Origin of the sequence: Streptomyces sp. NPDC003077 (assembly GCF_040611095.1) — a bacterium.
Taxonomy (GTDB): Bacteria; Actinomycetota; Actinomycetes; order Streptomycetales; family Streptomycetaceae; genus Streptomyces.
In genome coordinates, this window is the sequence record NZ_JBEXNM010000076.1 from 1 (window position 1) to 42,452 (window position 42,452).

Annotated in this window: 28 protein-coding genes; 13 read left to right on the plus strand and 15 right to left on the minus strand. The window is 71.3% G+C overall.

What is annotated here, in order from left to right:
- Window positions 1-355: 355 nt before the first annotated feature.
- The 3 genes from ABZX96_RS32575 to ABZX96_RS32585 all read right to left on the minus strand — a co-directional run bounded on the left by ABZX96_RS32575 (window position 356) and on the right by ABZX96_RS32585 (window position 4,008).
- Window positions 356-1,729 carry an amidohydrolase family protein gene (locus tag ABZX96_RS32575; RefSeq protein WP_355551362.1) on the minus strand — a complete coding sequence of 458 codons (1,374 nt, stop codon included), beginning with the start codon at window positions 1,727-1,729 and terminating at the stop codon, window positions 356-358.
- A gap of 207 nt (window positions 1,730-1,936) precedes the next feature.
- A complete protein-coding gene (locus ABZX96_RS32580) occupies window positions 1,937-3,007 on the minus strand; it encodes a DMT family transporter (RefSeq protein ID WP_355551364.1) in 1,071 nt (356 codons plus the stop codon).
- Window positions 3,008-3,117: 110 nt separating this feature from the next.
- Window positions 3,118-4,008 carry an NAD-dependent epimerase/dehydratase family protein gene (locus tag ABZX96_RS32585; RefSeq protein WP_355551366.1) on the minus strand — a complete coding sequence of 297 codons (891 nt, stop codon included), beginning with the start codon at window positions 4,006-4,008 and terminating at the stop codon, window positions 3,118-3,120.
- 169 nt (window positions 4,009-4,177) lie between these two features.
- Between ABZX96_RS32585 and ABZX96_RS32590 the strand changes: the two genes are divergently transcribed.
- From ABZX96_RS32590 to ABZX96_RS32600, 3 genes are all read left to right on the plus strand, one after another.
- Entirely contained in the window at window positions 4,178-5,077 is a 900-nt protein-coding gene (locus ABZX96_RS32590; protein WP_355551368.1) for a LysR family transcriptional regulator, read from the plus strand.
- 393 nt (window positions 5,078-5,470) lie between these two features.
- A complete protein-coding gene (locus ABZX96_RS32595; RefSeq protein ID WP_355551370.1) occupies window positions 5,471-5,728 on the plus strand; it encodes a hypothetical protein in 258 nt (85 codons plus the stop codon).
- 354 nt (window positions 5,729-6,082) lie between these two features.
- Entirely contained in the window at window positions 6,083-7,180 is a 1,098-nt protein-coding gene (locus ABZX96_RS32600; RefSeq protein WP_355551372.1) for a hypothetical protein, read from the plus strand.
- Between the two features lie 312 nt (window positions 7,181-7,492).
- On the opposite strand, the gene ABZX96_RS32605 is transcribed toward ABZX96_RS32600, so the two are convergent.
- From ABZX96_RS32605 to ABZX96_RS32620, 4 genes are all read right to left on the minus strand, one after another.
- Complete coding sequence (locus ABZX96_RS32605; protein WP_355551373.1) at window positions 7,493-8,170, minus strand: hypothetical protein; 678 nt, start codon at window positions 8,168-8,170, stop codon at window positions 7,493-7,495.
- On the minus strand, window positions 8,170-8,589 hold the full coding sequence (locus tag ABZX96_RS32610; RefSeq protein ID WP_355551375.1) for a hypothetical protein: 420 nt from the start codon (window positions 8,587-8,589) through the stop codon (window positions 8,170-8,172). Before ABZX96_RS32610 ends, ABZX96_RS32605 begins: the two co-directional genes overlap by 1 nt.
- A 35-nt stretch (window positions 8,590-8,624) precedes the next feature.
- Window positions 8,625-11,087 carry a glycoside hydrolase domain-containing protein gene (locus ABZX96_RS32615; protein WP_355551377.1) on the minus strand — a complete coding sequence of 821 codons (2,463 nt, stop codon included), beginning with the start codon at window positions 11,085-11,087 and terminating at the stop codon, window positions 8,625-8,627.
- Between the two features lie 833 nt (window positions 11,088-11,920).
- Window positions 11,921-16,222 carry a trypsin-like peptidase domain-containing protein gene (locus ABZX96_RS32620; protein ID WP_355551379.1) on the minus strand — a complete coding sequence of 1,434 codons (4,302 nt, stop codon included), beginning with the start codon at window positions 16,220-16,222 and terminating at the stop codon, window positions 11,921-11,923.
- A gap of 753 nt (window positions 16,223-16,975) precedes the next feature.
- Between ABZX96_RS32620 and ABZX96_RS32625 the strand changes: the two genes are divergently transcribed.
- The 4 genes from ABZX96_RS32625 (at window position 16,976) to ABZX96_RS32640 (ending at window position 21,429) form a co-directional block, all read left to right on the plus strand.
- Window positions 16,976-17,788, plus strand: a complete 813-nt coding sequence (locus tag ABZX96_RS32625; protein ID WP_355551381.1) for a hypothetical protein — start codon at window positions 16,976-16,978, stop codon at window positions 17,786-17,788.
- The gene (locus tag ABZX96_RS32630; RefSeq protein ID WP_355551383.1) at window positions 17,788-18,450 is read left to right on the plus strand and encodes an RES family NAD+ phosphorylase; all 663 of its coding nucleotides are present in this window, start codon (window positions 17,788-17,790) and stop codon (window positions 18,448-18,450) included. Before ABZX96_RS32625 ends, ABZX96_RS32630 begins: the two co-directional genes overlap by 1 nt.
- A gap of 570 nt (window positions 18,451-19,020) precedes the next feature.
- Window positions 19,021-19,656: a macro domain-containing protein gene (locus tag ABZX96_RS32635; protein ID WP_355551385.1), complete on the plus strand. Its 636-nt coding sequence runs from the start codon at window positions 19,021-19,023 to the stop codon at window positions 19,654-19,656.
- Window positions 19,657-20,295: 639 nt separating this feature from the next.
- Window positions 20,296-21,429, plus strand: coding sequence for a serine hydrolase domain-containing protein (locus tag ABZX96_RS32640; RefSeq protein WP_355551387.1), 1,134 nt, complete (start codon window positions 20,296-20,298; stop codon window positions 21,427-21,429).
- 509 nt (window positions 21,430-21,938) lie between these two features.
- On the opposite strand, the gene ABZX96_RS32645 is transcribed toward ABZX96_RS32640, so the two are convergent.
- Window positions 21,939-22,592 (minus strand): TetR/AcrR family transcriptional regulator C-terminal domain-containing protein, encoded by a 654-nt coding sequence (locus tag ABZX96_RS32645; protein WP_355551389.1) that lies wholly within the window; start codon window positions 22,590-22,592, stop codon window positions 21,939-21,941.
- Window positions 22,593-22,695: 103 nt separating this feature from the next.
- On the opposite strand from ABZX96_RS32645, the gene ABZX96_RS32650 reads away from it, so the two are divergent.
- The 3 genes from ABZX96_RS32650 to ABZX96_RS32660 all read left to right on the plus strand — a co-directional run bounded on the left by ABZX96_RS32650 (window position 22,696) and on the right by ABZX96_RS32660 (window position 28,715).
- Window positions 22,696-23,700 (plus strand): PDR/VanB family oxidoreductase, encoded by a 1,005-nt coding sequence (locus ABZX96_RS32650; RefSeq protein ID WP_355551391.1) that lies wholly within the window; start codon window positions 22,696-22,698, stop codon window positions 23,698-23,700.
- 10 nt (window positions 23,701-23,710) lie between these two features.
- Window positions 23,711-24,778, plus strand: coding sequence for an MSMEG_1061 family FMN-dependent PPOX-type flavoprotein (locus ABZX96_RS32655; protein ID WP_355551393.1), 1,068 nt, complete (start codon window positions 23,711-23,713; stop codon window positions 24,776-24,778).
- 1,381 nt (window positions 24,779-26,159) lie between these two features.
- Window positions 26,160-28,715: a beta-N-acetylglucosaminidase domain-containing protein gene (locus tag ABZX96_RS32660; RefSeq protein WP_355551395.1), complete on the plus strand. Its 2,556-nt coding sequence runs from the start codon at window positions 26,160-26,162 to the stop codon at window positions 28,713-28,715.
- Window positions 28,716-29,354: 639 nt separating this feature from the next.
- On the opposite strand, the gene ABZX96_RS32665 is transcribed toward ABZX96_RS32660, so the two are convergent.
- From ABZX96_RS32665 to ABZX96_RS32680, 4 genes are all read right to left on the minus strand, one after another.
- Window positions 29,355-30,719: a serine hydrolase domain-containing protein gene (locus ABZX96_RS32665; RefSeq protein WP_355551397.1), complete on the minus strand. Its 1,365-nt coding sequence runs from the start codon at window positions 30,717-30,719 to the stop codon at window positions 29,355-29,357.
- A 216-nt stretch (window positions 30,720-30,935) separates the two neighbouring features.
- Window positions 30,936-31,601 carry a response regulator transcription factor gene (locus ABZX96_RS32670; protein WP_355551399.1) on the minus strand — a complete coding sequence of 222 codons (666 nt, stop codon included), beginning with the start codon at window positions 31,599-31,601 and terminating at the stop codon, window positions 30,936-30,938.
- Entirely contained in the window at window positions 31,594-32,778 is a 1,185-nt protein-coding gene (locus ABZX96_RS32675) for a histidine kinase (protein WP_355551412.1), read from the minus strand. The genes ABZX96_RS32670 and ABZX96_RS32675 overlap by 8 nt, the downstream gene beginning before the upstream one ends.
- 474 nt (window positions 32,779-33,252) lie before the next feature.
- Complete coding sequence (locus ABZX96_RS32680; RefSeq protein ID WP_355551401.1) at window positions 33,253-33,741, minus strand: hypothetical protein; 489 nt, start codon at window positions 33,739-33,741, stop codon at window positions 33,253-33,255.
- Window positions 33,742-33,957: 216 nt separating this feature from the next.
- Here ABZX96_RS32680 and ABZX96_RS32685 point away from each other — a divergent pair, with 216 nt between their 5' ends.
- Window positions 33,958-34,311: a hypothetical protein gene (locus ABZX96_RS32685; RefSeq protein WP_355551403.1), complete on the plus strand. Its 354-nt coding sequence runs from the start codon at window positions 33,958-33,960 to the stop codon at window positions 34,309-34,311.
- Window positions 34,312-35,615: 1,304 nt separating this feature from the next.
- Here ABZX96_RS32685 and ABZX96_RS32690 read toward each other — a convergent pair.
- Complete coding sequence (locus ABZX96_RS32690; RefSeq protein WP_355551405.1) at window positions 35,616-35,819, minus strand: hypothetical protein; 204 nt, start codon at window positions 35,817-35,819, stop codon at window positions 35,616-35,618.
- A 407-nt stretch (window positions 35,820-36,226) separates the two neighbouring features.
- On the opposite strand from ABZX96_RS32690, the gene ABZX96_RS32695 reads away from it, so the two are divergent.
- Window positions 36,227-36,778 (plus strand): snapalysin family zinc-dependent metalloprotease, encoded by a 552-nt coding sequence (locus tag ABZX96_RS32695; RefSeq protein ID WP_355551414.1) that lies wholly within the window; start codon window positions 36,227-36,229, stop codon window positions 36,776-36,778.
- Between the two features lie 1,906 nt (window positions 36,779-38,684).
- On the opposite strand, the gene ABZX96_RS32700 is transcribed toward ABZX96_RS32695, so the two are convergent.
- A complete protein-coding gene (locus ABZX96_RS32700) occupies window positions 38,685-38,927 on the minus strand; it encodes a hypothetical protein (protein ID WP_355551407.1) in 243 nt (80 codons plus the stop codon).
- Window positions 38,928-39,133: 206 nt separating this feature from the next.
- Here ABZX96_RS32700 and ABZX96_RS32705 point away from each other — a divergent pair, with 206 nt between their 5' ends.
- The gene (locus ABZX96_RS32705; protein ID WP_355551408.1) at window positions 39,134-39,391 is read left to right on the plus strand and encodes a hypothetical protein; all 258 of its coding nucleotides are present in this window, start codon (window positions 39,134-39,136) and stop codon (window positions 39,389-39,391) included.
- Between the two features lie 86 nt (window positions 39,392-39,477).
- On the opposite strand, the gene ABZX96_RS32710 is transcribed toward ABZX96_RS32705, so the two are convergent.
- Window positions 39,478-42,009: a Helicase associated domain protein gene (locus tag ABZX96_RS32710; protein ID WP_355551410.1), complete on the minus strand. Its 2,532-nt coding sequence runs from the start codon at window positions 42,007-42,009 to the stop codon at window positions 39,478-39,480.
- Window positions 42,010-42,452: the final 443 nt, after the last annotated feature.

Below are 42,452 nucleotides of genomic sequence, written 5' to 3' on the forward strand. Positions count from 1 at the left end.
GCGTCTCCGCCCCCCCCCCCACCCCCGACCCCAACTCCGGGCCCCCCGCCCGCCCCCGCGCGGCCCCCCCCCCCCCCTCCGGTATGCGCGCCGTGCCGAGCGCCGGGGAGAACGAGGACACGGGCGCGGGCCCCGGCCCGTGAGCCGGCATGGTCACCGTTCGCTTGAGCGCCGTCCGGCTCCCGGTACCGCGTCCCGAAGGCCTCCGATAGGAGACAACGGCGTCTCCGAAGGCAGCCCTCCGAGGGAGACAATGGCGTCTCCGAAGGCAGCCCCCCGAAGGCAGCCCTCGGAAAACAGCCCTCCAAAGGCAGCCCTCCGAAAGCAGCCTCCGATAAGAGACGACAGGCGCGCCTCAGGCGGGCAGAGGCAAGCCGGCCGCGTGGAAGAGCCGGTCGCGGGAGGCCGCCGCCTCCTCAAGGACGGCGTGGCCGCCCGTCAGGGCCCCGTCCGCCTTGACGATCTCACCGGCCACCATCACCAGGTCCACGTTCCCGGCGTGGCCTCCCGCGACGATCGCGGCGGCCACGTCGGTGGCGGGCAGGAGGTTGGTGTCCTGGAGCCGGATCATGATGAGGTCGGCCTCCTTGCCGGGCGTCAGGCTGCCGGTGCGGTCGTCGATGCCGCAGGCCCGCGCGCCTTCGATGGTCGCGAAGGCGAGCAGGTCGGCCGCGTCGAAGACCGGCAGGTCCGGAACGCGGTCCATGGGCCCGGCCGCTCCGGCGATGACGAGCTGCTGATAGGCCAGGGCGGCCCGCATGACCCCGAACATGTCACCGCTGACGATCGTCTCGGTGTCGACGCTCAGGCTCGGGCGGATGCCGGCGGCCAGCAGCCGGTTGGTCGCGGGCTGGCCGAGGCCGGGCATGAAGACCTCCAGCGCACTGGCCACGGACGCGGTGGCGCCGTGCGCGGCGAGCATCCTGAGCTCCTCGTCCGTCGAGGTGCAGCAGTGGATGAACGTCATGTCCGAGCCGAGCAGCCCGGACTCGGCGAGCTGCCGGATGGCCTGCTGTTCGGCCCCCCACTCGCCGAGTCCGACATGCATGCTGATCCGCAGGCCGAGGTCACGGGCGAGGCGGATGTCCTGGGCGGCGACCTCGGGGGTGGACAGTTCCGGGCCGCGCAGCATGGCGTTGAGCGTGACGCGCGCCGAGTCGTCGGACAGCACCTCTTCGCGGATCCGCCGGATGTCGTCCGGATGCGTGCGCGCGCTGCCGAACTGCCACTGCTCGGCTTCCGTCGACGGCCAGCCGTGATCGAAGACGGCGCGGATTCCCGACTCCCAGTGAGCGGCGATCGCCGCGTCCGAGTGCTCGGGGCTGTTACTGATGTGGGACTCGTCCCGTACGGTCGTGACGCCGGCGTCGAGGGACAGCAGGTCCGCCGCCAGGTTCCCGATGTGCACGTCCCGGGGCTCGAAGTGCTGCCCCAGGCCGATCTGTACCTGGCTGCGGTATTCCTGGTAGGTCCAGGCGGGACCGAGGCTGCGCAGTGCGCCCTGCCAGTTGTGCCGGTGGGTGTCGATGAACCCGGGAAGGACGGCGTTCCCCGTCCCGTCGACGACGCGAGCGTGGTCGTCGTGCAGCGCCCGGCCGATCTCCGCGATCCTGCCGTCGGTGATCAGGATGTCACCGACGAAGTTGCCGAGTTGTTCGTCCTGGGTCATCAGGTACGCGCCCTTGATCAGGACGCGGTCGTTGGGGAGCGGGTGGCTGTTGGGGGTCACCTGTGGTTTTCCTTTCGTGGCGTACGCGTCGCCGTACGCATGCCGTGCGCATGACGTACGCGTTCCGTACGTGCGCCATGCGCGGCACTGCCTTGCTGCTCTTGCTTGTCTTGCTGCTCTTGCTTCTTCTACTTCTCTTGCTGATCTGGCTGCTCTTGCCGCTCTGGCTCGTCCCGTGGACGGGAGAGAACGAACGCGGTAAGCCGCTCAGGACCGCGCCCGGTGCGCGCGGGGGCTGCCGCTGTCGCGATCGCCGCCACGGGAGCGCCGGGAAGCGATCCCGACAGCGGCGAAGGTCATCAACGCCCCGAGGAGCGTCAGAGGGGACGGGGAGAGGGCGCCGGAGGGGACGAGGAGATCCAAGGCGATCGAGCCGGCCAACTGCCCCGCGATCGAGGCCATGCTCAGCAGCAGGACCCCGATCCGCCGCACCAGGAACGCGGACGCGCCGATGAACACCCCACCGCACAGCCCGCCGAGATACACCCACCAGTCGGCGGGAAGCGCGTGCCCCGACGGCCCGTCGACAAGCGCCTTGACGCACCAGACGATCACGAGGAACACCGCGCCGACGAAGAAGTTGAGCCAGGTCGCGGCGAGCGGTGAGCCCGAGGCCGCGGCGGAGGCCCCGTTCAGCGCCTGCTGGAGGCCCAGCAGGAAACCGGCGGCGAGGGCGGCCAGTGCGGGCAGGACCACGGTGGCGGGCGCGGGGGCGTCGGCGAGGCGGGGGAGGGCGGATATGACGGCGGCCACGAGAATGACGGCGGCTCCCAGAAGCCGGGGCCCGCCGGGACGCTGTTTCACGCCGCCCCCGATGCCGCGGGCGTCCACGATGAGCCCGCCGAGCGTCTGGCCCGCGATGGCCGACACGGTGAACACCGCGATGCCGGTGACCAGCGCGGCGGTCGACTGGGCCAGCGCGAACGTGCCCCCGAGCACACCCGCCGGCAGATACCGGCGGGGGAGCCGCCCCTCCCGGACGGCGGCACCCAACGCCCGCAGCGCGCCCCGCATCCGCGGGGAGAAGGCCGCGAGCACCGTCAGGAGGACGAACCCGCCCGAGAAGCTGATGGCCGCCGCGGCGATCCCGTCGTCGAGACGATGACTCAGCTCACCGTTCAGCCGCGCCTGGACGGGAACCACCATGCCGGTGACGACGGCCGCCAGGACGAACAGGGAACCGCGGCGCGCCGCGCCCGGACGGCCGGGGCCCGGGCGTCGCGTATCCGTCCCGGCGTGTCGTGGACCTGATGCCGGAGAAGCGGTGGAAGTGCTCATTTCATTTCATTTCCTCGGGAAAGGGGACACGGTGCCCCGGGTCGCCGGGCGAGGCGGCCCGGAGCACACGTGCGAGAGCCGCCCCACGTGGGAGTGCGGCCTCGAAGGAATCAGAGGGCGGTTGAGAAACGCGTCCCCGCGATCTCGTCGAGGATCGACGGGTGCTCGGGCGACCAGCCGAGCACCCGTCGCGCCGTGTCACCCGTGGCCTGCTGGTCGAGCAGGAGCGCCTCGCCGAGCAGGTCGAGGCGGGTGAGGGTCTGGACGACGGGCTCGGGCTCGACGTGCCCGGACAGCCCCAGCGAACGGCTCACCGCCTCCGTGATCTCGCGGACGGTCGGGTTCACCCCACTGGCGCCGAGGAAGTACGAGCCGGCCGGGGCCTTCTCCAGCGCGAGCGTGTACAGCGCGGCCAGGTCGTCCACGTGAATGGTGCTCCAGTGCTGGTCGCCGGGCCCGATCATGGTCAGGGCCGGGTCGCTCCCCTCGGTCCGGGCACCGGCGGCGACGAGGTTGACCAGTCCGCCGCCGCGTCCGTACACGACGGCGGGCGCGATGACCGAGGTGCGGACGCCTTCGGCCTCCCGTACGCGTTCGGCGAGCGGTATGCGCCAGGCGGCCAGCCGCGGCGGGTTCATGGGACTCGTCTCGTTGATCGCCGTTCCGCTGCCGTGCACCCAGACGCCCGTGGTGTGGACGAACGGCCGGTCCGTGTGCCGCAGCGCACGCAGGATGGCGGTGACCGCGATCTCGTCGACGGCCGCGCTCGTCCCGTCACCGGGGGAGGCCAGGTGGATCACCCCGTCGCTCGCCGCCGCGAGGTCGTGAACGGCCTCGCTGTCGGACAGGTCGGCGACGGCCGGCTCGGCACCCCGGGCCCGGACCTGCTCGGCCTTGCCGGGATCGCGGACGAGAGCGGTCACCCGGTGGCCCGTGGAGACGAGGCGGTCGAGAACGGCGGCTCCGATGTAGCCGGTGCCGCCGGTCAGCAGGACATGCATGAGGTTCCTCTTTCCTGGAGGTGGACGGGGGCGGGGCCCGGGGCCGGAGCGGAGTTCCGGCGGTGGGGTGGCCCGCACGACAACCGTCACACCGACTGGTTATCGTGTCCAACGAAGATTTTCGAAAGCTCAATCGGCAACATCGATGAATGAGAGGCGGTGGACCAGAGTGGATCAAAGACGGCTGGAGTACTTCATCGCGGTCGCCGAGGAGCTGAACTTCACGCGGGCCGCTCAACGGCTGCACGTCACCCAGTCGACGCTCTCGGCCGGGATCAAGGCGCTGGAGAGCGACCTGAAGATCGAGCTGCTCACCCGCTCGACGCGCTCGGTCCGGCTGACGGAAGCCGGTGCGGTCTTCCTGCCCGAGGCACGCACCGCCCTGGAGGCACTGGAACGGGCCCGGGCAGCGGTGGAACCGGTGGCCACGGGGCTGCGCGGCAGCCTGACCGTGGGCGTGCTCAGCGGCCTCACCGTGATCGACGTCCCCGCTCTCGCGGGCGACTTCCACCGCCGGTACCCAGGAGTGCGGCTGCGCACCGAGACGTCCCCGCGGGGAACGGCGGGACTCCTCGAACGGATCAAGGAAAGCCATGTGGACGTGGCGTTCGTGGGCGCCGCCGTCACGGACGAGCACCTCAAGGCCAGGCCCGTCAAGAAATACGACGTCCAGCTCCTGGTCCCGGCCGGCCACCCCCTGGCGGACCGGACGAGCGTGCGGCTGCGGGACATCGCCGCGGAGACCTTCGTCGACATGCCCACGGGCTTCGGGCAACGCGACCTCGTCGACGACGCCTTCGCCAAGGCGGACCTGCCCCGCCGGGTCCTGATCGAGGTATCGGACATCACCACCATCGCGGACTACGTGGCCCACGGCCTCGGCATCGCACTCCTGCCCCCGGACCTCGCCCAACACACCGGCGGCACGGTCCGGACGATCCCCCTCACCGGCACCCACCTCTCCTGGACCCTCAGCGTCGTCGCCTCGGCAACCCGCCCACCGACCCGCGCCCTGCACGCATTCCTGGACCTCATCCCGCACCACGTCCGGCGCGATCGCAGCTTCTGACGGCTTGGCCGCCAAGCGGGCGGACGGGAGCCGCGCCGTGGCCGACGGCGCCGCCCGGGGCGACCGAGGCACCCGCGGCCGGCGCGGGCCCGTGAGCTGTGCCCTCGGTACGGCGGAGATACCGGTCCCGGACGAATGGGAAACAGGGCGCCTCCCCTGGTGCGGCCTTGTCGGCGGGGTGCTGGTCGGCCCCTTGGGACCAGGACGCGGCTCGGACAGCACATGGAGTCCGCGATCGGTTCCCTCGGCCGAGCCCCCTCGCCCGTGGGAGTGCGACCGCCGACCCACCGGGCAAGGCCCTCCTGGCAAGGCCCTCCTGGCAAGGCCCTCCTGGCAAGGCCCTCCTGGCCAGGCGTAGTGTCCGGTGCAGGACAATCCGGGCGGGGGAGTGCCATGTCATACGGTTCGCTGGTCTTGTTCAGCTGGGGCGTGGCCGCCGCCGCGTTGGTGTGCGTGGGCCCGCTGGGCATCTACGCCTTCACCCGCAACCGTGTGCCCGGCCGACCGTTACGCCGTATCGTGCGCAACCCCCGGCTGTGGGGGCTGGGCCTCTTGCTCCAGGTCGCGAGCCTGCTCACCTCCTCATGGGTCGTCCTGGCCCTGGGCCTGGTCTGTACCGTCTGCGGCCATGTCCTGAAGCCGACGGGATGAGACAGCGCCCGTCGGCGCGCTCTTGAGCCGCACCCGTCTTCGGCGGGCACGAGGCGGGCGGGGCCGTCCGGTTCACCGTCGGCGACATGCCGACCGCGGATTCCGCGGCATGCGGGTCGCCTCCAGCATCGGCTCGAACGGCGGGGAGTCGCCCTACCGACTGGTCGGCCGTGACAGTGACGCTCAGGGGGACGCGGGCGTCCACGGAGCGCGGAACTCGCCTCGGCCACAAGGGCTCCCGGCCCCGCCCCCACCCCGCGCCTCACCGCCCGCACCCCACGCCTCACCGCGTGCACATGCCACGTAAGCTGCGCCCGTTGGGGGATGTCCTGGGAAGAGGGGAGCTTGCGGGTCATGGCAACGGGGACAGGGGGGCGGCGGTGGCTGCCCGGCAAGAAGACGCTCGGGATCGTGGCGGTGGTGCTCGCCGTTCTCGCGGGCGTCGGCTGGTGGGCCAAGCCGGTGTGGCAGCCGTGGTGGTACGCCGCGACGCTGTGCGGGGGCAACCTGTCGGGCGGCGAACTCGCCGATCTGCTGCCGAACGAACGGCTGCGGGCCGGCAAGGACACCTTCGGCTCCGGAAGCAGCCTGCTCAGATGCGGAGTGAACGAGAACGACGGGCGGCATTTCGTCCTCAAGATCGAGGCACAGACCGGCGTGGGTGCGGTGGCGGACCCGATGGCCCTGGAGTTCACCATTCCGAGCAAGCCCCACTACGCTTTTCCCCGGTCCGTCCCCGGTTTCTACGGCCAGTTCGGTCCCGTGATCATTCAGGAGTGCCCCAAGCTCGGCCGCGACTCCCGGGGCCGCACGCAACGCCTGGTGACCACCGTGTACGTCCACGCGGTCGAGGACGACCCCTCGCCCCAGTCCCTGCGCACGGCCGTGCGCATCGCCAACGGCGCCAGCGCCGAGATCGGCTGCGGGGCCGCCCCGCTGCCGCTGCCGGACGATGTCGAACCCGCCCGGAAGCTGACCTTGAGCCAGACGAAGGACACGATGTGCGGCTGGCTGGCCGGAGCCAGGCTGCCCGACAGCCCGTCCGGCAAGGAGTGGCGGGTGGTCGCGCCCACGGACGCGCGGGCCCCGATCACCAGTTGCTCGCTGATCGACTCCGGGACGGGCCAGTCCGCCGTGGACCTCACCGGCTGGTACGGCGACTGGACGGACGAGCCCTTCGAGATGCTGTTCGCGGCCAATGTGCGCATCCCTGAGGGGCGCAGCCCCCGCGACGCGATGCTCGGCCCGCACTTCGGCCGGGCCAAGGCCCGATGCGGCCGGGAGGCCGCCAACTTCCTTGCCGACAGCCACGCCCGGGGCAGCTCCCGGTCGGCGCTGCCAATGAGCGAGGTGCGGGACCTCCTCAACCGGTTCGCGGCGGACCAGGCCGAGCGCCGCGGCTGCACCGGCCTGGAACTCCCCGACACCACCGTCCACCCGAGCGGGCACTGACGGCCCGCACAAGCGAGGTGGCGGTGGGCGGTGGGCGGTGTGCCGCGCGGGGCGATCTGCCGCGGGCGCCGGGCTGTTCGGTGATCTGGCAGGTGTTTGCGGGGGTGGGTGTCGAGCCCACAGAGCCCGCCGCCCGCCGAGCCCGCCGAGCCCGCCGCCCGCCGCTCAGGCCGTGCCTGTCGGGATACCGCACACCCCGGTCACACACCTGCCCCGGTCACACACTCACCCCGGACACACACTCACCCCGGACACACACCCACCACAGGCACACACCCCCCACCGAAACACCATCACCCCGAACCGAAACCCTCAGTGGCCGCTGCGGCGTACGAACGCCTCGGCGTCCTCGCGGCGTCCCGGCTCGAAGGCGTCGACCGTTCCGGCGCCCAGGCCCGGGGTGTCCCGCCAGGTGCGGAGCTTGCGGGCCACGCCCCGCACCTTGGGGTGGGTCGGGCCCAGGGCGACCTCGAAGTGCGACTCCTGCGGCACGTCGAAGTCGCCGCCCCAGGCGACGGCGCCGTCCAGCTCGGCCAGGATGTCCCGCACCACGACCAGCTCGTGCGGGTACAGCCCGCCCCGCACACCCAGCGGGTAGGCGTGCGGCCGGATCGCGATCGCCGTGCCCGAAAGGTAGTTGGACTCGTGGGGCCGACGGACGGTGCGGGAGGTGCGGTGGCCCGTCACGTCGTCCGCGCGGAGCTCGTCGATCTCGTAGTGGAACCGGCGGGCGACGTGCAGCAGGAGGGTCGCGGCTTCGCCGCCCGCCAGGCGGACGGAGTGGCCGCTGCCCTCGATGGGGTGCGTTTCGGCCTGGCCGAGGATCTTCCAGCCGTTGGCCGAGCGAGAGCCGCGCCAGGTGGTCGCCGCCTGGTCCGGGCGGAGCGGGGCGGCGGTCGCGGTCGGGGTGAGGGCCGGGAGGCCAAGGGCGGCGGCTCCGGCCACGGCGCCGGCGGTGGCGAGCACGCGGCGTCTGCTCAGATCGTTCATCAGGTGCCCTTCTTCTTGGTGCGGCGTCGGACGACGGCCAGGCCCACGGCGTAGGCCAGGCAGATGAGCGCCAGTACGGGGAGCGTGGCGAAGACAGGGTTGACCCAGGCCGGTACCAGGTCGTAGCCCGCGTGGCACTTGTCGTGCAGTGGGAACCAGCGGGTGTACTCCTCGAAGTTCGCCGTGCGGTACGCCCGGTCGTAGGTCTCGCCCGCTCGGTGGCAGGCCTCCTCCGGGTCCAGCGACGCCCCGGCGAGGGAGCCGAGGAGGTAGGTGATGCCGGCGCCCAGCAGCAGGAGCACGGCGCTCCAGGTGAACCAGGCGGGGCTGCGGCGCCAGGTGCCGGCGAACAGCGGACGGCTCCAGAACCACAGTCCGGCCAGGAGGGGCAGGAGTATCGGAATGAGAATGACGGCCATGGGACAACCCTGCAGGATCTCGCCGGTCTATCGGTCTACCGGGCCGCCGCCCGCTGCGCGGCCTGCTTGCGGTAGGTGGCCAGATTCTTCTTGTACTGGGCGGCCAGGCTGTTCTCCAGGCCGATGAGGGAGAGCTGGCGGTCGGTGAACCCCTGGCAGAACAGGGCGAGCTTCTCCGTGTTGCCCGGCAGGAGGACGAAGTCCGCCGGCAGGGCGGCGCCCGCGCCGGTGATGAGCGCGAGCCGGGCCGCGTTGACGGTGAAGTCGGAGGGCCCGGCGAGCACGTCCCAGCAACACGCGCGCGCGTCGGTGGCGTTCCCCCAGCGCTTGTCGAAGTGGCTGCGGAAGCGGGTCAGGCCACCTCCGTTGTTGTAGTGCGCCTTCATCCAGTCGACGATGTTCCCGCCGCCCGCGACGTGCTTGGCCAGCAGGTAACCGTCGACATCCTCAAGCATGTCCGTGTAGCCGAAACTGGAGACGGTGCCGGGGATGGCCAGCTTGGCCTGGCAGAACGTGAGCGGCGAGGCGTACTCGTCCACCGAGTTCCGCCAGTCCGCCCAGAAGGTCATGATGTCCCCGCCCCAGCCGGCGATGTCGCCGCCGGTGGACTCCTTCTTGTCGGACGGGTCGGCGTTCTCCAGGAAGCCGTTGGCCGTGGCCATCAGGTGGGTCGCGTCGAGCTGGTAGCCCGTGATGGGGTCGGTGAAGGAGTCCTGGACCGACATGCCGCGGGAGTCGCAGTACTCGACGAAACCGTCGTCGTAGCTGTCCGCCAGCCACCACCACTTCACACCGCGGTACTTCAGGTGGCGGATGTACTCCATCACCAGCCGGCTGGCGTTGGTGCCGACGTTGTTCGACGACTTGTACGCGACGGCGTGGTCGTACAGCCGCTGGACGTAGGCGATGTAACCGTCGGCGGGCCCGCCCGTGTTGTTCACCGAACCGACGCCCGGCTCGGCGTTGCGACGCCAGACGTCCCGGTCCAGGTCGAAGGTGTCCGCGCCGTTGGTGACCTTGAATTCCTTGATCTGGTTGATCGCCCAGTTGGCGGGCAGGGGGTAGCCGAGGTTCCCGGAAAAGCCCCAGGACATGCCGGAGACGAAGGAGAAACGCGCACCGGTCTTGGCGGTGACGTTGATGCACACGTTGCGGGAGCCGTAGACCCCGTGGAAATACTTTCTTCCCTTGCTGGCGAGGCCGGCGACGATGCCGTTGAAATAGGTGACGATGCCCTGCGGGTAGCCGTCTATCTCCCCCTGCTGAGCGTCGTAGTCGACCGCGAAGTAGATCGTGGTGCCCCGGTTGAAGCCGTATTTGGTGGCCAGTTCGTGCGCGTTGAGGGCGTGCTGGAAGCCCTGGGAGTAGGTGAAGTCGGAGAGCTGGCGCGCGTTGTCCTGGTAGATGGGGAAGACCCGCAGACCGGAGTCGAAGATGGTCTGCAGCTCGCCGGGCTTGATCTCCTTGTCGAGCGTCGAGCCCGGCGGGTCGTAGAGGTAGCGGCCGACCAGGCGGTAACCGTTGTCGTACAGCCAGCGCCCGCGTGCGGCGGTGATCTCGAACCGCGTGTCCGAACCGGTCGCCGCCCGGTCCGCGTTGCCCATGGACACCAGCAACTGCGACCAGGTGTCGTACTCGCCCACGCCGTAGAAGGAATCACCCTTCTTGTAGAGCTGGGAGAACTCCTGGAAGATCTCGACGAACTGCCGGGTCTTCGCGTCGAAGGTGCTCTTGAAGGTCGTGCGGACCTCCTGGTCGTCGAGGCCGCGTATGATCACCGGCTCGTTGAAGACGCAGGCGGCCGTGAAGAGCTCGACGAAGATGCCGGAGTCGCCCTCCCGCACGGTACGGTTCCGCAGGCCGGCCTGGGTGCCGGGGCCGAAGTTGCCGTTGGGGGTGAGCCCCAGCTCGTACTGGATGGCGATCACCAGGGACTTCTGCACGTCCCGGGAGTAGATGCCGTCGCACGGGCCGATCGAGTAGGCGTCCCGCTGCCAGTAGCGGCTGTTGAGCCACTGCTGGATGTTCCGGATCTTCTCCGTTCCGCCGGCCACGACGACGTACGCGTCCATGTTGAGGATGCACCGGAGAATCTGCGGGGTGACGGTGCCGCCCGCGGTGCCGATACCGCCGTCCGGGAGCCCCATGTTGACGCGGAGCGCCTTGACCGCCTCCGTGGTGACCGCGCCGAATTCACCGAATCCGTTCGCGCCCCAGTAACCCTTGCAGAAGAGACCGTGCTGAATTATCCGCACGATGTTGGAGTTCTTGTTCCAGCCGAACCCGATGTCGCCGAGGGCCTTGACCTTGTTCATCGTGGTGGGGCCGAAACTGGCCACCACCGGAGAAATGCCCAACTCGTGCTGCAAACCCATGATCAGGGAGTTCATGGTAGGCCAGCCGGTTTTGCCGTTTTCCGGACATCGTACGTAGCCCGCCACGTTTCCGTATGTCGCATTGACCCATTTCTGGGCGTCAAGAACCTTGTCGTCCGCCACGGCAAATCACCCCACGGTATCTGCTCACGCATGATCGCCATGCGTCATTGACCGGCCGGCTCTCCGAAAAGAGACCTGCACACTCAAGCCGATCAAGGCAACGCTGAAAAGGGGATCGGACGAACCCGGCGCCCGGCGCGAAAGCGCGTATCACTCAACGTGATCCCGCGGTCCGAGGTCTCGCGCTATATGCGGATTCCCGGCCCTCCCCCCGCATTCGGGAGAGTTCGGCCGCCGGGAACCGAACACACTCGGCCACTCGGCCTGGCGCTCGGCTCGCGTGACCTTCGGTGCGGTCGGTGGGCCGCCGACCGCACCGAGGCGGACGAGGGACGGGCGCCGCGCGTCGGCGCCCCGTCGTGCGCGGGGGGCGGTTTTCGGCCAGGCGGCCGTGGGGCGTGCGGGGTGGCGCGGCGTACGGAGAGTGGCGGGGGTAGGGGTGTGATCCTTGTCACTGTCACTGTCACTGTCACTGTCACTGTCACTGTCGCTAGGGCTGTCGCTGTCACTGGCACTGGCGCATCGGGCGGCGTCGGCCGCGTGGGGCCGGTCAGGCTCCGTGGTCATGGCCGACCGTCGCCGTGGACGCGGGCGAGCAGCGCGCGGGCCTCCGCGACGCGGAAGTGGTGCGGGTCGGCGTCGGCCAGGGCCTCTTGGTGGGCGGCCGTGGCGCGGGCACGGGCCTCGCTGTCCCGGCCCAGCCCCAGCAGGGCGGTGGCCTCGGTCAGTCCGGCCGTGCCGCTGCCGGGGTTTCCCGTCCCCCGGCTTCGCCGACGCCGACGGCGGCCCGGGACAGGAAGCGGTCACCGGCCGGCGCGCGATCGTGGGCACGTTTACGGACACAGCGGGGCGGTGGGAAGACGGGTGGGCAGACTTTCTCGTTCTTCCTTGGTGAATTCACGTTTCGCGATGACGTCGCAGAGCTTTTTGCGCCACACTTCCGGGCGGAACGATATGAGCTGAGCGTCGCGTTTGTCGGGTGTGGTCAAGATGATGGTTTTTCCGTCATCGGAAATCCCAAGGACCCCCCAATAACGGAAGGGGCTTTCGGCGTCGTCCGCGCCCGCTCCTTGTCCGAGGTCCCAGGACGTTTCGTAAGCGCGTGAGCCCGCGCGGTAGATCTGTATCTTGTTTCTGTAGCTGTACGAGAAGCGACCTTCGCCGTTGAGAAAGCCCAAGCGGTCGGGGGTGTCTGTGCTGACAGGTAGCGGGCCGAGTTCCTTGCGGAGTGGGCTGCGCTTCCATAGTTCGACGGTGGACCCGATTCTTATGACAGCGAGGTAGCGGGCGTCGCGATCGAAAGCGACGTCGATGACGTCGGGGCCGGTGGCATAGCGTGCGGTGATGCGGCCCTTTCGCATGTCCACCACGTTGATGTCAGGGTTACCCGGCCAGACAATCGCGACCTGGTTCGCCCCTGGATGCGGAGAGAGGGAAAAGTTTGCCGGCTTGTCGGGCGCTCCGTAGGCGGTTTCTTTTGAATGTCCGAGAGCAGCCACGTCGTAACGTGCGAGCTCCCGGCCGGTGAGGGAGTCCCATTGCCGGATCAGTGTGCCGGAAGAGGTGATCAGGTTTCCGTCCCGGCCGAAAATGAACTTATCAATATCTCCGTCGGCGCCTTGCGGAGAATGCGGCATCCTTATGAGCGTTTTCTGTCGTAATGACGTGGCGTCACGTATGGCGATGGAGTCCTTGCCGACACGGTCGGCCAGTAGGTTTTTCCTCTCATGAAGGGCGAAGGTCGCCGCGGAGGAAGGATTGACCCTACTGTACTCGTGTACCCAGAAAGGTTTGGGCCGATGGGCTTCCGCTATGACCTTCCGCGGGTCCGTGGCGTCCCTGATCTGGATCAGAGAGCCTCCATTCACTAGCACTATTTCGCGCTTTCCGTCGCGAGTGAGTGCGGCTTCGTTGATCTTGCCGGCGTCGAATGTGGGTATGTCGGTGATGTTCACGGAGGCGCTGTGACCGCTGACCAGCAGGAGTTTGTCGCCGGTCGTGACAAGGCTCTGAAAGTCCGACTTCCCGGCGGGTTGCCAGTGGACTCTGGATATGAACCGGCCGCGTTTCAGGTCGATCAGTGGTAGTTGCGGCGGGTGATCACCGGAGATCGCCAGGAGGCCTTTCTCGTCGGTAGCCAGATTTGAGCAACTGATTCCGCGTTTTTCCATGTCGGAGATTCCTGCGAAGCGACCCAGCTCGGCCCCGTCGGAAACCCTCTGACTGCGAAGGGTGACCTGCGGGCCTTCTTCTCTGCAGGTGACCACTGCTGTGGCATCTCCTGATACGGCGTAGTCGGTGACTCCGTTCACCAGGGCCCTGACGGAGTTGGTTTTCCTGTCCACCAGGAACAGCTTGTTCGTGTCTCCCAGTAAGAGGCTGCGATTGTCCGAGCTGAACCGCACGTGACTTATATGGACTCCGGAGAGATGGTTTCTTCCTTCCGTCTTTCCTGTTTCGGTGTTCCACCAGATGACGGCGGAAAGGTCTTTGGCGGAGCTGACGGCCACCCGGTGTCCATCATCGGACATGGCGGACGTGAGGTCTATGTGTGTTATGGGATTTCTGAATCCCCTGATTTCCTGGACTGCCGGAAGGCGGTGCGGGGCGCCAAGAATCCGGTTCCCTGGTTTACCGACCTCGTACCAGACGATCGAGCCGTCGTCGAGGACGGCGCCAACTCGTTTGCCGTCACCCGACACCAAGGGGCTCGTGGCCAGGACCGGCGTGTCCACCTGTTCGCTGCGCACCGTGCCCGTGACGGCGTTCACGAAGACTGTTGCCTTTCCCCTATGGGAAACGGTCATTACGACGTTGCCGTCCCGGCTGGTCTGGAACTTGCTTACTCCGCCCACGGTTCCGGACAACATCCGATGCAGCTGTGCGGTGCCGAGGTAATTGCGCAGCAGCGCGTTGCGTGCCTCCTGCGTCGGCGAGGCGTCGTAGGACGCTATGGCCAGCTTCGCGGCCAGTTCCGGATTGTCCCGTTGCTGGTCGGCCGAGCTCTGGGCCAGGGCGCGGGAAGCGGCGACGGCGTCGCGTTCCCGGGCCACCTGCCGTTGATAGACGTAGAGGGAACCGAGGACCAGGGCGAGGCCGAGGATGCCGGCGAGGACGGAGATGATGCCCCGTCTGCGGCGGATCGCGGCTCGCTGTCGTCGCCGGCTGGCGGTCAGAAAGGCGGTGATCTCTGCCGGCAGGGGGCGCTGGCGGGCCCATTCGGTGCCTTCGGCCAGGGCGGTTCCGTCCAGCAGGTCCGCGGGAAGTCCGCTGCCGGTGTGACGTGTGTGCTGTTCGGCGGCGCGGTGCAGCCAGACCTGGAAGCGGTGGTCTTCGGCCACCCAGTCGCGCAGGTCGCCCCAGTCGCGGATGAGCGCGTCATGGATGAGTTCGGCCGTCGGCTCGCCGGGAGCACCGCCGGGACGGGTGACGGTGCCGGTGGTGATGATGCGGTGGCGGGTCAGGGCGGCCAGTACGTCGTCGAAGACGCCGCTGTGGTCGGGGTCCGCGGTGTCGGTGGTGAGGGCGCGCAGGCGGGCGAGGGGAACCTGCTGGCGTGTCGCCGGGACGGCGTGGGCCTCGTCGGCGGGCCGTACCAGTGCGGTCAGGATCCGCTGTGCGATCGGGCGCTGCTCGTCCGGCAGTTGGTTGAGGGCCGTGTCGCACCACGTCGCGAGATTGCCGGTGATCTCGCCGATCCGCTGATAGGCGTGGTGGGTGAGGCAGCCGTCCACGCGGCGTTCCCATAACTGGCGCAGTGCCAGTTGCAGGGGCGGGAGCAGGGTGATGGACGCCTGGCGGGTGGGGCTGGCGGCGAGTATGTCGTTGATGATGCGTTCGGGCAGACCGTCTTCGACACGTGCTCCGACCGCCAGAGCGGGCTGGGTGATGATGGCGTGGAGTTCGGGGATGCCGAGTGTGGCGGGCACGTTGAGCAGTCCGGGTGCCGCCGCTTCCAGGAGTTCGGGGGCCAAGGCCGCGAGCTGGGGGTAGAAGTCGTCCCGCATGATCAGTACCACCGTGACCGCGGCGTGCGAGTCGCCGACCGCCACCAGCTCCCGCACGGCACGTGCCGCTCTCCCAGGCTCGTGCCCGTTCGCCGGGGAAGCCTGCGCGAAGAGTTCCTCGAACTGGTCGATGACGACGATCAGGCGCTCGTGGTCCGGCGCAGTGGCCAGGCGGCGCTGGATCGCGGGCAGGATGCCGTCGGCGGCGGCTCCGGGCAGTCCCGCGCGTTCCAGCTCGGCCGGCAGGTCCTGGCCCGGGCGGGCCAGGATCGGTAACCAGCGGTCGCTGCCGGGTATGCGGCCTTCGGCCAGGGCGGGCAGGACGCCGGCCCGGACCAGGGAGGACTTGCCCGCACCGGAGGGGCCCAGCAGCAACAGCAGGCGCCGCTGCCTGCCCAGCGCCGCGAGCACGCTGTGTACCGCGGCGTCGCGGCCGTGGAACCATTCGGCGTGTTCCGCCGTGAACGGCTCCAGGCCCCGGTAGGGGCAGACCTGCTGTTCGACGAGATCCGGCCAGGTCTCCCGCAGGACCTCGGTGGGCGTGGCATAGGCCAGGGAGAGGCCTTTCAGGTGCTGGTCCGGGGCGGCGATGGAGGTCACCATGCCGATGACCAGCCCGGTCCTCTCGTCGACCACCGGCCCGCCGCTGAACCCCGTGGTGAGATCGTTCGCGCCCGTCAGCTGCAGAAGAGGGCCCGAGCCGTTGCCGGCCGCCAGCAGGTCACCGGCCACCGCGTACCCGAAGTGACCGCCGGGCGGGGCCTGGGCGGGAAACCCGTAAGCACGCACCCGGTGTCCGCGGGTGCCGTCCGCCGCTCCCAGAGGCAACGGCTCCACGCCCGGGGGAGTGGTCTTCAAGCGCAGGACGGCGATGTCCTGGGACTCGGGGGGCCGCCACGGCCCGGCCAGGACCTCCGCCGGGACCTGACCGGTGGCGCCCGTGTGCGGAAAGGCCAGCCACACCGTGGCCCCGGGCGCGTAACCGGCGGCATGGACGACATGCGCGCAGGTCACGACGGTGCCCCGGTCGACCAGGAAGCCCGCTCCCGCCACACCGCCGTCCCGGTCGAGAACCTGGGCCACCGCGCCGGAGAGCACAGCGGGTATCTGGGTGGTGCCGTCTGTCAAGATGCGCTCCCGTAAGGCCTCGGTGTTTGCTGTGCGAGCCGGTCGGCATGCTTCCCCTGGCGGAAAGTCCACCACCGCCTCAGCCGGCGGGAGGTGGTGACGCGGCGCGGCCCGGGACACACCCGGGCCCGAGTCGCATCCAGCGGTGAGCATGAACAACCGGCGATTCCGGCGGCATCCTACGGAGAACGGTGCGAGCTGCCTGGGTTGCGGTGGAATTCGGCCACACGCCCGTTCTGGCCGGGGCCGCTCCCGTTCCCATGGCGTTCCGCCCACCCACGGGCCACCCACGGGCCACCCACGGGCCGGAACGCCGCCCCGGTGACGACGCCATCGACGTCATCGACTTCCCCAGATGCCCCCGAGCCGCGGCGGACATCCATCGTTGGGAAAGCGGACATCCACGTCGGGAAATCAGACATCCATCGTAAGGAATTGGACAATCGGTGCGGCCGGCAGACCGCGTCCTGGGCAACGGACCGTGTACGGCCGCTTGATCCACGGGCACCCGAGTGCTCCTGCCCTGATCGGCAACTGCTTGGTGCGGAGCGACACCCACGGCCACGAGCCCGGCGGAGCCGCTGAGGTGAGGAACCGGTCCGGAAGCGCAGAGTGATCGCGGAACCGCCACCGCCTTGGCCGAGGGCAAGGCGGACGGGCCGTGAAGCGGTGCATCATTGAACCGGCCTGGCCGGCCGTCAGCAGGGCCCGCGCAGGACGCCTGGGGACGGAAGACATCGGGAGGAGGGCCGGATGGACCGCGCGGCACACCTGTTCGCTGTGATCAGGGAGCACGAGGACGGTATCCGCGATCGCCTGGACGATGGGCAGCACGCACTGCTCCGCAGCGGCATGCGGGATCTCGCCGACGCGGAGGGCGACGCGTCCGCGGTCATGCGAGCCGTTCACGCGATCCGGCTCGCCCTGAGGTCTCTTCCCGGCGACCACCCGGTATGGCCCGCGCTCAACGCGCTGCTCGTCCCCTCTCCGGGGAGCCCGCCCGGGCCGGTGCGTGCCACGGGCGCCGTGATGACCAGGCCGCCGGACCAGAACCTGACCTCCCCCTGGGAGGAAGAGCCGGAACCTCATGTCCCAGGGCTTCCTCCTCGGCGCGGCCCTGGGCGGCTGAACGGTCGCGAGCGCGCCACCTGGACACCCACGGGAGGGCTCATGGAGCCTGCGGACATTCCTGATCCTGGACCGGATACCGCCGCGATCATCGCGGGGGTGCAGCGCCGCCTGCTGACAGCCCCCTCGCTCTCCGCCGACGAAGCGCGCCAACGGTGCGGCGACGGATCTCCTCCGCACGAACTGATCCGGCTGGACGACCCGCGACGCGGCACCCGCTATCCGGCATTCCAGTTCGCCCTCGGACCCGGCGGACCACCGATCCCTGTGGTGCGGCAGGTCAACCGCATGCTGCTCGCGCACATCGACCCCTGGGGCGCCGCGGACTGGTGGCTCAGCGGCAACACCTGGCTCGGCGGCCCTCCCGTCTCCTTCCTCGGGGTACTGCCGGACGAGACGCTGGCCGGAGCCGCCCACGCGCTGGCGGAGGGGGACTGATGACCGGCAACGTCTCCCCCGCCCTGTACGCGATGCGTCCCAACATCTACGAGTTGCCCGCGGGGACGACATGGTGGCGCGTCCACAACAAAACGCGCTCGCCGGAGCAGTTCAACCCCGTCTCCGTCGACGCGCATTTCGGCGGCAACCGTTTCGACGGCACGTCCTACGACCCGTACCCCTACCTGTACCTGGCCAGCGATCCGACCACCGCCCTCGCCGAAACGCTCCTGCGCTCACTGGACTTCGACACGGAGTCGGGGATGCGCCTCGTCCCGTACGCCGCCGTCGCGCGCAAATCCCTGAGCATGGTCCGGGCACGCTGCGACCAGCAGCTCATCTCCCTGGTCAGCGAGGAAGACCTGGCCGCCGTCTGCCAGGACTCCTGGCTGCTGGAAACCGACGGAGACGGGTATGCCAAGACGCGGCGCTGGGCAAGCGAAATGCGGGCCCAGGCTCCTGGCGCCGCAGGCCTGATATGGCAGTCCCGAAGACACCGGCCACGACTCGCCTCCGTGCTTTTCCACGACCGGTGCGGAGACGAGTCGCTGACGGGAGTGCCGGTCCCCGAATTCCAGGACCTGGGATCCCCGACCGGAATCGCCGCGGTCAACCGGCTGCTGGCGCCGCTGCGCGCGGCCGTCGTCAGTCCCTGGAGCTGATCTGATCGGCGTCCGCTGCCGCCCTGCCGTGCTTGTCCGCCCTTGGCGCGCAATGCCATCCTGCCAGGCATGCCGGTGAGCGCTGACGACTACACGTCAATTCTGAGAGAACTGAAAGACATCAGGAGAGCCGGACTCACACGCCTGCGCACTCTCCGTCTCCCCGCACTGGAGCGGGCAGCAGCCGCACGGGCACCGGGCGGGGCCATTGAAGAACTGCTCCGAAGCGCGGTGTCACGGCTTGACGAAGGTAGTTTGCGTACGGCCGCCGCCTATTCTCTCGGCCTCGCGCAGGGCACGCGGGACTGGCCGGCCGCGGACCGGAGAAGGCGCGCGGCGGAAATCTACGGAGTAAGCACCGAGCGATTCCGCAAAGACCAGGAGGTGATGGTCCTCGGTCAGATAGCCGAGACCATCGCCCGTACGCCGGAAATCCCCAGAATAGCTATCGGTCCTGTCGTTCCTAACGGTCCTGTCGCTTCTAACGGTCCTGTCGCTCCTATCGGTCCGATTTCCGCGACGCACCGGTCGTTCTCCGCGTCCGCGGGTTCCCGTTCTCACACCGTCCATGTGCACGTTCACCCGGTCGACATGCTGCGGGACGTCGATGTCGTGGTGTCGCCCATCAACGTCTTCCTCGCTCTGCCCGAGCCGTACAAGTCCTCGGTCTCGGCATCCCTGCGCCGCGCCGGGGCTGTCCAGGCCCCCACGGGTGAGGTCCTCGCCGACCGGATCCACGACGAGCTGCGTGCCTGGGCATCACAACACGGAGCCCTGGGCCGCCCCGTGGCGCCCGGCACCGTCACCCCCACCAGCGCCGGCGCCCTGGCGGACCAGGGAATACGCCGGATCTACCACGCCGCCGTCGCTGTCCCCCGCAGCGGGACCAACGACTACGACGTTCTGCCCGCGGACATCACCCGGGCAGCCGCCCGGGCCCTCGCCCTACTGGCAGAAGAACAGCACCACTTCGACCCCCCGCTGCGCTCGGTGTGCTTCCCCCTGCTCGGCGCGGGCCGTGGCGGGCTCCCGTACGAGACCAGCATCAGCGCGCTGTGGGCGGCCGTGGAAGCGGACTTGGCACGGGGCGCGGAGTGGGACATCCACTTCGTGGTACGCAACCCCGCGGCGGCGGCGCTTCTGGAGCAACTGCCCGCCAGAATCCGCCCGGAGACCGCCCTGTCGGCGACCAGACGGTCCGGTTGACTGTACATACCGAGGCGCCGAGGGGGGCGGGCGCCAGGTAACACCGTCATGCACCCGCCACGGGGGTGCGGGTGCATGGCGGTGATCAAAGAGGAACCGGGTATCCGCAGTCCGCAGTCCGCAGGGCTCGGGCATGGGGTTGGGGCCTGTCGGGTGGTGTGGAGAGCTGGCGGGTAGCGCTCCGGTTGCTTTGCCCGCGTGCCGGCGCGGCTCTGCGAAAGGGAGTTCCCTGTTGCGCTGCTCGTCGGGGCGCCTCGCCGGGGCATTTCGGCGGGGCACCTCGCCTTCGGAGGGATTTGCCCGGCCGGCGGCTCGGTGGCTGATCCTGCCCGCGCTGGTCTGCCTCGTCTCCTACGGCAGCCCCCGCCCCCGCGCTGTGCCCTGGCCGCCTTTCTGGTGGGTTGGGACGCGGCGGGCGGGGCGTCGGCGTGGGCTGTTTCATTTGGATGGTCTGCTGGCTGGGCCGGTGTGCCGCTGGCCGGTGTGCGGTGGGCGTGAACGGAGCCGTTGCTTCCGGCGCCTGGCGGCAGGGTTCGGGAATTCCTACCCCAGGTCGGGGGATGGCCCCCGTGACCTGGGGAGGAGCGGAGTGTGGGGTGGGTGTGCGCAATTGTTCGGCACACGACACCAAGGGGCACCATGCGCGTCTTCCGGTCTCTGTTCACCTGCCTGCTCGCCACCGCGGCAGTGGGCTCCCTGGCCCTCCCCGCCGCGGCGGCGTCGTCCGGTTCCGGTCCATCCGGTACAGCTGATACAGCCGGTACGGCCCGCGAGGTCCAGCACGATCTGGACCTGCTGACCCGAAGCGGCGCGGTCGGGGCGCAGGTGAGGGTGACCGAGGGCGGCCGGTCCTGGCTGGCCCGGTCCGGCAGCGCCGAGCGAGCCGGGAGGGCTCCGGTGCCGCGCGAGGGGCGGTTCCGCATCGGCAGTGCCACCAAGATGTTCACGTCGGTGGTGCTGCTTCAGCTCGTCGGGCAGGGGGAGGTGGCGCTGGACGCGCCCCTCTCGCGCTATCTGCCCCTGGGGTTGGTGCCCCAGGGCGACAGGATCACCGCCAGGATGGCGCTCCAGCACACCAGTGGACTGCACGACACTGCGCGGGACCTGCCCCAGGGCGAGGAGCTCGTCCGTACGCGCTTTCGCCACTACGACGCGGCCGACCAGGTGCGGCGTGCCGCGGCCAAGCCGGCCGACTTCCCGCCCGGCACCGGCTACGGCTACTCCAACACCAACTACCTCATCGCCGGACTGATCATCGAGCGCGTGACCGGCCACTCCTACGCCGCCGAGGTGCGGGAGAGGATCATCGCACCGCTGGGGCTGCACCACACCTTCGTCCCCGGCGACCGCACCGACATCCCCGGCCCCCACGCCCACGGCTACCTGGGCACGACCGACATCACCGCCCTCAACCCCTCCTTCGCCGGCCCGGCCGGGGAGATCGTCTCCACCCCGCGCGACATGGACAGGTTCCTGACCGCGCTGACGTCGGGCGAACTGCTGCTGCCCGTCCAGTGGAAGGAGATGAACCGCACCGTGGCCACCGGGGAACCCGGCGAACGCTACGGACTCGGGCTCAAGGAGCGCACGCTCAGCTGCGGGCGCACCGCGATCGGTCACACCGGCGGCATCCCCGGCTACGCCACGCTGGCGTTCACCACGCGGGACGGCGAACGGCGCGTGGTGCTCTCCGCCAACCTCGCCGACTGGCCCGCCGACGAGCGCATTGGTGAGCCCATCGGCAAGGTGCTCGACGACGCGCTGTGCGGCTAGGGCCTGTTGGTCCTGTTGGGCCTGTTGGGTGTGAAAGTGCTGGTCATAGCCCTTCGTTGAGGGCTGTGATCAGCTAGGCGGTTGTGTTTTTCGGGTCGGCTGGTCGTTGGGTGGCGGGTGTGCCGTGGACCGGCGCGCGGTGGGTGCGGGTCGCGCTGTTGTGCCCCTGTCCCCTGTCCCCTGTCCCCTGGCGGGGGTGCGGGGGCAGGGGACGGGAGGGGCCGGGCCGGTCACGGGTCGGGACCGGCCGCTCGGCCGGGGTGGGTTTCGGGCGGGCCCTTCGGGCTCCGCCGCGAAGACGCCCGGGTTGCTCGGCGGCATCGCGCGTCTTCGGGCCACGGCGCGGGCGTCGCTCGTCCGCCCCGGGGGCGAGCCGCTCGTCTGCCCGGGGGCGAGCCGCTCGTCCGCCCGGGGATGTGCCGCTCGTCCGCCCCGGAGACGTGCCACCGGGTGCCGGAGCGGACGAACGGTGCCGGGCCCTGCCCGGAGGCACCCGGTGGAGGCTGGGCTCAGGCCGGGGGGCGGTGTGCTCGTGCCGCCCGGAGTCCGGCCATGATCGTTTGGAGTCCGAAGGCGAACCTGGCGTCGAAGTCGAGCAGGGCCGGCAGCGGGTGCCGGGCCAGGTGCGGGTACTCCTGCGCGGGAAGCGTCGCTTTCACGTGCTCCAGGTCCACGTCGGTGCGTCCTTGTTGTTCCAGTGCCTCGCCCAGGATGAAGGAGAAGACGGTGGTCACGGCCCACATGGCGGCCTTTTCGGTGAAACCCGCCTCTCCCATGGCGCTCAGCAGGGAGTCGGCGATGGCCAGGGTGGGTTGCCGGGTGGTGTAGGCGCCGCCCACGATGCGGGCGCCGTCGCGCTGTCGGAGCAGGGCGGAGCGCAGCCGGTCGGCCAGGACGTGGACGCGGGTCTCCCAGTCGGCTTCGGGGAGCGGGCCGAGTGCGCCGGCCAGTACCGCGTCGGCCATCGCGTCCAGCAGGGCGTCCTTGTCGGGGAAGACCCGGTACAGGGCGGGGGGCTGGGTTCCCAGGGTGTCGGACAGGCGCCGCATGGTCAGTGACTCCAGGCCGCCGAGGTTGACCAGGGCCAGCGCGGTGTCCACCACGGTGTCCTGCCGGAGGGGGCCCTTGCGCGCGGCGGTGGCACCGCTTTCCCGTATTGACATGTTAACGATGTTATCACTAGCGTCATTTCTCGGTTGTTAACGCTGTTACTGCTTAGTCTTCGGCCGTCCGCGGGAAGCGGACCCGAAGGAGGAAGGAGGGGGGATGGCGACCGAGACCGTACCCGCCGCCGTCGAGCCGGAGGCGCCCAAGACCGGGCCCCAGGAAACCCCGGTGATCGTGCGCGAACTGCGCTGGGAGGCCGCCGGAGTGGTCTCCGTCCTGCTGGCCAGGCCGGACGGCGGGCGACTGCCCGCCTGGCAGCCCGGCGCCCACATCGATCTGCTGCTGCCCACGGGCATCGTCCGGCAGTACTCGCTGTGCGGGTCTCCCAGCGACCCGTTCGCGTATCGCGTGGCGGTGCGGCGGGATGCGGCCAGCCGCGGGGGATCGGAGTACGTGCACGCGTTCCTGCGGCCCGGCCAGCCGCTGCGGATCCGTGGCCCCCGCAACCACTTCCGCTTCGAACCGGCCGACTCCTACCTGTTCGTCGCGGGGGGTATCGGCATCACCCCGATTCTGCCGATGGCCCGTCAGGCCGCCGCGTGGGGCGCGTCGTGGCAGCTCGTCTACGCCGGACGGACCGCCGCCTCCATGGCCTTCCGCGACACACTCGGCGCCCTGGCACCTCACCAGGATGCCGTCCGCGTCTATCCCGGGGACGAGGGCGGGCGCATGCCGCTGGAGGCGTTGCTGGGGCAGGCCCGCCCGGGCACGGCCGTGTACGCCTGCGGTCCCGGACCGCTGCTGGACGCCGTGTCCGACGGTGCCGCGCACCTGCCCCGGGGCACCGTGCACGTGGAACGGTTCCGGCCGCGGGCCGGGGAGGGGACGCGGCAGGACGCCGCGGTGGAGGTGGTCTGCGCCCGGTCCGGCCGGACCGTGAACGTCGCGGCGGAGCGGAGCGTTTTGGACGCGCTCTCCGACGCGGGCCTGCCGGTTGCCGGCTCGTGCCGCCAGGGCGTGTGCGGCACCTGTGAGACCCGGGTGCTCGAAGGCGTTCCCGACCACCGTGACGGCATCCTCTCCGAGGAGGAACGGGAGAAGGGCGACCGGATGTACCTCTGCGTCTCCCGGGCCCGCACCCCCCGGCTGGTCCTCGATGTCTGACCGGCCCCCGATGACCGACTCCCCGCCCGCGGGCCGCGAACGCCGCACGGCCCGCCCGCCCGCCAAGGAGCGCCCCGTGGACCCGATCACCGCCCCCCGGCCCACCGCCGACGGCAGCACGTGCGATGCCTTGCCCGGCGGTAGTGCCTCTGACGCGTCCCCCGTCGGCGCTGCCTTTGACGGTTCTCCCGTCGGCGGTACGTCCGACGCTTCTCTCGGCGACGATGCCTCCGGCGCTTCCTCCGGTGCTTCCTCCGGCGGTGGTACGTCCGGCACCTCCCCCGACGGCGGTGCCTTCGGTGTTCTTCCCGGGGGCGGTACGTCCGATGCTTCTCCCGGGGGCGGCGTCGACGGTGGCGCTTCCGATGTCTGGCCCGATGGCGCCCTCGACCTGTGGGACGTCAGAGGCCCGGCCCCCGAGCGCACCGCCGCCGATGCCTACCGTGCCATCGGCATGGAGCGGGTCCGGGAGATCCTCGGATATCCGCAGCCGTTCATCGCGGAGAAGAAGGATCCCTTCCTCGGCGATTTCATGCGCCGTTTCATCGCCCACAGCACGTTCTTCTGCCTGGCCACCGCCGATGACACCGGGGCCGTGGACGCCAGTCCCAAAGGCGATCCGCCGGGCGCGGTGCGGATATTGGATCCCTGGACCCTGGCCATTCCCGACCGCCCGGGCAACCGCACCGCCGACACCTTCGAGAACATCACCCGCAACCCCGCCGTGGGCCTGGTCTTCTTCGTCCCCGGCGTGCGGGAGACGGCCCGGGTGAACGGCGAGGCGTTCGTCACCGACGACCCCGGCCTGCTGGAGCGCCTGGGGGCCGAGGGCAAACCCGCCGTCCTCGCCACGATCGTGAAGGTGCGCGAGGCGTTCTTCCAGTGCGGCAAGGCCGTGATCCGCGCCGGACTCTGGACCGACACCCCCCGGGGCCTGGCCGACGCCCTCACCCTCGGCGGCAACTTCTATGCCCAGGTCACCGCCCAGATGGCACAGAAGATGGCCGCCACGCTCGGCAGCGGCCTCGGCTCCCTCGGCGCCATCGTCGAAGACCACTACCAAAACGATCTGTTCTGACGGGTGCGGTTGCGCCGTGAGGCCGTGTCGGGTGCGTCGTGAGGCCTTGTCGGTGAGGCGGTCGGCTGTTGGGGGCGGGGTCGGTGGCGGGCGGGTCCGCCGGCCGGTCATCTCGGGGTTCGGCCCGTAGGGTCGTGCGCGTCCGGGCGTGCTCGTCGGGTCCGGTAGCGATCGGTGCGGTGGCCTTGGCTTCGATGGGTTCCTGCGGGATCTGCTGGCCAGGGCCCGGAGCAGCTCGATTCCGTCCGCCGTAAGCAGTGACTCCGTCGGCCGGTGTACGTCATGCTGGGGCAAGGCCATCGCGTCGCCTCGCAACGAGCGTTGTTGCTCGGAGAGTCGTGCGATGGCCGTCTCGTGATCAGGGGTTATGCACAGATCGCCGCTGCACTACCCGGTGGGACGCCATGGGGCGGGGGCCCCTTTCCGGGGCGGGGATATTCGTTCGGGGCACCCTTCCTGGATCGAGGGCACCCCCCTGGACCGGGGACTCCCCCCTGGGGCGGGGACTTCCGCCCTGGGGCGGGGACTTCCGCCCTGGGCCGGGGACTTTCGCCCTGGACCGGGGACTTCCGCCCTGGGCCGGGGACTTCCGCCCTGGGTGGGGGACTTTCGCCCTGGGTCGGGAACCCTCTACGGGCTGGGCGGGACGAGGACGACGTGTCATGCGGCGGTGTGGATGCTGGCCCGCTGCGGCTACAGCGGTTCCGGCCGCCTGGACGTGTGGATCTACCGCACCAAGAAGGCCGCCCTGCTGGCCGTGGGCCTGGGCCGTCGTGGACGTGCTGGGATCCATTTTGGACCTGGAGGACATCGGCTTCGATGGGCATCTGGCCCGTGTCCTGCGCGGTGAATGATGGTTGCCTTGGACGGGGCCTTTCCGGGTCGGGGATATGCGTTCGGGGCCCCTTTCCTGGACCGAGGGCACCCCTCGGACCGGGGGCTCCCGCCCTGGGTTGGGGACTTTCGCCCTGGGTCGGGAACTCTCCGAGGACCGGTCCCTGCGCGGCCGGGCCTGCGTGGCCGGCCCCAGCGTGATCGGGTCCTGCGTGGCCGGGCCCCGGGCGGCTCGCGCGGCTCGTACGGCCCGGGGCCCCGCGGCTCGTACGGCCCGGGGCTCCGTGGCTCGTACGGCCTGCGCGTACCACGTCGACCACCCGCACGGCAGGGCTTCCGTCGGGCCGGTGTCCTTCCGCTTTTCCGCAACCTGCCTGCGTAGGGGCCCCGTTGACAACGCCGTGAGCTGTTGGTGGGGTCCCTGTGGCCCCATTCGACGCGCGTGACACCCGTTACGCGGGGGCTCATGGAGGTCCTTGTGGGTCCGTTATCGGTGTGGTGTGCGGCAAGAAGGAGGACTCGCGGACGCCGGGCGTCCCCGCGGCCCGTGGCTCTGGGACTGGCCGCCGGGCTGGCCCTGGCCCTCGCCCCGCCCGCGGCCGTTCCGGCCGGTGCGGTTGCGGGGTCCGGCGCGGGCGAGGGTTCCCGGGCTGTGGCGTCCGGGCCGGTGATCACGCCCACGCCCTGGTCGGTGTCCCGTCGCTCGGAAGAGATCACCGTGCCGTCCAGCGCCGTGCTGGTCATCGGGTCCCGCACGGATGCGTCCGCGCTGGAGGTGGTGCGGCAGGCGCTGCGGGCCGCCGGTGTCGAGCGGTTGGAGACGCGTACCGTGCCGGGGTCCGCGACCGCCACCACTACTGTGCCGCCTGCGCATGGCCGCGCGGCCACCGGGGCCCGGGCGGCCATGGCGGCGATCGCGCAACCGGCGGCGGTGCCCCCTGCCGCGCGCCCGCCGTCTGCCTCCTCGGTCCCCGCCCCGGTCCGGGCTTCGGTCCCTGCTGCGGACGCGGGGGGCCTGGTCGTTCACGTCGGCGGGCCCGCGGAGCTTGCCGCCTCGGCCGGCGCTTTGGCCGGTCTGGGGGTGTCCGGCCCGCAGGGGCTGCCCGCGGGCGGCTACGTCCTGGCCGCGGGCCGCGGTGCGGACGGCACCGACCGGATCGTGCTGTCCGGCGCCGACCCGGCCGGCACCTACTACGCCGCGCAGTCCCTGCGCCAGGTCCTTCCGCGCGCGGACCGTCCGGGCGCCCGGCTGCCCGGCGTGGTGGTGCGGGACCGGCCGGCCACCGCCGTCCGCGCGGTCGTCGAGGGCTTCTATGACACGCCCTGGTCCCACGACACGCGTCTGCACCAGTTGGACTACCTCGGCGAGCACAAGATGAACGGCTACCTGTACTCGCCCAAGGACGATCCCTACCTGCGCGACCGGTGGCGCGAGCCGTACCCGCCCGCCGAGCTGGCCCGCCTGAAGGAGCTGGTGGACCGCGCCCGGCAGCGGCACGTGCGGTTCACCTTCGCCCTCTCCCCGGGCCTGTCGGTCTGCTACAGCTCGCCGGAGGAGGCCCGGGCGCTGACCGACAAGCTGCGTTCGGTGCGGGCCCTGGGCGTCCGCTCGTTCTCCGTGCCGCTGGACGACATCAGCTACACCCGCTGGAACTGCGCGGCCGACGAGGAACGGTTCGGGACCGGTGGCGCGGCGGCCGGTGCCGCCCAGGCCCTGCTGCTCAACCGGGTACGGGAGGGCCTCGCCCAGGAGGACACCGATCCGCTGCAGACGGTCCCCACCGAGTACTACGACGTGGCGGATACCCCGTACAAGAAGGCGTTGCGTGAGCAGCTCGCGCCCGAGGTGATCGTCCAGTGGACCGGGACCAGCGGTATCGCCCCCGCCATCACGCGCGCCGATGCCCGGGCCGCCCGGGAGGTTTTCGGCCACGAGGTGCTGGTCTGGGACAACTTCCCCGTCAACGACTACGTCCCGGGCCGTTTGATGCTCGGCCCGCTGGAGAAACGGGAGCGGGGCCTTTTGCAGGAGGTGGCCGGTGTGGCGGCCAATCCCATGCCGCAGGCGTCCGCGTCCCGGATCGGCCTGTTCACCGTGGCCGAGTACCTGTGGAACGACCGGGCCTATGATCCGGAGGCGGCCTGGCGCGCGGCCCTGCGCGAACGCGCGGGGGAGGACCCCGCCGTGCGGGAGGCCCTGCGTGTCTTCGCCGATGCGAGCTTCTTCTCCCGCATGACCGGGCGCCAGGCCCCCGGCCTCGCCGCCCGCATCGCCGCCTTCCGGGCGGGTCCGGACGATGCCGCCGCCCGGGCCCGGCTGCGGGCGGATCTGGCCGCCCTCCGCGATGCCCCGCGGTTGTTGCGCGCCCATCTGCCCGACCGGCGGTTCGTCCGGGAGACCGGGCCGTGGCTGGAGGCGGCCGAGGCCTGGGGCACGGCGGCCGTCACGGCCGCGGACCTGGCCGCCGCGGCCCGGGACGGCGATCGGGACACCGCGCGCGCCCTGGCGCAGCGGCTGCCCGGGGAGGTCGAGCGCGCGCAGTCCTTCCGGTACACCCACCTGTATGGGTTGGAGATTCCCGTGCTGGTGGGCGACGGGGTGGTGGACGACTTCGTGCTGGACGCCGTTGCCGCGTACGACGTGGCCGAGGGCCGTGTCCCGCGGCCCAAGGGGCTGACCAATCTCGAACCCGATCAGGAGCATCTGGTGCCCCGGCTGACCGACGGCACGGAGAGCACCTATTTCCGCGGTCTGTGGGACCCCCGCCCGGGCGCATATGTCGGTCTCGATCTGCGTGCCGCGCGTGAGATCGGCACTGTGCGGCTGGCCATGGGTGCCCCGGACCGGCCCGAGGGGTACCCGCGCCAGGGCGTGGTGGAAGTGTCCGCCGACGGCCGGACGTGGCAGCCCCTCGGCCGGCTCACCGGCACGCCCGAGGTGGAGATCACGGCCCCGCCGGGGACCACGGCCCGCTATGTCCGGCTGCGCCTGACCCACGCGCAGTCCGGCTTGGAGCACTGGCTCACCGTCCGCGAGTTCCAGGTCGGGGCCGGGAGCGGGGCCGGGGCCGGGGCCGGTGCTGGGGGCGGGCTCAAGCGCTGACGGGCCGGGGTCGCTTCCGTTCGATGACGGGCCGGGATCGCTCCGCTCCAGGTAATGACCCGGGATCGCTCCGGCCCAGGTAATGACCCGGGATCGCTCCCGCCCTGCGATGGTCCGGGATCGCTCCCGCCCGGTCACGCTGCGGGAGCGGTCCCGCCCGGTACGGCGACGGGTAGGGGCGGCCCCTCCCGCTCGTCGCCTACGGCATCGGCAGGCTCGGGGTCTGCCCCACGGCGCCGCAGGGCCCCCTGCTCGGTGTTGGTTCCGGCGAGGAAGCGGGCCCGCGCGACGACCTCGGGATGGGCGTTGGCCATCGCGAAGGACTGGTCGGCGGTTGCCCAGCATCTGCACGTGGTCGAGGTCGTCGCCGAGGACCGTGGCCTGCTGTGCGGGGGATGCCCAGGTCCTCCTGGAGGCGGCGTACGGCGGCGCTCGTGTCGGCGGTGAGGTTCATGATGTTCACCCAGCGCTCGCCGGAGACGACCAGCTGGTAGGTGCGGCGGTTTTGGTGGGCGTCGCGCATCGTGCCGTGGCCCCGGCCGGACCCGTGCGCGGGACACGCGTGACGACGGCCGGCACATACCGGCCGCGGGCGAGTCGGTCGCCGGCGGAGGCAGTGCCGGCCGGTGCCCGCGGCTGTCATCCGGCCGGGTTGTCCGAGGGCTGCGGCGTGCCGAGCATTTGGCAGGTGGCTGCGTCGCGGAGGGCTTTGTTGGCGGTGGCGGCCTTCTTTTCCTTGATGCCGAAGTTCGTGCTCGTCAGGAGGGCGAGGCTGCGTGTGCCGCTCGCATCGGTGTAGATCTCGCTGGAGTAGCCGGGCAGGCCGCCGGTGTGCCCCCAGACGGTGCCGCAGGGGGTCTTTACCTCCATCAGGCCCAGTCCGTAGCCGCCGCCTTCTTCGGGGGCGTCGATGGTGGTGCGCATCTGCTTCATCTGCGCCTTGGGCAGCAGCTTGCCCGACATCAGCGCGGTCAGGAAGCGTTGCCAGTCTGGTGCGGTGGAGACCATGCCGCCGGCGGCCCAGGCCCAGCTCGGGTCGATGCCGGAGGTGTTGATGTTGCGTTGGGGGCGTGCGGGACCGGTGAATCCGACGCCTTCGGGCAGGTTGACGGTCTTGGAGAGGATGGCTTTGAGGCGTTTGGCGTCCGGTTCGTAGCCGGCCGCGTGCTGCTTCCCGGCGGTCTCGCCGGTGGTCTTCCTGGTGGTCTCGCCGGTGGTCTTTCTGGTGGTCTTTCTGGTGGTCTGGGGGGTGTCCCAGTCGGCGTTCGTGGCCAGGAACGAGTCCTTCATGCCGAGCGGCTCGGTGATCCTCTTCTTGATCAGCTCGGCCAGGCCGGTGCCGGTGGCTTTTTCCAGGATGAGCCCGAGGGCCTCGTAGTTGGCGTTGCTGTAGGAGTATGTCGTGCCGGGCTGGGCCGGCGGGTCCTGCTTGGGCGTGAGGGCGAGGAGTTCTTGGGGTGTCCAGGTGCGCTCTTCCTGGCCGGTGAGGGAGGGCAGGAACTTCGGGGTCAGCAGGAAGTCGCCCAGGCCGCTGGTGTGGTTGAGCAGCATCCGGACGGTGATGTGCCGGCCGCCCGTGACCAGGCCGGGCAGCCAGTGTTCCACCGTGTCGTCGAGGCTGATCCGCTTCTCGGCGACTTGTTGCAGGATGAGGGTTGCGGTGAGTGTTTTGGTGTTGGAGCCGACCCGGAACCGGTCGCCGGCCGCGAGGCGGTGGTCGTCCTTCGTCCAGGGGGCCTGCCGGGTGACCTCGACGGGCTTTCCGTTGCCGGAGTCGACGCGGACGATGATGCCCGGGGAGCCGGTGTCGACGGCTTTTTGCGCGAGACCGGTCAGGTGAGTGCCGGCCGCCGGGCGCGCCGCGCTCGGTCCGGCCGCCGCCTGGGTCCCGTCCGACTCCGCACCCGAACAGCTCACGAGTGCCGCGCCCATGCAGGTCGCCAACGCCGTGGTCAGCGCTCCCCGAAAGATCCGATGACGGCGAGACGGTGTGTGAGCGGACATGGCGGTTCCCTTCGGCGCATGACGATGTGCTGTGTGCGTCGAGGGGCCGGGCACGCATCCGTTGAACGGCCTTGCGGCGGGCCCCGCGCGCACCCCCCTATTCAGTCAGCGGCGCGCCCCCCGTACATCGCTCGATGGCGGGCTTGTGGCCGGGGCGGGGTCACTCCAAGGAATGACCCCGCGCGGCATGGCGCCCCGCCCGCTCATCGGGCCGGGTCAGGGCAGGGTGTTTCTGGCCAGCACCGCCGCCTGTGCCCTGCTGTGGCAGCCGGTCTTGGTGAGCACGCGGCTGACGTGTGTTTTGACGGTGTGCAGGCTGACGACGAGCTGTTGGGCGATCTCGGCGTTGCTCAGCCCGTCCCGGAGCAGGCGCAGCACGTCGATCTCCCGCTCGGTGAGGTCCCTCAGCCGGGCCAGGTCCTGGTCGCTGGGCCGGCGCCGACCGCTGAGATGGCCCTCGATGATGCGCTGGGTCAGGGCGGGGCTCAGTGTGCTGTGCCCGGCCGCCGCGGCGCGGACGGCCGCGGTCAGTTCCTCGTAGGAGCTGTTTTTGAGCAGGAAGCCGGATGCCCCGGCTGCCAGCGCGTCGTCGACGTAGGTGTCCAGGTCGAAGGTCGTGAGCATGAGCACCCGGCTGCGCCCGGGTCCGGTCAGGCCCCGGCGGCCCAGTTCGGCCAGGGCCCACAGGCCGTCGCGGCGCGGCATCCGGATGTCCATCAAGGTGACGTCCGGGCGTAGTCGCGCGCAGGCTTGTACGGCCTGTTCGCCGTCGTCGGCGGTGCCTGTCACGGTGATGTCCGTCTGGCTGTTCAGGATGGCGCTCAGCCCGGCGCGGATGACCGGGTCGTCGTCCGCGACGAGCACGCTGATCTGTTCAGGCATCCGCACGCTTCCATGGCATCGTGGCCGTGACGCGGAAGCCGCCGTCGCGGGTGGGGCCGGCGGTGAGGTCGCCGTTCAGTGCGGCCACCCGTTCCGCCATGGCGACCAGGCCGAGTCCGGTGCCCGCGCCGGGCGTGCCGCGCCGTGTGGCGCGGCCGTTGACGACCTCGCACCGCAGCTTTTCCCCGTCGTCGCCCTCGACACGCACCCGGACCGGTGCCCCGGGGGCGTGCCGGCGGGCGTTGACCAGGGCTTCCTGCACGACGCGGTACGCCGTTTGCTGCACCGGTCCCGGCGCGGGGTGCGGCGCGAGGTCCATCGTCAGCGCGGCGGTGCCTCCCGCGGCGCGGTGGTGGTCCAGCAACGCCTCCAGTTCCGCGAGGCCGGGCGCGGGCTGGAGGGGGGCCGGGTCCGCGGGGTCGCGTAGCATCCGCAGCAGGTCGCGTAGTTCGCCGCTGCTGTGCCGGCCCGCCGCCGCCAGCCCGTCGATCTGGGCGCGGGCCCAGTCGGGCAGTTCGCCGCCGCGGGCCCGCAGGGTCTCGGCGTGCACGACGAGCAGGGTCAGCGAGTGCGCGACCAGGTCGTGCATCTCGCCGGCGATCCGTGTCCGCTCGCGGTGGGTGGCCTGCGCCGCCTGCAGGGCCTGCCTCCGGCGGACGTCGGCCGCCCGTTGTTCGGCCGCGGCCAGCAGCGCCTGCCGCGTCCGCGCGGCGAAGCCCAGCGCCCACGCCAGTGGCATCGGGGCCAGCGCGGCGAGGACGTCCAGGCCGCCCCGGAGGTCCTCGGTGTCGGCCGTGGTCCGGTTCAGCCACAGGCCGGCCGCGCCCAGCACGGCGACGCCGAGCACCGCCGTTGCGGTCCGCCTCCAACTCGCGCAGTGGTGGCCCAGGCTGTAGAGCAGCACTGCCGGCGGCAGGAAGACCAGCGGCGAGAGCTTGGCCCCTTCGCCCGCGCTGGCCACCAGGGCCGCCAGCAGGGCGCCGAACCCCACGAGGAAGGCGGCGGCGGGCAGGCGCCGCCGCAGCAGCAGGGCCGCCGCGCCCACCGCCTCGTACACGGTAAGCGACGCCCACGCCGCCTGGGAGGTGTCCACGTAGGGCTGCGACAGCAGCGGCGGCACAAGCGTCAGCACGACCAACCCGGCGTCGGCGCCCCATGCGGGCCACCTGCCGTCCATCATTCTCATCCTTGCGACCCTAGGGCCTCACCCGCCGGTCTTCATCACTCCAAGGAGCCATGCGCCCCCGGCGCGGCCCGGCCCGCCTCGCGGGGGAGGGGAGGTGAGCGCGCGCCGGGCGGTGGTCGGCGGGGTCGGTGCGGGGGAGGGCATCGGCATCAGGTGCCGGGGATCACCGGCGCGGGGTTCGGCCGGGACTGGGCCTGCCGGTCGGCCGGTCGGCCTGTCGGTCGGTCGGCCGGTCGGCCTGTCGGTCGGTCTGTCGGTTGGTCGGTCTGTCGGTTGGTCTGTCGGCCGGTCGGCCGGCCGGTCTGTCTGTCGGTCTGCAGGTCTGCCGGCCGGTTGGGGCGGTGGGTGTGCGGGCCGGCTGGGGCGGGTCTGGCGCGTGGGCGTGGGACTCGGTGGTGGTCGGCGCGCGGTCGGTCGGTTCTCCGTTTGGGCCGCGGCGGGTTCAGGCGGGCGGGGGCGGCGGGTTCAGGCGGGTGGAGTGCGGACGGTGTGGAAGTGGGAGGAGGAGTGGCGTGTCCGCAGCAGGGTGACGGCTGCCGGTGCGGCCGTGCACGGCAGGAGGCCGGCCGCCGTCGTCGCCGGTGGGTGGGGCCGGCTGACGTGGTACGGGGCCGGGGCGGTGCCCGGCACGACCGCTCCGGATCCGGCCCCGCGCACCCAGCGGTGGCCGCGTTTGCCGGCCCGCGCCATGGTCGCGAACCGGGCCGCGCCCGGGGCGGCGGGGGTGAGCAGGTAGGGGAGGACGCTGGTCTCGGCGGTGGCGATCTGGTCGGCGGCGCGCTGCGGAGGGCTCTGGCGCAGGTGCCGGCGAGCCGCCGTTTGCGGCCTGGGCGGCGGCGATGGCGCCGGCCGCGGCCACCGTGAGGACGGTGCGGCCTGCAGGAGGCGTACGGCCCTGCGGACGGACGGGGAGGGGCTGCGGTGCCTCGGGTCCTCCGGGGGTGGGACAGCCACGAGGAGACGTGATGAGGTATCAGGTAGCAAGACGTGGGGGAGCAGAGGGCCGGATGACCGAGGAGCAACCCCCGGCCGGACCGGTCCGGCGCCGCCGCCTGGCCGACGCCGAAACCGCGCGGCGCATGCTCGACACCGCCATGGCGATGATCGGGCGCACCGGCCCGCCATGACCTGGACCCCCTCGGCTTCGAGGACGTCATCCGCGAGGCCGGTGTGGCGCGCGCCGCCGTCTGCCGCCGCTGGCCCTGCGAGGACCTCTTCCTCGGCGACCTGCTCAAAGAGATCGCCCGCAGCGCGCCGGCCGCGGCCGGCGCCGACGGCCGCGCCGGCGAGGAGGCCGTCTTGGGCCTGGCCCGCGCGCGGATCGAGGAGTTCGCCACCGCCGAGGGCCGCCGCGCCCTGTGCGTCGGACTGCTGCGGCAGGGCGCCTGCGGGACTTCGCGGCCCTGCACGCCTCGCCGCGGTGGCGCGCCTGCATCGTCCTGCGCGCCACCGTCCTCAGTCTGGCCGAGGACGGTCGCCGGCGCGAGGTCCAGCAGGCTCTGGCCGCCGCCGAACGCGCCCTGAGCCACCGGATCGCCCGCTCCTGCCAGCGCCTGACCGCGCTGCTCAGGCTGCTCGGGCTGCGGCTGCGCCCCGACCTCCACCTCACCTCACCTCACCTGCGAGGAGCTGGCCACCGGGCTGAGCGCCGCCATGCGCGGCTACGTCCTCACCGCGGCCGCCCGCCCGGACCTCGCCGACCGGGAATCCGGGCCGGGCGTGTTCGGCGCCGCGGACCGGGCCGAATGGTCCCGGCCCGCCCTGGGCCTCACCGCCACCGCCCTGGCCTGCCTCGAACCCGACCCGCGGTGGGATGGGACGCGGAACGGCTGGCGCGGGTGCGGCGGATGCTGCGGGGCTGACCGTCCTCCCGGCAGCACCGCGCTGGCGGGGGCTTTGGTGGTGTGTGCCTGTTCACCGCGCCGGCCGAGGGTGTTGCTGCCTTCGCTGCTGCCCGGGCCTCGGGCACTGCGGTGGTCGTCGAGCGTGTGGCGGTCACCGGGTCGGCCGTGGTCCGGTTCGGCCGCAGTCCGGCGGCGCCCAGTACGGCGGCGCCGGGCACCTCTGACGTGGTCCGTCTCCGGCTCGCGTAGTGGTGGCCCAGGCCGTGGAGCGGCGCCGTCGGTGGCAGGAAGGCCAGTGGCGAGGGCTTGGCCCCTTTCGCCCGCGTGGGCCACCGGCGTTGTCGGCAGTGCTGGTCGGTTTCGGTGGGCCCGGGGTGGCGGGGCGGGGTTCCTTGTCTGGTGGTTTTGCTGGTGGTCTGTAGGCCGCTGTGCTCCTGGCTCTCGATCGTGGGCGGCTGCGCCGCCCGTTCCGCGTCGCCGTTGCCCTGCGCTGCCCGTTCCGCGTCGCTGCCTGCGCCGTCGCCAGTGTCGTCGCCTGCGCCGTCGCTCTGTGCTGCCGCCTGCGCGGCTGGCGGCGGCTCCTCTGTGTGTGGTGGTGGCTTCTTGCCGGAGGGCGGTTTTCTTGGTGTCGGGGGCGTGCCGGGGGAGCTGCGCGGGTTGCCTCGTGCCCGCAAAGGGGGTTCGGGCTGTGTGGCGGGGTGTCGTGGGCGGCCGGGGATGCGGGGGTGGGGCAAGGGGCGCGTCGGTAGTTGCCCGGCGGGGCGCCGGCCGCGCCGCTGGGGGTGCTTGTGGCGGATCAGGGATCGGGTCGGGTCAGGGTGTTTTGGTGCTGGGTGTGCGGGGTGGTCTTCGATGTTCCGTATCGGCTTCGTTCCGTATCGGCTTCTGTCTGCGCGGTGCGGGCTTGGGGTTGTTTCTGGGCGGGTGGGAAGTGCGGGGCTTGGGTTGTTTCCGGGCGGGTGGGGGCGGCTGGCGGGTGTCGGGCTATGGGGGCGGCTGCTGGGTGTCGGGCGGTTTCCGGTGGTTGAGCGGCTTGCCGCGGTCGTGTTCCTGGTCGGCGCGGTCGTGTTCCTGGTCGGCGTGGCGGGTGTTTTGCGGGTCCGGCTCATCTGGTCGGTGCGGCCGCGCCGCGGGGGATTTTCCGTCGTCGGGGGCCAGCGCCGCCCGCACTTGACCGTGTACTGTCATGCGTGGGTGTGGGGGCGGGCACCGGGAGGGAGCGGCTGTGCCGGCCCTGCACCGGGCCGGCGTCTGCCGGGCACACGCTGCTCGGCGCCACGCCCGGGCGTCCCGGGGGTCTTTGGCCTGCGGCACGCCGGGCGGCGTCGCTGCCGGTCCCGGCGGCCTCCTTGGTGCCGCCGTGGCGGCCCGGCCGCTGCCGCCCGGCGCGCGGCACGGAGCCGGGCCTCGCCGGCGCCCGCACGCGGTGCGGCTGCCCACGGCCTGTGGCCGGTGCGGTGCCGGCCCGGCCCGTGGGACAGCGCAACGGCCCCCGGCCGCAGCCCGGCCGCACCACCTGCTCGGTCCCGGACGGAATCGAGCCCCGCCTACCCGAGAGGACCACGATGCAGCACTTCAGACGGCTGGCCATAGCTATGGCGACCGCGGTGGCCGCGCTGGCCGCGGCGCCGGCGGCGACCGCCGCGTCCGCCCCGGACACGGCCGCGGCCACGAGCGCGTCCGCGGTGGTGACGCTCCGCTACGACGACCGTCAGGCCAGGGGCTGGGAGGCGGCGATCGCCGCCGCAGCCGCTTCCTGGAACACCAACGTGGAGAACGTCCACCTGGCCAAGGCCCAGCCCGGTACCCGTGCCGACATCCAGATCGTGGCCACCGCCGGCTGGCCGCAGGCCACGATCGGCCCGGTGCGGCCGGGGGGCCGCGGTCGCGTCGAACTCGGCGGTCAAGCGGTCGCCCAGGGATACGACAAGACCCGCATCGCCGCCCATGAGATCGGCCACAACCTGGGCCTGCCCGACACCAAGCCGGGCCCGTGCTCCCAGCTGATGTCGGGCTCCGCCGCCGGCACCGGATGCAAGAACGCGGTGCCCGACCTGGCCGAGCAGGCCCGCGTCGAGGCCTTCTACGCCTACCGCTCCGCCTCCCGCGTCCCGGCCGGCGGCCGCCTGGTGGCGGACGCGCCCTAGCCGGGAGAAAATCCCGGCGCGCCGGTGCCCGGCCGTGACGCCCGCGGCCGGGCACCTTGCCCCGTGCAGCGGGCAACCGGCTTCCGCCTCCGGCTTCCGCCTCCGGCGGGTTCGCCGACGGAAGCCCGCCGACCGGACCGCGCGCCGGCGACCGCCTTGCGGCCCGCGCCGCGCCTGGACCGGCCCCGGGGCGCCGTCCCTCTGGGTCCTCGCCGGCGGCCTCGGCGCCGACGTCAGCTGAGCGGTGGTGTGTGGCCTGCGGGGTTCGGGTGGGCGGGGGCAGGTGGCCGGGCCGGGCCGGGGCTGCGGGCGCGCGCGTCGTCCTTGGCGCTGCGAATCTGAGCGGTGGCCCACTGACCGGCGCGGTGTTCGCCATCGTGCAGGCAGGTGGCGCGGGGGCGGGCTGGTTCGGGCTGCGGCCCCCGCGCGGACGCGGGCGGTGCGGTGTCCGCGGCGGGAGCAGGGGCAGGCGCTGTCGCGGTGGAGGACGTCGGCGTGGGGAGGTGCGCGAGAGTGCGGCAGGAGCCGCAGCGCACGGTCATGGGCTTCGATCAGTCGACGTGAGCCTGGTCGAGGGTGGGGTGGTCGTCAGCGGAGTCCGGTTCGCCGACGATGCCGCAGGCCGGGCAGGCGAAATACGGGCAGTGCTCCTCGCAGGGCACGTCGTTCACGGACGGACTCCTTTACGAGTTCCAGCGGCGGGCCGCGCGGTCCGGTACGGGCGCAAGCCTCCCGGGCGCGCGGGCCTTTGTACAGCTACCGAGCTCAGAACCGGACGCCGCCACGAAGGTGATGGTCGGCCGTTGGAACGTTGAGCCGTTGAGCCGTTGAGCTGTTCGGCGGTCGAGCCGTTCGAGTGCTGGGCTCCGGGCCGGTGGCGGGCTGCGAGTCCCAGCCCGGCGAGCGCTGCCGGCTGCCGGAGGCTTGCTGGAGTCTGCCGCCGTCGATGCCGGTGTGCATCGGTCAGGGCGTGGTGGGCCTGGTCTTCACGGGGCGCCGGGACGGGCGCGGTGTGGGGGCTCCGCCCGCCCCGGCCGGGCTCACGTCGAGGCCACCGCCTTCGCTTTGGCCAGGGCGGCGAGGGGAGCGCTGGCCTTTGTCGAGCTGGCGCAGTGCGGACCAGTCGGCCCCGGGGGGCGCGGTGACGAGCGCGTCGACGTCGGCGGTGCGGTACAGCGGCACGTGGCGCGCCGGCCCGGAAGGTGCCGAAGCGAACCTCGATCGTCTCGGCGGACTGGGCCAGTCCGGCCGCACCATCCAGTCGTAGTCGGCTTTACCGACCATTGAAGTGCGCGTATGGCCTCTGGCCTTGTCATTCGTGTGCCGGACACGTTCGCGAGGCAGCGGCGTGCAGCGATGGGTCAACCAGACGTAAGACGCCTTCGGCCCGCAGCTCCGTCGTCTTTAAGATCCTCGCGGGCGCACTCGCCCAGAATGCGCAGAGCTTCGGTCAACTCCTGACCCAGTTGGTTGGGCATCTGTGAAGGACCAACCCCCGACAGGGACGCCACCCTGGCGTCTAGGTCATTGGCTGCTCTCTGAATGCGCTCCAGTTGACGATCGCCACATGCCGCAGTAAGGGCCCGAAACCAAAACTGTGCTTCGACGAGGTCGTCGAAGGTCTCCCTGACATGCTCTTCAGCAATGACGGAGACGATCCGGCCTGCGTTCACAGCGATTTCGGATCGGCGGTTCAATGCTCGGAGCAGGTAGCGGAGAGCGCCGTCGTATGCAGCCTGACGCCGGTCGCGACCCCAGCGCGCCCGCTCATGACGGGCTTGCAGGCGCACGGAGAGCACCGAGCCCAGCAGTGCTGTGGCCGCACCCAACAGAGCACCGACAAGACCGATGTATGCGGCCCCAAGGCCCTCCTCGGATTGCCTGTTTGAGTGCAGGGGTGCCGAACCTAGCGGTCCTGGTTTCCTTGCGGTGGCTCAAGCGGGAGTTGCGCAAGCACCTGCGCCTCCAGGGCGGTGATGCGCTTGTCGGCGAAGCGGAGGTTGGAGCGGGCGCCTTCGAGTCGTTCCTGCAGGGCTCGGTGTTCCTGGGGCAGCTGCTGGACTCGCCGCTTGAGGGTGGTGTTCTCGGCGGTGGGGCGTTGGACAGATTCGACGGGCACCATCTGCTCGAAGTCCCTGAGCTGGCCCATCAGCTCCCCGATCCGCTGCCGTTGAGCGAGGACCTCGTTGTGGGAGCGGGTCAGTTGCTCTTCGGCGTTGAGCGCCCGCTCCCGCCACGATCCCTCGATGCGCTCGTGCTCGTCCGGGGTGACTCGGTCGTGGCGGCTCTTGCTGTCGGTGACGGCGGTCAGGGCCTGGAAGACGGTGAACCGCGTCGCCGTGGCCTCGTGCTGTGGTGGCTGATGCGGGCCGGCTCCTGGCCGTACGCGTCGACGCCCGGCTGCTCGGTGCTCACGCGGAGGCTCCCTGGTCTGTGTGGGTGCGGTGGGCGACCCAGTCCGGATCGCGTACGAGCGGCGGCGTTCGGGTCTCGGTGGCGGGGGCGCACATGGTGCGGCGGCTGGTGCGCGGCGCGGTGGCGGAGTGGGCCAGGACGACGACGGCCTGCCGCCCGGTGCCGCCCCGGACCCCTGCCCCGGTGAAGCGGACCTGATCGGCCGCCCAGCCGTTGCCACGGGCGCAGCCTTCCGAGCAGGTAGCCGGCCGCGAGCGCGGCGGCCGCGGTGACGACGAGGGCCATCACGTCCACCGCATGCCGATGGCGGAGAGCCGCTCCGCCCGTTCGGGAGGCAGTGTTGCGGCCCGGCTGCGTTGGTTCCCGATCCATGCTCCCAGCTTCAGCTCCCGGACCTCCTGGCCCTCACCCTCGTCCCCGCCCACGGTGATCGTCTCGACGTGTTTCCTCGGTACCCGCAGGTGCCCCTCGCGTTCGTAGAACTGGCGGGCGGCCTCGTAGTTCATCGCCCACTTGTCGGCCTGCGTACGGCGCGGCTGCGGCTTTTCCTCCTCGGTCGCGGGCTCGATCCCGAGGACGTGCTCGCCCAGCCATTGCTGCGCGGTCGTGAGCTGGTCCCAGCCGAGCCGTACCGACTGCACCCACCGTCCGAGGTCCTCGCCCTGGCGCAGGACCTCGCCCGCCGCGGTGGGCAGCGTCTCACCGGCTTCCAGGTGTTGCCGGACGAGGTGGAAGGCGCGCTGCCACTCCACGGGCCAGGCCGGGCACCAGGAGGGGTCGATGTCCTCCAGCTGCGCGCGCCGCTTCTCCGACAGCGCCCCGGCCGACGACTGGACCGGCAGGCCTTCGGCACGCCGCTGCTCGATCTCGGCGGCCTTGCGGGCGGCGGCCCTGGCGTTTTTCAACCAGATCCCTACCCGGTAGCCCTGGTAGGTGGCATCCAGAGGCGCCAGCAGGTGCCCGTTCACCTCGGCCCATCCCCGCGCGGCGGCCAAGCCCTCCTCCCACGCGACGTCGAAGTGCGACCAGATCATGCCGAGCTTCTCCAGCTGCGCGACGCGGTCCTCGTCCATGTCCCCGCGGGCGTAGAAGCGCCGGGCGTCGGCGATCCACTGCCCCAGCGGGAAGTCGGCGAGCGAGGCCGGCCACCCCTCGCCTTCGGCCTCCTGGTCGTCGCGGCCGGGCACGCGGTAGGTGAACGGCACCTTCAGGTCGCCGTGGAGCCGGTGGTAGAGGATGGCGGCCTCGATGCCGCGCCGCCAGTGCTCGTGCTCGGGGTGGAGGACCCGCAGGTTGATGAACGCGGCGAGGGCAGCCGGGTCGCGGGGCGTGGAGAACTTCAGCAGGGCCTTGGCGGGGGCGCTGACGCCTCCGGAGCCCTCGCCGCTCCCGCCACTTTTGCCGCTCTCGTCCTTGCTGACGGGCGTGTAGCGGCTCGGAGCCTGCTGCTCGGGCAGGGTCTCCACGATCCGCGCGTCGTGCGCCCGCAGCGCCTCCAGCAGCTTGGCCAGCCCGCCGAACGCCCGGGAGGTGAGCATGTTGTCGGCTGTCTCGCCGGGCCCGAGCAGCACCGGCACCAAGAGCGAGGCCACCTTGCCCTCTCCCGGCTGCATCCGCAGCGCCCGCCCCACGGCCTGGACGAGGTCGGGCATCGAGCCGCGCACATCCGCCCAGTACACAGAGTCGCAGGTCTTGGTGTCGACGCCCTCCCCGAGAACCTTCACCGAGCCCAGGAAGCCCTTCTCCACCACGGTGCCGTCCGTGGCGATCCCCTCGGCGAACTCCCCGAGGACCCGGCGCCGGTGGCCCGGCTTGTGCTCGCCGCACAGCCAGTTGGCCCAGATCGTCTTGGGGTACAGCCCGGGGTCGGCGGCGTGCAGCTGCGCGGCGACGCCGGGGAGGCCGGCCGCGAACGCTTCCGCTTCGCGGATCTGGTGGTGGAAGACCAGCGTGCGCTTGAAGTGCTCCTCCGCGGACGCCTTGAGCAGCGCGGTCTGGAGGGCGGTGAGCCGGGCCCCGCGGACCACATCCGAGCGCCCCTCGGCGCCCAGAAGTTGGGCGACCTGGAGCCGGGTGTCGGTGATATCCACGCACACCACCTGATAAGGGGCACAAATGCCCCGGTCGATCGCCTCCGACAGCGTCAGCGTGAACGCCCTGCTGCCGAAGGGGCCGTCCGGGTCGTCCTCCATGCTCGCCACCAGCTCACCCGGCACGCCCTCGGCGTCCTCGTCCAGCTGCCACAGGCGGGGCGTGGCGGTCATGTAGAGACGGCGCAGGGCGGGGGTGTGGGTGTTGTCGTGGACGGCGGCCCACGGCTTGCCGATCCGGCCTGATGTCCGGTGTGCCTCGTCGATCACGATCAGGTCCCAGCGCGGAAGGCCGGCCGCGTGTGCGCGCTTCAGCGTGCCGAGCCCGAGGGAGGCGTACGTGGCGAACACGGTGACCTTGTCGAACGGCCGCACCCAGTCGACCAACTCGTCCGCGTCCGTGGTGTTGGGGAAGGACGCCTCCTCTCCGCGCAGGGACGAGACCCCGACGACCGGGCCTTTGCGGCCCGCCTCCCGCCACGCGGCCTCCGTCTGGGTGAGCAGATCGAGGGAGGGCACGAGTACCAGCACTCGGCCCGCGTGGAGTTCCTCGGCGCTGCGGGCGGCCACCCGGGTCTTCCCGGACCCGGGTGCCATGATCACCTGAGTCCGGAGCCCCCGCTCGGGCACAAGAGATCTTGCAGGCAGTTCAAGAGCACGGAGCACCGCGTCAATGGCTTCCCGCTGGACGGCCTCGCGCTGGTCAGCACGGTTAGCGATCGACATGTCCGTCCGCCTTCTCCTTGGGACCGCCGGCCGATACGAGCGGCATGAAACGGGAAACCTACATGCAGACGCGCCACAAGGGACTACGGTTGTTTGCCTGAACGGCCCCGCCGGAGTACCGACAAGAGTCCTCAGATGATCTCTACACGCTTCCTGGAGCGTTGCCGGTGGCATGCCCCGAATCCAGAGCTTATCCTGAAGCCCAAACTGAAGCACTCGAACCCGGGAAAGGCTTATAGCCACCCCGGAAAACCGTTTTACGGCCAGCCGCCTCCTCTCCCCGAGCCCTTGTTCGACCCCACCCTCTCCCCATGCAGCCAGCCCGGGCCGAAGGCCCATGGGCGGGCCGCGCGGAGCGTGGCACGCCCTGCCCCGCACAGCACGCCCGGCGGCGGGGCACCCAGAGGTGGCTGGAGCGCAGCGGAAGCCACCGGTCGACCAGC

Coding starts and splice junctions, on each gene's coding strand:
- ABZX96_RS32625 (WP_355551381.1), top strand. CDS start 16,976: ATGGACCGCGCGGCACACCTGTTCGCTGTGATCAGGGAGCACGAGGAC.
- ABZX96_RS32710 (WP_355551410.1), bottom strand. CDS start 42,009: ATGTCGATCGCTAACCGTGCTGACCAGCGCGAGGCCGTCCAGCGGGAA.
- ABZX96_RS32640 (WP_355551387.1), top strand. CDS start 20,296: ATGCGCGTCTTCCGGTCTCTGTTCACCTGCCTGCTCGCCACCGCGGCA.
- ABZX96_RS32700 (WP_355551407.1), bottom strand. CDS start 38,927: ATGGGCCAGCTCAGGGACTTCGAGCAGATGGTGCCCGTCGAATCTGTC.
- ABZX96_RS32610 (WP_355551375.1), bottom strand. CDS start 8,589: ATGGCCGTCATTCTCATTCCGATACTCCTGCCCCTCCTGGCCGGACTG.
- ABZX96_RS32675 (WP_355551412.1), bottom strand. CDS start 32,778: ATGGACGGCAGGTGGCCCGCATGGGGCGCCGACGCCGGGTTGGTCGTG.
- ABZX96_RS32645 (WP_355551389.1), bottom strand. CDS start 22,592: ATGTCAATACGGGAAAGCGGTGCCACCGCCGCGCGCAAGGGCCCCCTC.
- ABZX96_RS32585 (WP_355551366.1), bottom strand. CDS start 4,008: ATGCATGTCCTGCTGACCGGCGGCACCGGCTACATCGGAGCCGCCGTT.
- ABZX96_RS32665 (WP_355551397.1), bottom strand. CDS start 30,719: ATGTCCGCTCACACACCGTCTCGCCGTCATCGGATCTTTCGGGGAGCG.
- ABZX96_RS32670 (WP_355551399.1), bottom strand. CDS start 31,601: ATGCCTGAACAGATCAGCGTGCTCGTCGCGGACGACGACCCGGTCATC.
- ABZX96_RS32630 (WP_355551383.1), top strand. CDS start 17,788: ATGACCGGCAACGTCTCCCCCGCCCTGTACGCGATGCGTCCCAACATC.
- ABZX96_RS32600 (WP_355551372.1), top strand. CDS start 6,083: ATGGCAACGGGGACAGGGGGGCGGCGGTGGCTGCCCGGCAAGAAGACG.
- ABZX96_RS32605 (WP_355551373.1), bottom strand. CDS start 8,170: ATGAACGATCTGAGCAGACGCCGCGTGCTCGCCACCGCCGGCGCCGTG.
- ABZX96_RS32650 (WP_355551391.1), top strand. CDS start 22,696: ATGGCGACCGAGACCGTACCCGCCGCCGTCGAGCCGGAGGCGCCCAAG.
- ABZX96_RS32690 (WP_355551405.1), bottom strand. CDS start 35,819: ATGACAGTACACGGTCAAGTGCGGGCGGCGCTGGCCCCCGACGACGGA.
- ABZX96_RS32595 (WP_355551370.1), top strand. CDS start 5,471: ATGTCATACGGTTCGCTGGTCTTGTTCAGCTGGGGCGTGGCCGCCGCC.
- ABZX96_RS32695 (WP_355551414.1), top strand. CDS start 36,227: ATGGCGACCGCGGTGGCCGCGCTGGCCGCGGCGCCGGCGGCGACCGCC.
- ABZX96_RS32655 (WP_355551393.1), top strand. CDS start 23,711: ATGACCGACTCCCCGCCCGCGGGCCGCGAACGCCGCACGGCCCGCCCG.
- ABZX96_RS32580 (WP_355551364.1), bottom strand. CDS start 3,007: ATGAGCACTTCCACCGCTTCTCCGGCATCAGGTCCACGACACGCCGGG.